The 56278-nt window shown below is 60.7% G+C and carries 54 protein-coding genes; 31 read left to right on the top strand and 23 right to left on the bottom strand.

All coding sequences use genetic code 11. The annotated features are described in order from the left end of the window. Positions 1–86: 86 nt before the first annotated feature. The 9 genes from ACQKP4_RS11645 to ACQKP4_RS11605 all read left to right on the top strand — a co-directional run bounded on the left by ACQKP4_RS11645 (position 87) and on the right by ACQKP4_RS11605 (position 9817). Positions 87–1154, top strand: coding sequence for a phosphotransferase family protein (locus ACQKP4_RS11645; RefSeq protein ID WP_427633226.1), 1068 nt, complete (start codon positions 87–89; stop codon positions 1152–1154). A 59-nt stretch (positions 1155–1213) separates the two neighbouring features. Continuing rightward, on the top strand, positions 1214–1981 hold the full coding sequence (locus ACQKP4_RS11640; RefSeq protein ID WP_427633224.1) for an SDR family oxidoreductase: 768 nt from the start codon (positions 1214–1216) through the stop codon (positions 1979–1981). 167 nt (positions 1982–2148) lie between these two features. Next, entirely contained in the window at positions 2149–2844 is a 696-nt protein-coding gene (locus tag ACQKP4_RS11635) for an SDR family NAD(P)-dependent oxidoreductase (protein ID WP_427633222.1), read from the top strand. Between the two features lie 84 nt (positions 2845–2928). Then, positions 2929–3948 carry an AraC family transcriptional regulator gene (locus ACQKP4_RS11630; protein WP_427633220.1) on the top strand — a complete coding sequence of 340 codons (1020 nt, stop codon included), beginning with the start codon at positions 2929–2931 and terminating at the stop codon, positions 3946–3948. A 94-nt stretch (positions 3949–4042) separates the two neighbouring features. After that, positions 4043–5284, top strand: a complete 1242-nt coding sequence (locus ACQKP4_RS11625; RefSeq protein ID WP_427633219.1) for a sterol desaturase family protein — start codon at positions 4043–4045, stop codon at positions 5282–5284. Between the two features lie 3 nt (positions 5285–5287). Next, a complete protein-coding gene (locus ACQKP4_RS11620) occupies positions 5288–5842 on the top strand; it encodes a hypothetical protein (RefSeq protein ID WP_427633218.1) in 555 nt (184 codons plus the stop codon). 137 nt (positions 5843–5979) lie between these two features. Beyond that, positions 5980–7932 carry a DUF1302 domain-containing protein gene (locus ACQKP4_RS11615; protein ID WP_427633216.1) on the top strand — a complete coding sequence of 651 codons (1953 nt, stop codon included), beginning with the start codon at positions 5980–5982 and terminating at the stop codon, positions 7930–7932. Between the two features lie 17 nt (positions 7933–7949). Next, positions 7950–9317 carry a DUF1329 domain-containing protein gene (locus tag ACQKP4_RS11610; RefSeq protein ID WP_427633215.1) on the top strand — a complete coding sequence of 456 codons (1368 nt, stop codon included), beginning with the start codon at positions 7950–7952 and terminating at the stop codon, positions 9315–9317. Positions 9318–9454: 137 nt separating this feature from the next. Then, a complete protein-coding gene (locus tag ACQKP4_RS11605) occupies positions 9455–9817 on the top strand; it encodes a hypothetical protein (RefSeq protein ID WP_427633213.1) in 363 nt (120 codons plus the stop codon). A gap of 404 nt (positions 9818–10221) precedes the next feature. Here ACQKP4_RS11605 and ACQKP4_RS11600 read toward each other — a convergent pair whose 3' ends face one another. From ACQKP4_RS11600 to ACQKP4_RS11585, 4 genes are all read right to left on the bottom strand, one after another. Continuing rightward, positions 10222–10470 (bottom strand): DUF1652 domain-containing protein, encoded by a 249-nt coding sequence (locus ACQKP4_RS11600; RefSeq protein WP_427633212.1) that lies wholly within the window; start codon positions 10468–10470, stop codon positions 10222–10224. Between the two features lie 137 nt (positions 10471–10607). Then, on the bottom strand, positions 10608–12104 hold the full coding sequence (locus tag ACQKP4_RS11595; protein WP_427633210.1) for a helix-turn-helix transcriptional regulator: 1497 nt from the start codon (positions 12102–12104) through the stop codon (positions 10608–10610). 209 nt (positions 12105–12313) lie between these two features. Beyond that, complete coding sequence (locus ACQKP4_RS11590; protein WP_427633208.1) at positions 12314–13597, bottom strand: Zn-dependent hydrolase; 1284 nt, start codon at positions 13595–13597, stop codon at positions 12314–12316. A 55-nt stretch (positions 13598–13652) separates the two neighbouring features. Further along, complete coding sequence (locus ACQKP4_RS11585) at positions 13653–15137, bottom strand: NCS1 family nucleobase:cation symporter-1 (RefSeq protein ID WP_427633206.1); 1485 nt, start codon at positions 15135–15137, stop codon at positions 13653–13655. 553 nt (positions 15138–15690) lie between these two features. Between ACQKP4_RS11585 and hydA the strand changes: the two genes are divergently transcribed. From hydA to preA, 3 genes are all read left to right on the top strand, one after another. Next, positions 15691–17130, top strand: a complete 1440-nt coding sequence (gene hydA, locus ACQKP4_RS11580) for a dihydropyrimidinase (protein WP_427633204.1) — start codon at positions 15691–15693, stop codon at positions 17128–17130. A 157-nt stretch (positions 17131–17287) separates the two neighbouring features. Then, the gene (locus ACQKP4_RS11575; RefSeq protein ID WP_427633202.1) at positions 17288–18655 is read left to right on the top strand and encodes an NAD(P)-dependent oxidoreductase; all 1368 of its coding nucleotides are present in this window, start codon (positions 17288–17290) and stop codon (positions 18653–18655) included. Then, complete coding sequence (preA, locus tag ACQKP4_RS11570; protein WP_427633200.1) at positions 18656–19930, top strand: NAD-dependent dihydropyrimidine dehydrogenase subunit PreA; 1275 nt, start codon at positions 18656–18658, stop codon at positions 19928–19930. Between the two features lie 142 nt (positions 19931–20072). Here the strand turns inward: preA and ACQKP4_RS11565 are convergent, their stop codons facing one another. Continuing rightward, entirely contained in the window at positions 20073–20693 is a 621-nt protein-coding gene (locus ACQKP4_RS11565; protein WP_427633199.1) for a TetR/AcrR family transcriptional regulator, read from the bottom strand. Between the two features lie 138 nt (positions 20694–20831). Between ACQKP4_RS11565 and copC the strand changes: the two genes are divergently transcribed. Together copC and copD are read left to right on the top strand one after the other, a co-directional pair. Further along, positions 20832–21197, top strand: a complete 366-nt coding sequence (gene copC / locus ACQKP4_RS11560; RefSeq protein WP_427633197.1) for a copper homeostasis periplasmic binding protein CopC — start codon at positions 20832–20834, stop codon at positions 21195–21197. Between the two features lie 3 nt (positions 21198–21200). Next, entirely contained in the window at positions 21201–22061 is an 861-nt protein-coding gene (copD, locus tag ACQKP4_RS11555) for a copper homeostasis membrane protein CopD (protein ID WP_427633195.1), read from the top strand. A gap of 37 nt (positions 22062–22098) precedes the next feature. Here the strand turns inward: copD and ACQKP4_RS11550 are convergent, their stop codons facing one another. Together ACQKP4_RS11550 and ACQKP4_RS11545 are read right to left on the bottom strand one after the other, a co-directional pair. Continuing rightward, a complete protein-coding gene (locus ACQKP4_RS11550; RefSeq protein ID WP_427633193.1) occupies positions 22099–23259 on the bottom strand; it encodes an HlyD family secretion protein in 1161 nt (386 codons plus the stop codon). Continuing rightward, positions 23256–24911, bottom strand: coding sequence for an MFS transporter (locus ACQKP4_RS11545; RefSeq protein ID WP_427633191.1), 1656 nt, complete (start codon positions 24909–24911; stop codon positions 23256–23258). Before ACQKP4_RS11545 ends, ACQKP4_RS11550 begins: the two co-directional genes overlap by 4 nt. 218 nt (positions 24912–25129) lie before the next feature. Here ACQKP4_RS11545 and ACQKP4_RS11540 point away from each other — a divergent pair, with 218 nt between their 5' ends. From ACQKP4_RS11540 to ACQKP4_RS11525, 4 genes are all read left to right on the top strand, one after another. After that, positions 25130–26428: an OprD family porin gene (locus ACQKP4_RS11540; RefSeq protein WP_427633189.1), complete on the top strand. Its 1299-nt coding sequence runs from the start codon at positions 25130–25132 to the stop codon at positions 26426–26428. Positions 26429–26675: 247 nt separating this feature from the next. Then, on the top strand, positions 26676–27494 hold the full coding sequence (locus ACQKP4_RS11535) for an NAD-dependent epimerase/dehydratase family protein (RefSeq protein ID WP_427633187.1): 819 nt from the start codon (positions 26676–26678) through the stop codon (positions 27492–27494). Between the two features lie 45 nt (positions 27495–27539). After that, entirely contained in the window at positions 27540–28424 is an 885-nt protein-coding gene (locus ACQKP4_RS11530; RefSeq protein ID WP_427633185.1) for an SMP-30/gluconolactonase/LRE family protein, read from the top strand. After that, positions 28421–29290, top strand: a complete 870-nt coding sequence (locus ACQKP4_RS11525) for an aldose 1-epimerase (RefSeq protein WP_427633184.1) — start codon at positions 28421–28423, stop codon at positions 29288–29290. The genes ACQKP4_RS11530 and ACQKP4_RS11525 overlap by 4 nt, the downstream gene beginning before the upstream one ends. Positions 29291–29293: 3 nt before the next feature. Here ACQKP4_RS11525 and ACQKP4_RS11520 read toward each other — a convergent pair whose 3' ends face one another. Next, positions 29294–30094, bottom strand: a complete 801-nt coding sequence (locus ACQKP4_RS11520; RefSeq protein WP_427633182.1) for a sulfite exporter TauE/SafE family protein — start codon at positions 30092–30094, stop codon at positions 29294–29296. A 162-nt stretch (positions 30095–30256) separates the two neighbouring features. Between ACQKP4_RS11520 and ACQKP4_RS11515 the strand changes: the two genes are divergently transcribed. After that, positions 30257–31120, top strand: a complete 864-nt coding sequence (locus tag ACQKP4_RS11515; protein WP_427633180.1) for an MBL fold metallo-hydrolase — start codon at positions 30257–30259, stop codon at positions 31118–31120. 110 nt (positions 31121–31230) lie between these two features. Here the strand turns inward: ACQKP4_RS11515 and bkdR are convergent, their stop codons facing one another. Beyond that, on the bottom strand, positions 31231–31719 hold the full coding sequence (gene bkdR, locus ACQKP4_RS11510; RefSeq protein ID WP_219094824.1) for a Bkd operon transcriptional regulator BkdR: 489 nt from the start codon (positions 31717–31719) through the stop codon (positions 31231–31233). A gap of 186 nt (positions 31720–31905) precedes the next feature. Between bkdR and ACQKP4_RS11505 the strand changes: the two genes are divergently transcribed. The 5 genes from ACQKP4_RS11505 to ACQKP4_RS11485 all read left to right on the top strand — a co-directional run bounded on the left by ACQKP4_RS11505 (position 31906) and on the right by ACQKP4_RS11485 (position 38156). Next, positions 31906–33141 carry a 3-methyl-2-oxobutanoate dehydrogenase (2-methylpropanoyl-transferring) subunit alpha gene (locus ACQKP4_RS11505; RefSeq protein WP_427633177.1) on the top strand — a complete coding sequence of 412 codons (1236 nt, stop codon included), beginning with the start codon at positions 31906–31908 and terminating at the stop codon, positions 33139–33141. A gap of 1 nt (position 33142) precedes the next feature. Continuing rightward, the gene (locus ACQKP4_RS11500; RefSeq protein ID WP_427633176.1) at positions 33143–34201 is read left to right on the top strand and encodes an alpha-ketoacid dehydrogenase subunit beta; all 1059 of its coding nucleotides are present in this window, start codon (positions 33143–33145) and stop codon (positions 34199–34201) included. Continuing rightward, positions 34202–35482: a dihydrolipoamide acetyltransferase family protein gene (locus ACQKP4_RS11495; RefSeq protein WP_427633174.1), complete on the top strand. Its 1281-nt coding sequence runs from the start codon at positions 34202–34204 to the stop codon at positions 35480–35482. A gap of 18 nt (positions 35483–35500) precedes the next feature. Then, complete coding sequence (gene lpdA / locus ACQKP4_RS11490; protein ID WP_427633172.1) at positions 35501–36883, top strand: dihydrolipoyl dehydrogenase; 1383 nt, start codon at positions 35501–35503, stop codon at positions 36881–36883. Positions 36884–37136: 253 nt separating this feature from the next. Then, entirely contained in the window at positions 37137–38156 is a 1020-nt protein-coding gene (locus ACQKP4_RS11485) for a branched-chain amino acid aminotransferase (RefSeq protein ID WP_427633170.1), read from the top strand. Between the two features lie 57 nt (positions 38157–38213). Here ACQKP4_RS11485 and ACQKP4_RS11480 read toward each other — a convergent pair whose 3' ends face one another. The 3 genes from ACQKP4_RS11480 to ACQKP4_RS11470 form a co-directional block, all read right to left on the bottom strand. After that, positions 38214–39056 carry a TIGR03915 family putative DNA repair protein gene (locus ACQKP4_RS11480; RefSeq protein WP_427633168.1) on the bottom strand — a complete coding sequence of 281 codons (843 nt, stop codon included), beginning with the start codon at positions 39054–39056 and terminating at the stop codon, positions 38214–38216. Beyond that, on the bottom strand, positions 39053–40273 hold the full coding sequence (locus ACQKP4_RS11475; RefSeq protein ID WP_427633166.1) for a putative DNA modification/repair radical SAM protein: 1221 nt from the start codon (positions 40271–40273) through the stop codon (positions 39053–39055). Before ACQKP4_RS11475 ends, ACQKP4_RS11480 begins: the two co-directional genes overlap by 4 nt. 139 nt (positions 40274–40412) lie before the next feature. Further along, a complete protein-coding gene (locus ACQKP4_RS11470) occupies positions 40413–40751 on the bottom strand; it encodes an FKBP-type peptidyl-prolyl cis-trans isomerase (protein ID WP_427633164.1) in 339 nt (112 codons plus the stop codon). Between the two features lie 162 nt (positions 40752–40913). Here ACQKP4_RS11470 and ACQKP4_RS11465 point away from each other — a divergent pair, with 162 nt between their 5' ends. Continuing rightward, positions 40914–41987 (top strand): diguanylate cyclase domain-containing protein, encoded by a 1074-nt coding sequence (locus ACQKP4_RS11465; protein ID WP_427633162.1) that lies wholly within the window; start codon positions 40914–40916, stop codon positions 41985–41987. A 3-nt stretch (positions 41988–41990) separates the two neighbouring features. Here ACQKP4_RS11465 and ACQKP4_RS11460 read toward each other — a convergent pair whose 3' ends face one another. Next, on the bottom strand, positions 41991–42299 hold the full coding sequence (locus ACQKP4_RS11460) for an RcnB family protein (RefSeq protein ID WP_427633160.1): 309 nt from the start codon (positions 42297–42299) through the stop codon (positions 41991–41993). A gap of 397 nt (positions 42300–42696) precedes the next feature. Here ACQKP4_RS11460 and ACQKP4_RS11455 point away from each other — a divergent pair, with 397 nt between their 5' ends. Next, positions 42697–44508 carry a monovalent cation:proton antiporter-2 (CPA2) family protein gene (locus ACQKP4_RS11455; protein WP_427633158.1) on the top strand — a complete coding sequence of 604 codons (1812 nt, stop codon included), beginning with the start codon at positions 42697–42699 and terminating at the stop codon, positions 44506–44508. 230 nt (positions 44509–44738) lie between these two features. On the opposite strand, the gene ACQKP4_RS11450 is transcribed toward ACQKP4_RS11455, so the two are convergent. Beyond that, complete coding sequence (locus ACQKP4_RS11450) at positions 44739–45677, bottom strand: hypothetical protein (RefSeq protein WP_427633156.1); 939 nt, start codon at positions 45675–45677, stop codon at positions 44739–44741. Between the two features lie 184 nt (positions 45678–45861). Beyond that, positions 45862–46170: a hypothetical protein gene (locus tag ACQKP4_RS11445; RefSeq protein ID WP_427633236.1), complete on the bottom strand. Its 309-nt coding sequence runs from the start codon at positions 46168–46170 to the stop codon at positions 45862–45864. A gap of 175 nt (positions 46171–46345) precedes the next feature. Here ACQKP4_RS11445 and ACQKP4_RS11440 point away from each other — a divergent pair, with 175 nt between their 5' ends. Continuing rightward, a complete protein-coding gene (locus ACQKP4_RS11440) occupies positions 46346–47029 on the top strand; it encodes a response regulator transcription factor (protein WP_427633155.1) in 684 nt (227 codons plus the stop codon). Continuing rightward, a complete protein-coding gene (locus ACQKP4_RS11435) occupies positions 47007–48401 on the top strand; it encodes a sensor histidine kinase (protein WP_427633153.1) in 1395 nt (464 codons plus the stop codon). Before ACQKP4_RS11440 ends, ACQKP4_RS11435 begins: the two co-directional genes overlap by 23 nt. A gap of 146 nt (positions 48402–48547) precedes the next feature. Here ACQKP4_RS11435 and ACQKP4_RS11430 read toward each other — a convergent pair whose 3' ends face one another. Genes ACQKP4_RS11430 through ACQKP4_RS11420 form a run of 3 tightly spaced genes read right to left on the bottom strand, consistent with a single transcriptional unit; the run spans position 48548 to position 50800 of the window. After that, positions 48548–48958, bottom strand: coding sequence for an SRPBCC family protein (locus ACQKP4_RS11430; RefSeq protein WP_427633151.1), 411 nt, complete (start codon positions 48956–48958; stop codon positions 48548–48550). A gap of 25 nt (positions 48959–48983) precedes the next feature. Then, positions 48984–49781 (bottom strand): SDR family NAD(P)-dependent oxidoreductase, encoded by a 798-nt coding sequence (locus ACQKP4_RS11425; protein ID WP_427633149.1) that lies wholly within the window; start codon positions 49779–49781, stop codon positions 48984–48986. A 2-nt stretch (positions 49782–49783) separates the two neighbouring features. Next, on the bottom strand, positions 49784–50800 hold the full coding sequence (locus ACQKP4_RS11420) for an aldo/keto reductase (RefSeq protein ID WP_427633147.1): 1017 nt from the start codon (positions 50798–50800) through the stop codon (positions 49784–49786). 116 nt (positions 50801–50916) lie between these two features. Here ACQKP4_RS11420 and ACQKP4_RS11415 point away from each other — a divergent pair, with 116 nt between their 5' ends. Then, on the top strand, positions 50917–51816 hold the full coding sequence (locus ACQKP4_RS11415) for a LysR substrate-binding domain-containing protein (protein ID WP_427633145.1): 900 nt from the start codon (positions 50917–50919) through the stop codon (positions 51814–51816). Between the two features lie 485 nt (positions 51817–52301). Further along, positions 52302–52616 carry a DUF2388 domain-containing protein gene (locus ACQKP4_RS11410; protein ID WP_427633143.1) on the top strand — a complete coding sequence of 105 codons (315 nt, stop codon included), beginning with the start codon at positions 52302–52304 and terminating at the stop codon, positions 52614–52616. 151 nt (positions 52617–52767) lie between these two features. On the opposite strand, the gene ACQKP4_RS11405 is transcribed toward ACQKP4_RS11410, so the two are convergent. The 5 genes from ACQKP4_RS11405 to ACQKP4_RS11385 form a co-directional block, all read right to left on the bottom strand. Next, positions 52768–53436, bottom strand: coding sequence for an HAD-IA family hydrolase (locus ACQKP4_RS11405; RefSeq protein WP_427633141.1), 669 nt, complete (start codon positions 53434–53436; stop codon positions 52768–52770). A gap of 48 nt (positions 53437–53484) precedes the next feature. Beyond that, on the bottom strand, positions 53485–53889 hold the full coding sequence (locus tag ACQKP4_RS11400; protein ID WP_427633139.1) for a response regulator: 405 nt from the start codon (positions 53887–53889) through the stop codon (positions 53485–53487). Positions 53890–54067: 178 nt separating this feature from the next. Continuing rightward, complete coding sequence (locus tag ACQKP4_RS11395) at positions 54068–54349, bottom strand: pentapeptide MXKDX repeat protein (protein WP_427633137.1); 282 nt, start codon at positions 54347–54349, stop codon at positions 54068–54070. A gap of 70 nt (positions 54350–54419) precedes the next feature. Next, positions 54420–55205: a molybdopterin-dependent oxidoreductase gene (locus ACQKP4_RS11390; RefSeq protein WP_427633136.1), complete on the bottom strand. Its 786-nt coding sequence runs from the start codon at positions 55203–55205 to the stop codon at positions 54420–54422. After that, positions 55202–55822 (bottom strand): cytochrome b/b6 domain-containing protein, encoded by a 621-nt coding sequence (locus tag ACQKP4_RS11385; protein ID WP_427633134.1) that lies wholly within the window; start codon positions 55820–55822, stop codon positions 55202–55204. Before ACQKP4_RS11385 ends, ACQKP4_RS11390 begins: the two co-directional genes overlap by 4 nt. 173 nt (positions 55823–55995) lie before the next feature. Between ACQKP4_RS11385 and ACQKP4_RS11380 the strand changes: the two genes are divergently transcribed. Further along, positions 55996–56278 (top strand): class I SAM-dependent methyltransferase (locus tag ACQKP4_RS11380; RefSeq protein WP_427633132.1); only part of this gene is annotated, 283 nt, incomplete at its 3' end.

Here is a 56278-nt window from a genome sequence, read left to right as displayed (position 1 = left end):
AGGGCCGCTGGTGGTTGTGGGTGCCGGGCGTGCGCATTAGATTAGCCAATAATCGCAGGCCTCCAAAATAAGCAGAAGGGATAAGCATGGCGCTTACTGACCAGTCCACCCGCATCCGCTCCGGCGAAGAACTCGATGCCAGCCTGATCGATCCGTACCTCAAGGCGCATATTCCGGGCCTGAGCGGTCAACCGCAGATCAGCCAGTTTCCCGGCGGCGCCTCGAACCTGACCTACCTGCTGGAATACCCGGAGCAGGAATTCGTCCTGCGTCGCCCCCCCTTCGGCCATAAAGCCAAGTCCGCCCACGACATGGGTCGCGAATTTCGCATCCTCAATCAGTTGCGTGACGGCTTTCCGTACTGCCCCAAAGCCTACGTGCACTGCACCGATGAATCGGTGATCGGCGCGGAGTTTTACGTGATGGAGCGGGTCAACGGCATCATCCTGCGCTCCGAACTGCCGCCGGAACTGGGCCTGGATTCGGCGAAAACCGAAGCCCTGTGCAAAAGCTTCATCGACAAGTTCGTGGAGTTGCACCGCGTCGACTACAACGCCTATGGCCTCGGCGACCTCGGTAAACCTGAAGGTTATGTCTCGCGTCAGATCAAAGGCTGGAGCGACCGCTACGAGAAAGCCCTGACCCCGGACGCGCCGAAGTGGGACGCGGTCAAGGCCTGGCTCAATGACAAGATGCCGGCCGATCACCCGACCTCCAGCATCGTCCACAACGATTACCGCTTCGACAACGTAATCCTCGACCCGCACAACCCGATGCAGATCATCGGCGTGCTCGACTGGGAACTCACCACCCTCGGCGACCCGCTGATGGACCTGGGCAACACCCTCGCCTACTGGATCGAAGCCGGCGACCCGGCACCGGTGCAGTTGATGCGCCGCCAGCCGAGCCACGCGCCGGGCATGCTGACCCGCCGTGAATTCGTCGATTACTACGCCGAGCGCTCAGGCATCCGGATCGACAATTTCGACTTCTACTACACCTACGGCCTGTTCCGCCTGGCCGGCATCGTGCAGCAGATCTATTACCGTTTTTTCCATGGTCAGACTCAGGACAAACGCTTCGCGCAGTTCATCCACATGAACAAACTGCTGGAGCAGATGAGCCTGCAAATCATCCACAAATCCAGCCTCTGATCGCGCGGTTCGCTGATCGCAAACAGGCCCCATAACAAGACGTTCTACAAGGGAATCCCATGTCCAAGACTCAGTTGTTCGACCTCGATGGCAAGATCGCATTCGTCTCCGGCGCCAGCCGTGGCATTGGTGAAGCCATTGCCAAACTGCTGGCCCAGCAAGGCGCCCACGTCATCGTTTCGAGCCGCAAACTCGACGGCTGCCAGCACGTGGCCGACGCGATCATCGCCGCTGGCGGCAAAGCCACTGCCGTGGCCTGCCACATCGGCGAAATGGAACAGATCACCGAGGTCTTCGCCGGCATCAAGGAACAGTTCGGTCGCCTCGACATCCTGGTCAACAACGCCGCGACCAACCCGCAGTTCTGCAACGTGCTGGACACCGACCTCAGCGCCTTCCAGAAAACCGTCGACGTCAACATCCGTGGCTACTTCTTCATGTCCGTCGAAGCCGGCAAGCTGATGCGCGAAAACGGTGGCGGCAGCATCATCAACGTCGCGTCCATCAACGGCATCTCGCCGGGCATCTTCCAGGGCATCTACTCGGTGACCAAAGCGGCCGTGATCAACATGACCAAGGTGTTTGCCAAGGAATGCGCGCCGTTCGGCATTCGCTGCAACGCCTTGCTGCCAGGCCTGACCGACACCAAATTCGCCTCGGCGCTGGTGAAGAACGAGGCGATCCTGAAGACCGCGCTGGCACAGATTCCGCTCAAGCGTGTGGCCGACCCGAGCGAAATGGCCGGCGCCGTGTTGTACCTGGCGAGTGATGCGTCGAGCTACACCACCGGCGTTTCGCTGAACGTCGATGGCGGCTTTCTGTCCTGATCGAGCCGTCGAACCTGTGCAGGGTTCGACGCCCCCGCTTTTCGTTCGCCGATCAACGCGTTCCCGGCACTTTGGCGTGAGGCCGCAATCAAGTTGTCGCACTCGCGCATGACGCCGGGCGACAGCCTGATTAGCGTGTGCGCACACCAAGAAGAAGGAACGCATTGATGACTCATTCACTCTCCCGACGCGTAGTGGCGATCACCGGCGCCCAAGGCAATCTGGGCGAAATCCTGGCCCGGATGGCCGCGGCCCAAGGCGCCCATCTGGTCCTGATCGATCAGGCCGCATCGTCCATCTCTTCATCGGCTGAGCTGCTGGTGCTGCCTGGCGTCGACCTCACCTCCTATACCGATTGCGAGGAAGTGGCGAAGCGCATTCAAGAGCATTTCGGCCGGCTCGATGCGTTGGTCAACGTCGCGGGAGGCTTCGCCTGGGAGACCGTGCAACATGGTGAAACACATACATGGGATCGGCTCTTCGAGCTGAATCTGCGTACCGCGTTGAATGCCAGCAAGGCCTTGCTGCCGCTGATCCTGCAATCTACCGCCGGACGAATCGTCAATATCGGCGCCGGTGCGGCGGCCAAGGCCGGGCTGGGGATGGGGGCCTATGCGGCGTCAAAATCCGCCGTTCTGCGCCTCACCGAAACCCTCGCCGAAGAGCTCAAAGACAACGGCATCACGGTCAATGCGGTGCTGCCAAGCATCCTCGACACTCCGCAGAACCGCGACGCCATGCCCGATGCGGAACATGATCGCTGGGTCACGCCCGCACAACTTTCGGCGGTGATTCTGTTCCTGCTGTCGGACGCTGCATCCGCCGTCACGGGGGCCGGTATTCCCGTCACGGGCCGAGTCTGATTCACGGACGGGCGCCGCTCGCCGTGGCGGCGCCCGTCCTGTTAGACTCCGGTCCCCAACCGGATCACCGGACTTTTTTGCGCCATGCGTCCCGCCACCTCCAGTGCAGCTTTCGTCAACCACGTCCTTGATATCGCCGAGCAGCATGGCTGCGACGGTGAAGTGCTCCTCGGCAAGATCGGCTTGTCACGGGAACGCCTCGCCGACCCGATCCTGCGCATCCCCATGCGTCAGCTCAACGCACTGCTGGAGCTGTCGGCGAGCATGAGCGGATTACCGCATTTCGGCTTGCTGGTGGGCGCGGCGGTGCGACCGGGGACCTACGGCGTGCTTGGCTATGTGTCGATGACCAGCGCCACACTCGGCGAATCGCTGAGCATGATCCGGCGTTTCGGCAAGATCGTTTTCGACAGCCCCTCGAGCCACACGCACATTGCGATCGAGGACGGCCGCGTGTTGATCGAAGACCAGCGCATCAGCGAACTCGAACCCTATTGCCCCTTCCATCAGGAAGCGGTACTGGCCGGGTGGGCGGCGTTCGGGCGATGGTTGATTGCCAGTACCGCCCCGATGCTCGAAGTCACCATGCTGCATCCCGCGGTGGGTGACCCTGAGCACTACGAGCGCTTCTTCGGTTGCCCCGTGCAGTTCGGCGCCTCACGCAGCAGCCTGGTCTTTCCAGAGTCGATGCTCAGCGCACGGATACAGGGCGCAGACTTGCGGACCCACAAGAGCCTGCTGCTGGAGGCCACGTTGCAACTGGGCCGGTCCTACGCGCCGCTGTCGGTGATCGGCCGGTTGCGGGCGTTGTTGGTGGAGCATCTGCCCGCAGGCGATTTCAGCCTTGAGCAGCTGGCCAGTCGCCTCGCCATGTCGCCGCGCACGCTACAGCGCAAACTCGCCTCCGAGGGCGAGAATTTCACCCAAGTGCTGGAGACCATGCGCATGGAGCTGGCGGATCATCACTTGCGCAGTACCGACGCCAGCATCATGGACATCGCGTTGATGCTCGGCTTCTCACAGGCCAGCGCGTTCAGCCATGCTTTTCGTCAAGCCCGAGGCATGTCGCCGGCGGATTTTCGCAAGACACTGCCCAAAGCGTAAATTGGCGCCATCCGACATGCACCCTGACGCGCACCGTCAAGTGCTCGGACGAGGATCAGGTTAGCTTCCTTGGTACATAACAAGGAGGCAGAAAATGCCCAATGCCATCGTCTATGCGATCCCCGCGTTCTTCGCGCTGCTGCTGTTGGAGTTGGTCTGGAGCTTCGCGCGACGCCGCCAGACCTTCGCCTTGAGCGACAGCCTCTCGAGCATTTCCCTGGGCCTGGGTGGCCAGGTGCTGAACATCTTCGCCAAAGGCCTCAACGTCGGCATCTACCTGCTGGCGTACAAGTACCTCGCGGTTTTCGAACTGTCGCCCTCGCACTGGTGGGTCTGGGCCATCGGCCTGATCGGCTATGACTTCTGCTACTACTGGCATCACCGCATGGGCCACGAGACCAACCTGGTCTGGGCCTCTCACGTCGTGCATCACTCCAGCGAAGAGTTCAACTACTCGACCGCGATGCGTCAGACCAGCACCGGTTTTTTCACCAATTGGTTCTTTTACTGGCCGCTAGCGTTAATTGGCTTGCCGCCCACCGTGTTCATCATCAGCGGCGCCGTCGTGCTGGGTTACCAGTTCTGGATTCACACCCGTCATATCGGCAGCCTCGGCTGGTTCGACTACTGCTTCGCCTCGCCGTCCAATCACCGCGTGCATCACGGCCAGAACGAGTACTGCGTGGACCGCAATTACGGCGGTGTGCTGATGCTGTGGGACCACCTGTTCGGCAGCTTCGCCAAGGAACGCCCGGCGCACGAGGAGCCGATCATCTATGGCATCCACGGACAGCTCAAAACCTTCGACCCGCTCAAGGCCAACCTGCACAAATACAAGGGCCTTCTGGAAGATTTCCGGCTCGCGGACAACTGGCGCGACCGCGTCAAGATGTGGTTCGCCCCACCCGGCTGGCGGCCCGCGGCGGCGCATCGGCTGAATCCGCATCCGGCCCACGACATCACCGCGTTTCGCATCTACCGCCCACGCATTTCCAACGCAACGGCACTGTATTGCATCTTGCAAATGGCCCTGATCATGCCGCTGGGGATGGGGTTCATCGCCTTCGCTTTCCAGCTCAGCCTGCCGTGGCAAGTGCTCGGCGCAGTCTGGATGCTGGCGTCGCTGTGGGTCCTGGGGCGCACCCTGGAAAATGCGCCGGGCCACGCTCGATGGCAGGTGCTGTGGCTGTGCTCGCTGGCGATCCCGGCGGTCATCGCTCATCTGCAATGGGGGTTGCCGATCGCCTGGGGGGTGACGCTGTTCTGCGTGGCCAGCCTGGTGCTGCTGGGCACCCTCGTGCATTCGCTGCGCCGCCCGCTGCCAGTGGAGGCGTGAGTGATGACCAGCGTGATCTGTGAGCTGCTGCTGTGCATCGCTTGCCTGTGGGCCTGCGCGATCAGCTTGAAAGACCGGCAGGGTTGGCGCGCTTGCGGCTTCCTGTCGATTGCGGCCACCGCACTGGTCGGGGCCCTGGTGTATGCCGGGGTGGAACAGGTTCAGCCTGCGCATCAAGCCATGTCGGGGGTGTCCGGACGCATCGCCCTGCTGTTGATCGCCGTCGGCAGCCTGCATCGGATGTCGCATCGCTGGCTGCTGCTCGCTGCCGCCGCGCTAATGCTATGGGCTCCGCAACAATGGGCCCTGGCGGGCAACCTGCTCGCCCTGATCGCCATCGCGTGGCCGGGCCGTTCGCAACGCTGGCCGTTGGCGGTCGCTGGCAGCCTGCTGTTCATTTTTGCTGGCCTGGTGGTCGGTGCCCGTGGCGAATGGCACGGCATCGCTCGACAGGACATTTATCACCTTACGTTGATGCTGGCGGCGCTTTCCTGGGGGATAGCCCGTCTTGTCAGTACCCGACCGCAACCACGCTTGCCAGCGCCACTGGCTCGCTGACCGCAGTCCCGACCGAAGGGAGGAAACCCGTCACGGCGCGAGAGCAACGCGTCGTTCGTTACCCACCTGAGGGCGTCAGATTGGCGCCCCGGCTAATGACATAAACAATAATAATCAGTCGTTGGAGCAATTTTCAGATGGAAACCAAACCTCGCAAACGCTGCTTGCAGGCCGGGTCCGCCCTTGCCTGTGTGTTCCCCTTGCTACTCAGCGGACAGTCCAGGGCTGCCGAATTCAGTTTCCTCGACAATCAGGTCACCGGTTCGCTGGACACGACGGTTTCCTACGGCGCGCTGTGGCGCGTGCAGGGCCAGGACAAGACCAACAATGACGTCAACTCGAACGACGGCAACCGTAACTTCAGTCCCGGCCTGGCCTCCGAGGTGTACAAGATCACCTCCGACCTGGGCGCTACCTACGAGAATTACGGCCTGTTCGTGCGCGGTTCGGCGTTTTATGACACGCAGATCATGGACAAGCGCAACGACTACTACGACCACAACCGGCCGCCGCAACCGAGCCAGTCCTATCCGCAGGATGACCATTTCACCGCCGAGACCCGCGACGTTGCCGGCAGTCGCGTGGACATCCTCGACGCCTACGTCTACGGCAACTGGGACATTGCCGAGCACCCGGTGACCGCACGCCTGGGGCGTCAAGTCTTCAACTGGGGCGAAGGCGTCTTTTATCGGGGCGGCGTGAACACGACCAACCCGGTGGACTCGTCCAAATTCCGCCTGCCGGGCGCCGAGATCAAGGAGGTGCTGATGCCGGTGGAAGCCGTCAGCTTCAACATCGGCCTGACCGATAACCTGTCGATGGACACCTTCTACCAGTGGAACTGGAAAGAAACCCGTCTCGACCCGGTAGGGACGTTTTTCTCCGAGACCGACCTGTTCGCCGATGGCGGCAACACCGGATACACCCGCGTCAACGCGTTCTCCAACCCGACGTTCCAGCGTCTCTACCCGCAACTGGCGGCGAATAATTTCGCCGGATTGCAGGGCACCCAATACCTGGACAGCAACGGCTACTTCAAGGTGTCCCACATTGGCCAGGACATCAACGCGAAAAACGACGGTCAGTTCGGCGCCGCCTTCCACTACATCGCCGAGCAGCTCAATTCGACCGAGTTCGGTTTCTACTTCGTCAACTACCACGCCAAGGACCCGGTCGTGTATGCCGATCTGAACCCGGCCTATGCGGGCGTCGACATGAACCAGATGGCAGGGCTGGGCGGTTTCTCGTCCTACAACAGCCTGATCAACGCGGCGGCCGGCGGCAACGCCAACGCGATTCAGACCTTGGGGCTGGTCAACGGCGCCGCCGCGGTGGACCTGGCCAACCAGACCACGGCCCGCCGCGAATACGTTGAAAACATCCGCATGTACGGCCTCAGCTTCAACACCACCGTGGGGGACGCCTCGCTGTTCGGCGAGATTGCGTACCGCCCTAACTTGCCAATCGGTGTGGCCACCACCAACGACCTGCTGGGCGACATGTTGGCCCAGGCCGGGAAGATCTCCACTGGCCAGGCGGTCAACGTCGGCGGGCAAATGGTTTCACTCGGCGGCCAGATCCACGACTACGAGCGCGTAGAGGCCTTCAACAGTTCCATCGGCAGCCTCTACAACTTCGGCCCGGCACTGTCGTTCAACTCGTTGATGGGCGTGATCGAGGTCGCGGCCGAGCAGATACGCGGCAGCAGCCTGCAATACACCGCGTACGACGGGTCGACCCGTTACTACTCGGGTCGCTCCAACGGCGCTTATGTTTCCGGCTTCGACCGCAGCGACCAGATCAACCGCAACGCCTACGGCGCCACCGTCATGATGACCGGCACCTGGAACGACGTCTTCGCCGGCGTCAACCTGTCGCCGTATGCCGTCTACAAGGACGACTTCAGCGGCAACTCCAGTCAGTCCGGCAACTTCATCGCCGGGCGCAAGGCCTACACGCTGGGCCTCAAGGCCAACTACATGAACAGCCTCGAAGCGGAATTGCAGTACACCTCGTTCTATGGCGCCGGGCAGGAAAACGCTGCGCGTGACCGCGACAACGTCGGTTTCAACGTCAAGTATTCCTTCTGATTTAACGGAGAAAAATCATGTGCAATATGCGTATTCTGGTCAGCACCGCATTGGCGCTGGCCCTGTCCAGCGCCGGTGCGATGGCGGCGGTTTCGCCGCAAGTCGCCGCCACGCTTCAGTCCTCCCTGACGCCATTGGGCGCTGAGAAAGCGGGCAATGCCGCGGGCACCATTCCGGCCTGGACCGGCGGAATAACGCAAGCGCCCGCAGGCTACAAGCCGGGGCAGCACCACATCGACCCGTTCAAGGACGACAAACCGCTGTTCACCATCACCAAGGCCAATCTGGAGCAGTACAAAAATAACCTGACGCCAGGGCAGATCGCCCTGTTCAACAACTACCCCGACACCTACCAGATCCCGGTCTATACCAGTCGGCGCAGCGGTTCGGCACCGCAGTCGGTCTACGACAACACCTTCAAAAACGCCACCACGGCAAAACTGGTCGAGGACGGCAACGGCTTCGTCGATGCCTTCGGCGGTATCCCGTTCCCGATCCCGCAGAATGGCGTCGAAGCGGTGTGGAACCACATCGCGCGCTATCGCGGCGTTTATGCAACGCGACGCTCCGCCGAAGCCGCTGTCCAGCGCAACGGCGATTATTCCCCGGTGGTCAGCGAGCAAGAGGCGCTGTTCAAGTATTACCAACCGGGCGGCAGCTATACCGAGCTGGGCAACATCCTGTTTTATTACCTGGCCTTCACCAAGAGCCCGGCGCGCCTGGCGGGCAGTGGCTCGCTGATTCACGAGACCCTCGACCAGGTCAAGGAACCGCGTCAGGCCTGGGCCTACAGTTCCGGCCAGCGTCGCGTCAGACGCGCGCCAACGCTGGCGTATGACACCCCCATCGCCTCCTCCGACGGCCTGCGCACCGCCGACGATACCGACATGTACAACGGCGCACCGGACCGCTTCAACTGGAAGCTGGTAGGCAAGAAAGAAATCTACATTCCCTACAACAACTATCGGTTGTCGGCCGCTGACGTGAAGTACAAGGACCTGCTCACGCCCAATCACCTGAACCCGAAATACACCCGCTACGAGTTGCACCGCGTGTGGGTGGTCGAAGGCACATTGAAACCGGGCTCGCGGCACATCTATTCCAAGCGTGTGATGTTCCTCGACGAAGACAGCTGGGGCGCGGCGGAAGTCGACCAGTATGACGGTCGTGGCGACTTGTGGCGGGTCTCGCTGGCCTACCTGAAAAACCACTATGAACTGCCCACGACGTGGACCTCCATCGACGCGTTCCATGACCTGCAGGCACGCCGCTATGTCGCGCTGAACCTGGACAACGAGGAGCCCAGCGGCATCGACTTCAGTCAGGCCATTCCGGATGGCGAGTACTTCAGCCCGGCGGCGCTGCGCCGTCGCGGCACCCGATGATCCGGCGGTAATCCGACACCCGCCGCACGCGGGCACCCTTCGCGTGCGGCCCTCATTCTGGACATGACCGTCCTCTCCCCTGCCCGGCGCCCGGTGTGGCGCCAGCCTCTGCCATCTGTCGTCTTCCGAGGAAAGCCATGTCTCGCGCTGCCCGCTCGCTCAAATACTTCGGGATCTATCTCATGCTGCTGGGGCTGGCACTCGTGCTGGTGCCCAACCTGATCATCACGCTGTTTGGTATGGCGCCGACGCCTGAAGTGTGGATTCGCGTCGTCGGTGTTCTCGCGTTCAACATCGGCGTCTATTACTGGTTCGCCGCACGCAGCGAATGCCGCCCGGTCTACTGGGCCTCGGTCTATACCCGCGCGCTGGTGCTGGTGAGCTTCAGCGTGTTCGCCGCCTTGCAGTTGAGCGAGCCGGTGCTGGTGCTGTTCGGGGCAGTGGATTTCTGCGGCGGGCTGTGGACCTGGCACGCCTTGCGTAGCGAGCGCCGTGCATGATGGCCGCTCATGCCGCCATCGCTATGGACAATTCCAGGCCTATTGCGTGATGCAGCGAGTCCGCGTGGTCACGCGGGTCACCTGCGCGTCCATCCGCGCGTCACCCACCACATCGGTGTTTTCAATGGTTTCGCAGGTACGTTCAGGGATGGGCGGTGGCGCCGCTGGCGGGGGTGGTGGCGGACTGGAGCAACCGCTGAGCATCGCTACGCAGAAGGCGAGCGACAGAGGCGAAAAAGCACGTTTCCCAAGACTGTTCATAGGCTGACTCGCGGTAAGTAATCGACACTTTCCGCGACCTGACACCTTCACCGCGAAGCCGCGGACTGGTCACAGAAAATAAATACCCTCGCTTTTCTTATAGCCCACGCCACGATCAATGCCAGTAAACGGCCATAACCGCCTTACAAAGGTCCGAGTTCACGCAGGTTGTTGCTCTCAAGTTCATAGCGCAATTCTTCAATCAGGGCGTTCACCGCGTCCTGCGACCTGAGGTTGGTCACGTTCAAGCCGCTGACGACCAGATCGACCTGGCCCGAGGCCGGATCATAGAGTTTCACCGTCAGCGAACTATCACCCGTGACCGTGCAATCACAGGCCAGCGGCGAAAAACTGCGCTCCAGTTGCATGCGGAGTTGCGCCAGATAAATCATCCTGCTGTTCCTTGAGCCGTTTCGAAGGGGTCGCGATGACGGCCTTGAACGGACCTGTATCGCACCGTCACAGACTAAGAAGTATCGCCCTGCGTCAGAACACGAATTTGCACCCCCGTGAATAGTGCATTTGCACCTTACCGTTGGCCTTTCGGCCGCCACTCGGTGGAGAACAAACCGCGCTCACGGGCCCAGACAATAGCCTCGCTGCGGCTATGCACATCGAGCTTGGAATACACCGTGGACACATGATTGCGCACGGTATTGGGCGCCAGTTTCAGGCGCGCGGCGATTTCCTTGTCGGCCAGGCCTTCGCAGATCAGCCCCAGGACATCGCGCTCGCGAGCGGTGAGGTCGGTGAACGACACACTGGGCAGCTGCGGCGAGTTGACGTTCTTCACGTTGGCCAGTTTTTCGATCAGGGTGCGGCTGAACCAGGAGGCGTCTTTCATCACTTCCTCGATTGCCGCCACCAGTTCCAGCTCGGTGCGTTTGCGCTCGGTGATGTCCATCAGCACCAGCAGGTAGCAGGGATTGTCCTGAATGTTGACGGTGTCGGCCGACACCGCGCAGTCGATCAACACCTGGTCTTTCTTGCGAATCCGCACATCGACGCGGTCCAGGCTGCCGGCCTTCTCCAGCGCGGCGAACAGTCGGGTGCGCGCGGCCCTGTCGTCGATAAAGTCGATTTCACCGAGGGACTTGCCGAGCACTTCTTCGCTGGGGTACGCCAAGGTATCGAGGAACGCTTCATTGACATCGACCACCACCTGATCCTGGGCGTTACACACCAGGGTCGGCACCGGCATCAGGCGAAAAGCCTTGGCAAAGCGCTCCTCACTCTGGCGCAAGGCGACTTCGGCCTTGTGCCGTGGCTCCATGTCGACAAAGGAAAACAGCATGCAGTCTTCTTCGTTGAGCTCCAGCGGTTGCCCGGCGACGATCACCTGTTTACTGCTGCCGTCAGCCAGCTTCAACTCGGCCTGCATCTGCGGAATCGTCGCGTGCTCGCGCAAACGCTCAATCGCCAGATCCTTCTTTTCCGCACCGTCGAGAATGTCCAGTTCATAGGTCGACACGCCGATCACTTGTTCACGGGTATAACCGGTCATTTCCAGAAAGCCCGAATTGACCTTGATGTAACGCAAATCGCTGAGGCGGCAGATCACTGCCGGCGCCGGGTTGGCGTTGAAGGTCTTTTCGAAACGCTGCTCGGCGCTGGCCCAGTCGGTCACATCGGCCATGATCAGCACCAGCGATTCCGGCTCTCCGGCACTGTCGGTCAGCACCAGGCTGCGCACGTTGTGCACCCACGTGCGCTCCTCGTCATCCGTGGGCGTAACCTCCACCAGCACATCACTGAAGGTCTCGCCGCGCGCGACGCGGTTGATCGGGTAATTTTCCGTGGGCACCGGGTGATTGTTGCGATAGCGCAAGGCGAAGCGCTTGGTATAAGCCTTGGCATTGGCGCCCAGTTCGCCGACCCGGTTGACGCCGTGCATGGCGAGTGCGGCTTCATTGGCCCAGATAAGCGTCTGGTCCAGCTCCAGCAAAATCACGCCGTCGGACAACCCGGCGATGATCTGCTGCAACTGGCGTCGATTGGTTTCGGTGGTCAGGACGTCCTGGCTCATTGGATCTCCACATAATGCGACGGTGCTTTTTAAGCACCCATGTGAAGAGTACGACCGCATGGGATTACGAACGTGCGGCCCAAAGGCCTTGGCCTGATGGTGAACACAATCCCCCTGTGGCAGCACGCCTGCTGGCGATAGCGGTGTGTGGACCTCACCGCGAACAGGCGCGCTCCCGCAGAATTACGGGCGTTAGACGGATCGTTGATTCAAGCCGCGAGTTGCCCGCTGGCTATCGCCGCCGACGCGGCCAGCATCGCGCGCAACAACACCGCACAGCCATCCGCCAGGTCCTGCGGTGCGGCGTTTTCGATTTCGTTGTGGCTGATGCCGCCTTCACACGGCACGAAGATCATTCCGGCCGGGCCGAGTTCGGCGAGGAAGATTGCGTCATGCCCGGCGCCGCTGACGATGTCCATGTTCGACAGGCCCAGACCTTGCGCCGCATTGCGCACGGCGTCGACGCAGCCCTTGTCGAAGTACAGCGGCGGGAAATCGGCGGTGGGTGTCAGTTCAAAGCTCAGGCCGTGTGCTTCGCAGGTGGTTTCGATGACCTGGCGGACCTCGGCAATCATCGAATCCAGGCGTGCCGGTTCCAGATGACGGAAGTCGAGGGTCATGCGCACTTCGCCGGGGATCACGTTGCGCGAGCCGGGATAGGCTTGCAGGCAACCGACGGTGCCGCAGGCGTGGGGTTGATGATCGAGGGCGGCGCGGTTCACGGCGCCGACGATCACCGAAGCGCCGACCAGTGCGTCTTTGCGCAGGTGCATCGGCGTAGGGCCGGCGTGGGCTTCGACGCCGCGCAGTTTCAGGTCGAACCATTTTTGCCCGAGGGCGCCCATCACCACACCGATGGTTTTGTGTTCGTCTTCGAGGATCGGGCCTTGTTCGATGTGGGCCTCGAAATACGCGCCGACCGCATGGCCACTGACCTTGCGCGGGCCGGCGTAGCCGATGGCGTTGAGTGCTTCGCCGACAGTAATGCCCTCGGCATCGACCTTGGCCAGGGTTTCTTCGAGGGTGAATTTTTCCGCGAACACGCCGGAGCCCATCATGCAGGGCGGAAAGCGCGAACCTTCTTCGTTGGTCCAGACCACCACTTCCAGCGGCGCTTCGGTTTCCACGCCCAGGTCGTTCAGGGTGCGCAGCACTTCGACCCCGGCCAGTACGCCGAAGCAGCCGTCGAACTTGCCGCCGGTGGGTTGGGTGTCGATGTGGCTGCCGGTCATCACCGGTGGCAGGTTCGGGTTGCGGCCGGGGCGGCGGGCGAAGATGTTGCCGATGCCGTCGACGGTCACGGTGCAACCAGCCTCCTCGCACCAGCGGACGAAAATGTCCCGGGCCTGGCGGTCGAGGTCGGTCAGCGCCAGGCGACAGACGCCGCCCTTGACCGTGGCGCCGAGCCTGGCGAGTTCCATGAGCGACTGCCACAAGCGGTCGCGGTTGATGTGCTGATGGCTGGATTGCAGAACGTCCGTGGCTGCGTTCATGGGGATCTCCTCAGGCTGTTCTTATGAGTTTCGTCAGGTATTTTCTGGGGGGCACTCACACCGCAGACTTCGCAATGGATTGGCTGGGCCGCATCGAACACAACCCGTAATAAATCACCCCGCCCAACGCCGACCCGGTAAACCAGCCGTAACTGTAAAACCAGCTGAACGCGTCACTGCCCAGCGACAGCAACGTCAACACCACCGGCACGCCGAACGCGATGAAACCAAACCAGTTCCACGCCGGGTACACGTCATCGCGGTACAGCCCGGCCAGGTCGAGTTGCTGTTTCTTGATCAGGAAATAGTCCACCACCATGATCCCGGCAATCGGCCCGAGCAAGCTCGAATAACCCAGCAACCAATTCGAATACACCGTTTCCAGGCTCACATCGGAAACGATCAAGCCCAGCTTTTTCAACAATTCATGACCCATCAACAGCAGCCCCACCAGCCCGGTCAGCAACACCGCTTTGGTGCGGTTGATGACCTTGGGCGCAATGTTCTGAAAGTCGTTGGTCGGCGAAACAATGTTGGCGGCGGTGTTGGTGGACAGCGTGGCAATGATGATCAACGCCATCGCCACGGCGACCCACACCGGCCTCTGGATATGACCAATCAGGCTCACCGGATCGGAGACGGTCACGCCCACCAGTTTCACCGACGCGGCGGTCATCACCACGCCCAGCGAGGCGAACAGGAACATGGTCAGCGGCAAACCGAAAATCTGCCCGAGAATCTGGTCTTTCTGACTTTTGGCGTAGCGGCTGAAGTCGGGGATGTTCAGCGACAAGGTGGCCCAAAAACCGACCATTGCGGTCAGCCCGGCGGCAAAGTAACTGACCACGCTCGCGCCCTCGGGACGCTTGGCCGGGATGGCCAGCAGTTCAGTCATCGACACATTCGGCATCGCCCACACCAGCAGGCCCACGCCCACCAGCACCAACAGCGGCGCCGACAGGGTTTCGAGCCATTTGATCGATTCGGCACCGCGCAGTACCACCCACAGATTCAGCGCCCAGAAAATCATGAAACCAATGACTTCGCCGGTGCCGCCCAACGATTTCCAGCCCTCGAAAATCGACCCCAGGAACAGGTGAATCGCCAGCCCGCCAAACATCGTCTGGATACCAAACCAGCCGCACGCCACCAACGCGCGAATCAGGCACGGCACGTTGGAGCCGAGAATGCCGAACGACGAGCGCAGCAACACCGGAAACGGAATGCCGTACTTGGTGCCGGCAAAGGCGTTGAGTGTCAGCGGGATCAACACGATGAGGTTGGCAAACAGGATCGCCAGCAGCGCCTCGCCGACGCTCAGGCCGAAATACGCAGTGAGCACGCCGCCAAGGGTGTAGGTCGGCACGCAGATCGACATGCCGATCCACAGCGCGGTGATGTGCCATTTGTTCCAGGTTCGTTCCTGCACCCTGGTCGGTGCCATGTCGTGGTTGTAACGGGGACTGTCGAGGACGTCGGTGCCGGCTTCGAGCTCAAACAAGCCGTCGCGCTCGGTCACTTGCGATCTGATCTGTTGCATGGCCGCTCCACTGTTCTTTGAATTATTTTTTTGCTCATCAGGGGCTGACGACATCAATAAACGTGCCGGCCACCCCGTTTGCGCATCGGGCAGTTCCATCAAACATTTATAACTAACTGATGTTTATCAGTTTTATTAACGGTGACGAAAAGTCCTCGGTGACTTGCCGTGCGCTCAGGCTAAACGCCTGGCAAGTTGTCCGAACAGTCAGGACTCAATCTGGTGCAGCAAACTTTTTTTCAAACTTGCGCATCAACCATAGACCACTCTTCAAGCGGCTGATTTCACATAGGAAATCTCGTCTATTTTTGCAACCTGTCAAGTGCGTCAAAATGGTGAGTGGTCGAACCATTTTGGTGAATTTGCATTTTTGTTGTTATTTATCAAATAGTTAAACCGAATATAAGCTTATAAAAAATAATCTTGATCATTCTCTGAACTCAGACTAGCGTCTATTCCTGACAGCGCTGACAGGAATACACCTGTTTGCGCCGGCTTCATATAAAACATTTAGAACCGGCACCAGCCGGTCATTGCCTGCGAGGAACTCGGAATGTCTCTGTTGATCCGTGGCGCTACCGTAATTACCCATGATGAAAGTTATCGCGCCGACGTCTATTGTGCCGACGGCGTGATTAAAGGCATCGGCGACAAACTCGATGTTCCGGCAGGTGCCGAAGTGCTGGACGGCAGCGGCCAATACCTGATGCCCGGCGGCATCGATCCGCACACCCACATGCAATTGCCCTTCATGGGCACCGTGGCCAGTGAAGATTTTTTCAGTGGCACGGCGGCCGGTCTGGCCGGTGGCACCACGTCGATCATCGACTTCGTGATTCCCAATCCGCAGCAGTCCCTGATGGAAGCGTTTCAGCAGTGGCGCGGCTGGGCCGAGAAATCGGCGTCGGACTACGGTTTTCACGTGGCGATCACCTGGTGGAGCGAGCAGGTTCGCGAGGACATGGCCGAGCTGGTCCACCATCACGGGGTCAACAGCTTCAAGCATTTCATGGCCTACAAAAACGCGATCATGGCGGCCGATGACACGCTGGTCGCCAGTTTCGAGCGCTGCCTGGAATTGGGCGCGGTGCCAACCGTGCATGCGGAAAACGGCGAGCTGGTGTATCACCTCCAGCGCAAGTTGATGGCCCAAGGCATTACCGGTCCGGAAGCGCATCCGCTGTCACGGCCGTCGCAGGTTGAAGGCGAAGCCGCGAGCCGGGCGATCCGTATTGCCGAAACCCTTGGCACGCCGTTGTACCTGGTGCACGTCTCGACCAAGGAAGCGCTCGACGAAATCACCTACGCCCGCAGCAAGGGCCAGCCCGTCTACGGCGAAGTGTTGGCCGGGCATTTGCTGCTCGACGACAGCGTCTACCAGCACCCGGACTGGCAAACCGCCGCCGGTTACGTGATGAGCCCGCCGTTTCGTCCGCGCGGTCATCAGGAAGCGCTTTGGCATGGCTTGCAATCGGGCAACCTGCACACCACCGCCACCGACCATTGCTGCTTCTGCGCCGAGCAAAAAGCCGCCGGCCGCGATGACTTCAGCAAGATCCCCAACGGCACCGCCGGTATCGAAGACCGCATGGCGCTGCTGTGGGACGAAGGGGTGAACACCGGGCGCTTTTCGATGCAGCAATTCGTCGCGCTCACCTCCACCAACACCGCGAAGATCTTCAACCTTTACCCGCGCAAAGGCGCGATTCGCGTGGGGGCCGATGCGGATCTGGTGCTGTGGGACCCCGAAGGCAGCCGCACGATTTCGGCGAAGACCCATCACCAGCAAGTCGACTTCAACATCTTCGAAGGCAAGACCGTGCGCGGTGTGCCGAGCCATACCATCAGCCAGGGTCGCGTGGTCTGGGCCGATGGCGACCTGCGCGCCGAGCGTGGTGCCGGGCGCTACGTCGAACGGCCGGCGTATCCGGCGGTGTTTGATTTGTTAAGCAAACGGGCTGCTCTGCACAAGCCGAGTGCTGTGAAGCGCTGAGATCGAGGCCTTCGGCCATCGCGGGCAAGCCACGCTCCCACACCTGGAATGCATTCCCCTGTGGCAGCGAGCTTGCTCGCGATGGGGCCGGCACTGACGACAAAAATACTCACTGCCCATCAGAGGCAGCACCTCACAAAAACATGAGGCAAAAACCGTGATCAAGACCTTGAACCACCTCCCGCATCCCCACGAGAATGCGGCCGCCCTCGCCGGCCATTTCACCGACCTGGCGCCACCGCTCAACGACCGGCAAGCGCACCTGGAAGCCTCGCGCTGCCTGTATTGCTACGACGCGCCATGCGTGAACGCCTGTCCCAGCGACATCGACATCCCATCGTTTATCCGCAATATCCACCAGGAAAACGTCCAGGGCGCGGCGCAGAAAATCCTTTCGGCCAACATCCTTGGCGGCAGTTGCGCGAGGGTGTGCCCGACCGAAATCCTCTGCCAGCAGGCCTGCGTGCGCAACAACGACCATGAGTGCGCACCGGTGTTGATCGGCTTGCTGCAACGTTACGCCGTGGACAACGCGAACTTCAGCCATCATCCGTTTTCCCGCGCGGCGGCCACCGGCAAACGCATCGCCGTGGTCGGTGCCGGCCCGGCCGGTTTGTCCTGCGCCCATCGCAGCGCCATGCACGGTCACGAAGTGGTGATTTTCGAGGCCAGGGAAAAGGCTGGCGGCCTCAACGAATACGGGATCGCCAAATACAAACTGGTGGACGATTACGCGCAGAAGGAGCTGGATTTTCTGTTGCAGATTGGCGGCATCGAGATCCGTCACGGGCAAAAACTCGGCGACAACCTGACCCTGAGCGAACTGCATCAGCAATTCGACGCGGTGTTTCTCGGCTTGGGCCTCAATGCCGGCAAACAGCTCGGTCTGGCCCACGAAGACGCGCCAGGCTTGCTCGCCGCCACCGATTACATCCGCGAACTGCGCCAGGCCGATGACCTGACGCAACTGCCGCTGGCCGACCATTGCATCGTCCTCGGCGCGGGCAACACCGCCATCGACATGGCCGTGCAAATGGCCCGGCTCGGGGCGCGCGACGTCAATCTGGTGTACCGCCGTGGCGTGGAAGAAATGGGCGCCACCGGTCACGAACAGGACATCGCCAAGGCCAATCAGGTGCGTTTGCTGACCTGGGCACAACCCGAAGAAGTGCTGCTCGACGACCAAGGCAATGTGCGCGGCATGCGCTTCGCCAGAACCCACCTCGTCGACGGTCGTCTGCAAAGCACTGGCGACACCTTCGAGCTGGCCGCCGATGCGATTTTCAAAGCGATCGGCCAGGCCTTCGACGGCAGCGCCCTCGCCGACCCGCTGGCCCGCGAACTCAAGCGTCAGGGCGAACGCATCCAGGTGGACGAGAACCTGCGCACCAGTATTCCCGGCGTGTATGCCGGCGGCGACTGCACCAGCCTCGATCAGGACCTCACCGTGCAAGCCGTGCAGCACGGCAAGCTGGCCGCCGAGGCGATCAACGCTCAACTGATGCTCAACGTGGAGGCTGCGTAAATGGCCGATCTCTCGATTGTCTTCGCCGGCATCAAGGCGCCCAATCCATTCTGGCTGGCGTCCGCACCACCGACCGACAAAGCCTACAACGTGGTCCGCGCCTTCGAGGCCGGCTGGGGCGGCGTGGTCTGGAAAACCCTGGGTGAAGACCCGGCGGCGGTCAACGTGTCGTCGCGCTACTCGGCGCATTTCGGTGCCAACCGTGAAGTGATGGGCTTCAACAACATCGAACTGATCACCGACCGCTCGCTGGACATCAACCTGCGGGAAATCACCCAGGTCAAAAAGGACTGGCCGGACCGTGCGCTGATCGTGTCGCTGATGGTGTCGTGCGTCGAAGAATCATGGAAATTCATCCTGCCGCTGGTGGAAGCCACCGGCGCCGATGGCATCGAACTGAACTTCGGCTGCCCGCACGGCATGCCGGAGCGCGGGATGGGCGCGGCGGTCGGCCAGGTGCCGGAGTACGTCGAGCAGGTCACCCGCTGGTGCAAGACGTATTGCTCGCTGCCGGTGATCGTCAAGCTCACGCCGAACATCACCGACATCCGCGTCGCCGCCCGCGCAGCCCACCGTGGCGGGGCCGATGCGGTGTCGCTGATCAATACGATCAACTCGATCACCAGCGTCAACCTCGAGCGCATGGTCGCCAATCCCGCCGTGGGCAGCCAGAGCACCCACGGCGGTTATTGTGGGTCGGCGGTGAAGCCGATTGCGCTGAACATGGTCGCCGAAATCGCCCGTGATCCGCAGACCCAGGGCTTGCCGATTTGCGGCATTGGCGGGATCGGCAGTTGGCGCGATGCGGCGGAATTCATCGCGCTGGGCAGTGGGGCGGTGCAGGTGTGCACGGCGGCGATGCTGCACGGTTTCCGGATTGTCGAGGAGATGAAAGACGGTTTATCGCGCTGGATGGACAGTCAGGGCTATGCCAGCGTCGCGCAGTTTTCCGGGCGCGCGGTGGGCAACACCACCGACTGGAAGTACCTGGACATCAACTATCAGGTGATCGCCAAGATTGACCAGGAGGCGTGCATTGGTTGCGGGCGTTGCCACATTGCGTGCGAGGACACCTCGCACCAGGCGATTTCCAGCGTCAAGCAGGCGGACGGCACGCGCCGATATGAAGTGATCGATGATGAATGCGTGGGCTGCAATCTGTGCCAGATCACCTGCCCGGTGCAGGACTGCATCGAGATGGTGCCGATGGACAGCGGCAAGCCGTTTCTGGATTGGAACCATGATCCGAGGAATCCGTACCATGTTGCTCTTTAGGAACTGTGGCGACTGATCTGACGCCTTCGCGAGCAAGCCCGCTCCCACATTGGATCGATGCCCCACACAAATTCTGTGTGAACCAAAGATCCCTGTGGGAGCGGGCTTGCTCGCGAAGGCGCCGCCAGCTACACCGCAACCCTCAAGGCTCCAACCCGATCCCGCGCAAGATCACACTGGTCACCGTCTGCACCGCCCGCTCGAACTGCATGTCCGACAGCGGCTGGTGATCATTGAGAATGTTCACCTGATGATCGAAGTCCGCGTAATGCTGGGTCGACGCCCAGATCATGTACAGCAGGCTCGACGGTTCCACCGCCAGGATGCGTTTGTCGTCGACCCACTGGCGAATCTTCGCTTCCTTCATCTTGGCCCAGTCGTACAGGCTGGCGTCCAGCGCCTCGCCCAGCGTCGGGGCACCGTGGATGATCTCGTTGGCCCAGACTTTCGAGCCATAGGGACGGCTGCGCGAGTGGTTCATCTTGGCGCGGATGTAGCTGCTGAGCACCACCCGTGGATCGTCGAACATCTCGAAGCACAACGCGTCCTGCTTCCACACCTCCAGCAAATCAAACAACACGGCGCTGTACAGCTCACTCTTGGTGCTGAAGTAGTAATGCAGGTTGGAGCGCGGCAATTGCACTTCGGCGGCAATGTCCGCCATGGCCGTGCCGCCGAAGCCTTTTTCGGCGAAGACCTTTTCGGCCCCGAGCAGAATCTTTTCGACGTTACTGCGGCGAATCTCGATCTTGTGATTACCCATGAGGCTCCCCGACCACAGCGTTGGCCAAGACTAGCATCCGCTCTACCCTGCGGCGACAGGGGAAAACGAAACTTCGTACAGCGGCTTTCCCGACGCTAGACTGAGCACTTTCAGAACCTGCCAACGAGGTAATCCACGATGCTGCTCAAGAACGCCCTGACCACCGCCGCCCTCCTCGGCTCGCTGCTTGCCGCGTCGTCGGCATTTGCCCACGCCCACCTGACAAGCCAGACCCCCGCCGCCAACAGCACGGTCAGTGCGCCGGCGGAACTGCGCCTGGTGTTTTCCGAAGGCGTCGAAGCGACCTTCACCAAAGTCACCCTGAGCAAGGACGGCGCCAACGTGCCGGTGAAAAACCTGGCGACCGAAGGCAGTGACAAGAAGACCCTGATCGTCACCCCGGCAGCGCCATTGACCGCTGGCGCCTACAAAGTCGAATGGCACGCGGTGTCGGTCGATACCCACAAAAGCGAAGGCGCCTACAGTTTCAAGGTTGGCCAATAATCCATGGCGAGCGCGCTGGTGCTGTGCCGTTTCCTGCAATTCATCGTGGTGCTGATGCTGTTCGGGGCCTGGGTGTTCAGGCCGCTGCTGCTGAAGGGTGTCGTTGAAGATCTGGATCGGCAACTGGCGCGAATGGCGCGCTGGCTGGCGGTGGTGGCGCTGGTCAGCGGTGTGAGCTGGTTGCTGCTGATCACCGCCAGCATGGCCGGTGCCTGGGACGCGGCGTTCGACCCGTCAACCCTGCGCCTGGTGCTGGACAACACTTTTTTCGGCCAGGTATGGCGCTGGCATCTGCTGCTGAATGCCGTGCTGGTCGCGTTGCTGTTTTCGCCCTGGCGCTCGAGCGTGCCGCTGCGCATCGGCCTCGCCAGTCTGCTGGTGGCAACGCTGGCCCCGGTCGGTCACGGTGCGATGCTCGACGGTCTTCAAGGCCAATTGCTGATCCTCAACCAGATCATTCACCTGACCTGCGTCGGCATCTGGCTTGGCGGCTTGATGTTGCTGGTGATGGTGTTGCGCCAACCGGCGGGCCATGACGTTGGCGCGATATTACGCCGCTTCAGCGGCGTGGGTTATGCGTTGGTGGCAGGGCTGGTGATCACTGGCCTGATCAACGTTCGGGTGTTGACCGGGCAATTCTGGCCGACCCCGCTATTGAGTGGCTTTGCGTTGATTCTGTTGATCAAGGTGCTGTTGGTCGCGGTGATGCTCGGGCTGGCGTTGTTCAATCGATTGCGGATCAAGGATTGCGAGCGTCGATTGCAGACACTGAAACACAGCGTGATCGCGGAATGGTTGCTGGGGATCGGCGCGGTGGCGGCTGTTTCGCTGCTGGGCACCCTGCCGCCGATGATTGCTGGCTGATACACAAATCCCCTGTGGCAACGGGCTCGCTCCCACATCAATTCGGCGTGGATGCCGAGTTTTCGTGATCCTCCTGCGCCGCCGTATCAATACTCACCACCACCGACATCCCCGGCCGCAACCGCTCGCTCTGTTCCTGCCCCTCATCCACGGTGATCCGCACCGGCACGCGCTGGGCGATTTTGACGAAGTTGCCAGTCGCATTGTCGGCCTGCAACAAACTGAATTCCGAGCCGGTGGCCGGTGAAATCCGCTGCACCCGCCCTTTGAACTTGCGGTGATTCAACGCATCGACGCTGAAGCTCACCGGTTGGCCAACCCGGATGTTGTCCATCTGGGTTTCCTTCATGTTGGCGATTACCCACAACTGGTGCGGCACCAGCGCCATCAACTGCGCTCCCGAATTCACGTAGGCACCCAGCCGCACACCAATCTGCCCGAGCTGGCCGTCCCGAGGGGCGATGACCCGGGTGTTGGACAAGTCGATCCGCGCCAATTGCACCGCCGCTTCCGCGCTGGCCACGGCGGCCTCCAGCGAACCGCGATTGACGATCACCGTTTGCAGATCCTGCCGGGCAATTTCCAGATTGGCTTCGGCCTGCGCCACCGCCGCTTTGGTCTGCGCATTGGCGGCCAGGGTAACGTCCAGCTCACGTTTGGACACCGAGCCGTCATTGATCAGCTCTTGGTTGCGGCGCAGGTCGGCCTCACTTTTGCGCGCTTGCGCCTGACTGTCGACGACGGCTGCCTGACGCAGCTTGATGGTTGCTTCGGCGCTGTTGCGTTGTTGCACGACGTTGGCCAGCGCCGCTTTCTGCACCGCCAGTTGCGCCAGGGATTGATCCAGGTGCTGCTTATAAATGCGGTCATCCAGGCGCACCAGCAAATCGCCGGCCTTCACAAACTGGAAATCCTGCACCGGCACGTCGTACACATAACCGCTGAGCTGCGGGCCGATGATCGTCACCTGGCCACGCACCAAGGCATTTTCGGTGGTCTCGACCGCACTGCTGAACGGCGGCAGTTGCCAGGCATACAACACGATCAACACGCCGACGATGGCAATCGCCGCGAAGCCCAGCGACGAAATCACCCGGACGCGCAACGAACGCGGCTCGGTGGCGGGTGTGGATGGCGGCGCGACGCCTTCCGGTGTCGAGGCTATGGCGTTGGTGGTGGTCGTGGTCGGTTCGGTCATGAAGAAGAGACACCGCTAGAGGGTACGGAAAGTGTTGGGGCGACGTTTTTGGTGGTGCTCATCAGCCACAGGGCGCGAAGGGAAATCCAGATCATGGTGAGCACCGCGATAACCGCGATCAGCATGAACACATCGTTATAGGCCAGCACATTGGCCTCGCGCGTGGCGGCCGTGGCCAGCGAGCGAATGCCTTGCAGGTTGCGCAAACTCGGGTCGGCGATCACCGAGCCCAACGCATTGCCGCCGCTTTGCACGCGCGCCGCGACACGCGGGTCGGTCATCGTCAGGTGTTCGACAATATTGCTCGAATGAAATTTCTCGCGGACGATCTGGAACGTGCCCAGCAACGCCGCGCCGACCAGTCCGCCGAGGTTCTGGCAGATCCCGAACATCACCGAAAAACTCACCAGATTGCGCGGGTTGGTCAGCACGTTGCGCGTGCCCAGGACCATGGTCGGGCCGAGGAAAAATGTCCCGCCGAAAGCCAGCAAGAACTGGCTGAAGTACATGTTTTGCGGGCGCGTCAGGTTATTCGAATAGCTGTCCATGACCGAGCCGACCGCCATCAGCGCCAGCGACACAATCAGCGGCATATACAGGTGTTTCGGATTGATGGTCAACGCACTGGTGGCCAGGCCGGCGACGCTGCCGATCAACATCACCACGTACAAACTGTGCAACTGCTGGCTGCTCATGTTCAGCATTTGCATGAAGCCGACGGCGCCGGTGGACTGCTCCGAGGTCACCATGCGAATCAGCACCACCGCCAGCGCCAGCCGAACCATCACCCCGCTGCCGAGCCAGCGGGTCATCAACATCGGGTTGCTGCGGTTGTGTTCGATGGCAAGCCCAGTGAGGATCAGCACAATCGAGGCTGCGCAAGCGACGCCGATCCACGGCGCTTCGAGCCACCAATCGATGCGGCCCAGCGACAGCACGGCGCAGAGCAAGGCCACACCGCTGGCGAGAATGGCGAAGGTCAGGAAGTCGAGTTTTTCGAAGGTTTTGAAGCGATCGCCCGGCGGCAGCTTGAGCAGAAACACGCAGCCCAACGAGATCAACGCCATGCCCAGTTCGAACAGGTACAAGCCGCGCCATTCGGCGATTTGCAGCAGGTCTTCGGAGAACAATCGCGCCAGTGGCAAGGCCAGTTGCGACGTTCCCAGCCCCAGCACCAACGCCTTCATCCGCCATTTCGCCGGGAACGCCTGGATCATGTAATACAACCCCAGCGAACTCAGTGCCGCGCCGACCATGCCGTGCGCCGCCCGCACCGCAATCGCCGAGTTCAGGTCGTTGACGAACAAATGGCCGAAGGTCACCAGCGCATAGAGCACCAGGAACACCTCCGTGAACGCGCGCAACCCGAACTGCTGGCGAAACTTCACCAGCAGCAGGTTCATCGACACGTTGGTCATCACATACGCCGCCGGCAACCACGCCATTTCCGCGGTGGTCGCCCCGAGCGCGCCTTGCAGGTAGGGCAAATTGGCGATGACCAGCGAGTTTCCCAGACCACCGGTCAGCGCCACCAGCAGCCCCACCAGCGCATACGCCAACCGTTTTGGATTGGAGTGCATCGGGGTCGATGGAGAACCGGGCAGGCTGGGTCGCTCGTAAGGCTTCCAGTCGCGAGGGGCGTATTGATCCATGCAATGGCCTTGGTCGTAGAGGCGGTCAGTTTGCCGGAAAAAAAACCAGAAGACACAAACCCGGTCGTCGCATCGCTCGTTCCTGCGCGTTTTCTACCAACAAGTCATCGTACAACTTCTGATTGACAATCCCGCGGAGCCTCGCAAATAATCGCCGTCATGTTGTACGACGACGTATAACAAAAATAAAAACAACAAAGCATCAAGGGAGCGTCACTGTGAGCAAGCTCGTCCGCAATTCCTCCGTCTGCACCCCTCGTCCCACCTTCGTTCGCCGTCGCACCCTTAGCCTGATCGGTTGCAGCAGCCTGGCCGCCCTCGCCCTGCCCATGAGCAGTCACGCCGAAGGTTTCGCCGATGACGCCAAGGCGACGCTGAACCTGCGCAACGCCTATTTCAATCGCAACTTCACCAACCCGGCGTATCCGCAGGCCAAGGCTGAAGAGTGGACGCAAAACTTTATCCTCGATGCCAAGTCCGGCTTCACCCAGGGCACGGTCGGCTTCGGCATGGACATCCTCGGGCTGTACTCGCAGAAACTCGACGGAGGCAAAGGCACCGCCGGCACGCAACTGCTGCCAGTCCACGACGACGGTCGCCCCGCCGATAACTTCGGCCGCATGGGCGTTGCGCTCAAAGGCAAGATTTCGAAAACCGAATTGAAGGTCGGCGAATGGATGCCGGTACTGCCGGTCTTGCGCTCGGACGACGGCCGTTCCCTGCCGCAAACCTTCCGTGGCGGCCAGGTGACGTCGACCGAAATCAGCGGCCTGACGCTCTACGGCGGCCAGTTCCGCCAGAACAGCCCGCGCAACGATGCGAGCATGGAAGACATGTCCATGAACGGCAAACCGGCGTTCACCTCGGACCGTTTCAACTTTGGCGGTGGCGAATACACCTTCAATGAAAAACGCACGATGGTGGGTGTCTGGTACTCGGAACTCAGCGACATTTACCAGCAGCAGTATTTCAACCTCAGCCACAGCCAGCCGATCGGCGACTGGACCCTGGGCGCCAACCTCGGCTTCTTCAACGGCAAGGAAAACGGCAGCGCCCTGGCCGGCGACCTCGACAACAAAACCAGCTTCGCCATGCTCTCGGCCAAATACGGCGGCAGCACCTTCTATGTCGGCCTGCAAAAACTCACCGGCGACAGCGCCTGGATGCGCGTCAACGGCACCAGCGGCGGCACCCTGGCGAACGACAGCTACAACTCCAGCTACGACAACGCTCAGGAAAGATCCTGGCAAGTGCGCCACGACTACAATTTCGTCGCCCTCGGCATTCCCGGCCTGACCATGATGAACCGCTACATCAGCGGCGATAACGTGCACACCGGGGCGATCACCGATGGCAAGGAATGGGGCCGTGAATCGGAACTGGCCTATACCGTACAAAGCGGTGCGCTGAAGAACCTCAACGTGAAATGGCGCAACGCATCGATCCGCAAAGATTTCAGCACCAACGAGTTCGACGAAAACCGCATCTTCATCAGCTACCCGATTTCGTTGTTGTAACGAACCCATCTGGACGAGATGGCACAGTCTCTGTGGGAGCGAACTTGCTTGCGATGGCGATTATCCAGTCATTATCGTTGCTGGCTGATCCACCGGTATCGCGGGCAAGCTCTCTCCGACAAAGACCCTCCGTCATTTTCAACCAATGTCGCGTTGACAAGACCCGGAAAGCCTAACGATACTTCGACCAAGTCGTACGACAACCTACAACAAATCCACAACAATAATTGCGCGCCCAGGAACTGCCATGACCACCACGCCTAACGCCCCTTTCAATCGCCTGCTGCTGACCGGCGCCGCCGGTGGCCTCGGTAAAGTGCTGCGCGAAACCCTGCGCCCTTACGCCAACGTTATTCGCCTGTCGGACATCGCCGACATTGCACCCGCCATCGATGACCGCGAAGAAGTCGTGACCTGCGACCTGGCCGACAAGCACGCGGTGCATCAACTGGTCGAAGGCGTGGACGCGATCCTGCACTTTGGCGGTGTGTCCACCGAACATTCATTCGAAGATATCCTCGGCGCCAACATCTGCGGCGTGTTCCACATCTATGAAGCCGCGCGCCGCCACGGGGTGAAACGGGTGATTTTCGCCAGCTCCAACCACGTCATCGGTTTCTACAAACAAGACCAGGTGATCGACGCCCACTCCCCTCGCCGCCCTGACAGCTACTACGGTTTGTCCAAGTCCTATGGCGAAGACGTGGCCAGTTTCTACTTCGATCGCTATGGCATCGAAACCGTCAGCATCCGCATCGGCTCCTCATTTGCGGAACCGCAAAACCGCCGCATGATGAGCACCTGGTTGAGCTTTGGCGACCTGACGCAATTGCTCGAACGCGCGTTGTATGCACCGAATGTCGGACACACCATCGTCTACGGCGTGTCCGATAACAAAAACGTCTGGTGGGACAACCGCTTCGCCGCCGGCCTGGGTTATGCGCCACAGGACAACTCCGAAGTGTTCCGCGAAAAGATCGAGGCTCAACCAATGCCCGCTGCCGATGACCCGGCCATGGTTTACCAGGGTGGCGCGTTTGTCGCGTCCGGTCCGTTTGGCGACTGAGTCACCGTCAATACCCCTAACGAAAATCCAAGGGAACGAGTGGCCATGTCAGCCGAAATGATTGTCGATGCCCGCAACGCGGTCGGTGAAAGTCCGGTGTGGGTGCCCGAGGAAAATGCCCTGTATTGGGTTGATATTCCGGCCGGGAAGCTGCATCGGTGGAACGCCGAGACCGGCCACGTCAACGCCTGGAAAACCCCGGAGATGCTCGCCTGCATCGCCCGGCAAAGCGACGGTAATTGGCTGGCCGGGATGGAAAGCGGCTTCTTTCAATTGCGCCCGCACAACGACGGCAGCCTCGACAGCGAATTGCTCGCGAACGTCGAGCATGCGCGCAGCGACATGCGCCTGAACGACGGTCGTTGCGACCGTCAGGGTCGTTTCTGGGCCGGCAGCATGGTCTTGAACATGGGCGCCAACGCGGCGCACGGCACGCTGTACCGCTACGCCAGCGGCCAGCGCGGCCCCGTCGATGCGCAACTGGGCGGGTTCATCGTCCCCAATGGCCTGGGTTTCAGCCCGGATGGCCGGACGATGTACCTGTCCGACTCGCACCCCTTGGTCCAACAGATCTGGGCCTTTGATTACGACCTCGACAGTGGCACGCCGTGCAATCGGCGGCTGTTTGTCGATATGAATCAATTCCCCGGCCGCCCCGACGGCGCGGCGGTAGACGCCGAAGGCTGCTATTGGATTTGCGCCAACGACGCCGGGCTGATTCACCGTTTCACCCCCGACGGTCGCCTGGATCGCTCCATTGCCGTGCCGGTGAAGAAACCCACCATGTGCGCCTTCGGTGGCAGTCGGTTGGACACGCTGTTCGTGACCTCGATCCGCCCTGGTGACGACCACGATCCGCAGTCGCTGGCCGGCGGCGTGTTTGCGCTGGACCCTGGGGTAAAAGGCTTGCCGGAGCCCACTGCACAATGACCCTGGAACTGCTCGAACTCGAAGACCAACTGACCCACCTCACCCTGGCCCCCGAACTCGGCGGCAGCCTCGTCAACTGGACGGTCCGCAGCACCGGCCAGCCGCTGTTGCGCCACAACGACGCCCAAGCGTTGAGCACGGGTCTGCCCGGAAAACTGGGTTGCTATCCGCTGGTGCCCTGGTCAAACCGGATTGCCGGAGGCGGTTTTGATTGCCCCGATGGCTGGCTTGCGCTGACGCCCAATAGCCTGACCGACCCGTTGCCCATTCATGGCAGCGCCTGGCAACAACCGTGGGCCGTGCTGTCGCAATCGAACGATGAAATCGTCTTGCAACTCGACAGCGCAACGCCGTTTGCTTATCGCGCGCGGCAACGGTTTCAGTTGAGTGAAGGTCGATTGACGGTGCAGTTAGAGGTCACTCATCTGGCCGAACAGGCCGCCTGGCATGGGCTTGGCTTGCACCCGTATTTTCCGCGCACGGCAAACACCCGGCTGCAGGCGAAGGCTGAGCGAGTCTGGTTGTGCGATGGTTCGAAACTGCCGACCGAACAGGTTGAACTGCCCGTCGAATGGGATTTTCAGGCGCTTCAAGCGTTACCCGCGTCGCTGGTCGACAACGGCTTTTGTGACTGGGACGGCCACTGCCTGATCGAGCAACCGGACCTCGGTTACACGCTGGAATGCCAGGCCACCGGCAGCGATTACTACCTGCTTTATTGCCCGGTCGGCCCGGCGTTTTTCTGCATCGAACCGGTCAGTCATCCAGTCAACGCGCATCACCTGCCCGGCCGTCCTGGCTTGCGCCTGCTGGAGCAGGGCCAATCCATAGCACTCACCTTCAGCCTGCAATACCGAGCGCTCTGAGCCTCAGGCGCGAATCAACATGTACACCGCGACGACCAGGCAGACACTGGCGAAACCCACCTGCAATGCACGCGCCGGTACGCTGGCGCAAATCCTGCGGCCGATGACCATGCCAACGATGCTGGCGACAATAAACGCTACACCCAATGAGTCGATCCTGACCCCGGCGTGAAACGCGCCGATCACACCGATGGCCGAAATCAGGCTGATCACCATCAAGGACGTGGCGACGATGCCGCGCATCTGCACATCGGTCAATTGCTTGAACGCCGGCACGATCAGAAAGCCGCCGCCGACCCCGAGCAACCCCGACACCACGCCCGTGACCGCCCCCAATGCCGCCAACGTTGCCGTGCATTTGGCGGTCCAGGAAAAGCGTCCGGTCTGTTGATCGAGCATGCAGTTTTTCTGGCCCCAGTTGGCGTGGCCGTGGTCACTCGGTCCTTCCTCCTGACGCTCGCGGCGCAGCATCCGCCAAGCCACCATGACCATCAGCAGGCTGAACAAAACCATCAGGATTTTTTCCGGTAACTGATGGGCGAAATAGATCCCGACCGGCGAAAACACTGCACCGAGCAGCGCGATCAGCAACGCCGCGCGATAGCGCACCAGCCCATGCCGCAAGCCGTCAATCGCCCCGACCGCTGCCGCACTGCCGACCGCAAGCAGGGCGACAGGCGCTGCTTGCGTCATGCTCAAGCCCAACCCCAGCACCAACGCCGGCACCGCAAGAATGCCGCCGCCGGCCCCGGTCAACCCGAGGACCAGGCCCATGACCACACCAAAAAAACTCGCCAACAACATAAAACGCTCGTGATCCGCGAAAAAAAGCCGGGAACGCCCGGTATCGATGACTGACAGGATAGAGCCAGTGCGGGGTTTTTCCTGCATTGAATTAACGCGGGGCTGGTCAACGCAGGGAAAATGAATCTACCCTCAGTGCTCGTTCAGATAGAAATGTTCACCATGCCTGCCTTGATTGAAGCTTTCCTCGACCCAGCCTCGTCGACTTACAGTTACGTGATTTACCAGGCCGACGGCGGTCAGTGCGCGATCGTCGATCCGGTGCTCGACTATGATCCTGCCGCCGGACGAACCACCACCGCGCAGGCTGACAAGATTATCGCCTTCGTCCGCCAACATCGGTTGCAGGTGCAATGGCTGCTGGAAACCCACGCTCACGCCGATCACCTGTCCGCCGCGCCTTATTTGCGTCGCGAGTTGGGCGGAAAAATTGCGATTGGCCAGTCGATCAGCAAGGTTCAGGGCGTATTCAAAAGCCTGTTCAACCTTGAGCCGGAATTTTGTGTGGATGGCTCACAGTTCGATCATCTGTTCGCGCCGAACGAATCGTTCATGATCGGCACTCTCAAGGCCACGGCGCTGCATGTGCCTGGCCACACCCCGGCGGACATGGCGTATTTGATCGACAGCGAGGTGATTCTGGTCGGCGATACGCTGTTCATGCCGGACGTCGGCACCGCGCGCTGCGACTTTCCGGGGGGCAATGCCAACCAGTTGTTTACCTCGATTCAGAAGCTGCTGGCATTCCCGGCCAGTGTTCGGCTTTTCGTCTGCCACGATTACCCGCCAGAGGGTCGCGAATCGCAGTGCGAAACCACCGTGGGCGAACAACGCAAGCGCAACATTCATGTGCACGATGGCATTGATGAGGCGGAGTTTGTCGCGATGCGCACCCAGCGCGATGCCGGGTTGGGCATGCCGAACCTGTTGCTGCCGGCGATCCAGGTGAACGTGCGGGCGGGCAATATGCCGCCGGCCGAAGACAACGGTGTCACCTATCTGAAGATCCCCATCAACAAGCTGTAAACGCAAAACCTGTGGGAGCGAGCTTGCTCGCGATGACGGTGTGTCAGGCAACATCTATTTCGACTGGCACGGCCCCATCGCGAGCAAGCCCGCTCCCACAGGGGTTTCGCTTAGTTGTTGAGGGTTAACCCATTCGCGGGCAATGGTAATGCGGTTTTATAGCGCACCTGCTTCAGCGCAAAGCTCGAACGAATGTTGGCGACGCCGGGCACTTTGGTCAGGAAGTCCATCATGAAACGCTCCAGCGACTGAATGGTCGGCACCAGCACCCGGATCAGGTAATCCGGGTCGCCCGCCATCAGATAACACTCCATCACTTCCGGGCGATCCGAAATCGCCTCTTCGAAATGCGCCAGCGCTTCCTCCACCTGTTTCTCCAGGCTCACGTGAATGAACACATTGACGTGCAAGCCCAGCAAATCGGCGTCCAGCAGCGTCACTTGCTCACGAATCAGCCCCAGTTCCTCCATCGCCTTGACCCGATTGAAGCACGGTGTCGGCGACAGGTTGACCGAGCGTGCGAGGTCGGCGTTGGTGATGCGTGCGTTCTCCTGAAGACTGTTGAGAATCCCGATATCGGTACGGTCCAGTTTGCGCATGAGATAAAACCACCTGTTTTTTGTGTTTATGCAGATTTTTTATCCTCAAATGATCTCCAGCGCAACGAAACACAGAGAAATATTCTCCTGCGCCGGGCCTATGATGTTTGTAGGACAAGATTTCCATCACCCGTGGAATGACGGTCAGCTCACTACAAGAAATTCACAAGATCGAGCGTAGAAGCCATGAACCAAGCGTACGAACCGCTGCGCCTGCACGTTCCCGAACCCTCGGGCCGCCCAGGCTGCAAAACCGACTTCTCCTACCTGCGTCTGACCGACGCCGGCACGGTGCGCAAACCCGCCATCGACGTAGAACCCGCCGACACCGCCGACCTCGCCAAAGGCCTGATTCGCGTGCTCGACGACGAAGGCAACGCCCTCGGTCCATGGGCTGAAGGCGTGCCGGTCGAGATCCTGCGCAAAGGCATGCGGGCCATGCTCAAGACGCGCATCTTCGACAACCGCATGGTGGTCGCCCAGCGTCAGAAAAAAATGTCGTTCTACATGCAAAGCCTCGGCGAAGAAGCCATCGGCAGCGCCCAGGCCCTGGCCTTGAACATCGACGACATGTGCTTCCCCACCTACCGCCAGCAAAGCATCCTGATGGCCCGCGATGTACCGCTGGTAGACCTGATCTGCCAATTGCTGTCCAACGAGCGCGATCCGCTCAAGGGACGTCAGCTGCCAATCATGTATTCGGTCAAGGACCATGGCTTCTTCACCATTTCCGGCAACCTCGCCACCCAATTCGTCCAGGGCGTGGGCTGGGGCATGGCCTCGGCGATCAAGGGCGACACCAAAATCGCCTCGGCCTGGATCGGCGACGGCGCCACCGCTGAATCCGACTTCCACACCGCCCTCACCTTCGCCCACGTGTACCGCGCGCCGGTGATCCTCAACGTGGTCAACAACCAGTGGGCCATCTCCACCTTCCAGGCAATCGCCGGCGGTGAAGCCACCACGTTCGCCGGTCGTGGCGTCGGTTGCGGCATTGCCTCCCTGCGGGTCGACGGCAACGATTTCGTCGCGGTATACGCCGCCTCTGCCTGGGCCGCCGAACGCGCCCGCCGCAACCTCGGCCCGACCATGATCGAATGGGTCACCTACCGCGCCGGTCCGCACTCGACTTCCGATGATCCGTCCAAATACCGTCCTGCCGACGACTGGAGCTACTTCCCGTTGGGCGACCCGATTGCGCGTCTCAAACAACACCTGGTGAAAATCGGCCAGTGGTCCGAAGAGGAACACCTCGCCGTCAGTGCTGAACTGGAAGCCGAAGTCATCGCCGCGCAGAAAGAAGCCGAACAGTACGGCACCCTCGCCGGCGGCCAGATTCCGAGCGCCGCGACCATGTTCGAAGACGTCTACAAAGAGATGCCGGAGCACTTGAAGCGCCAGCGTCAAGAGTTGGGGATCTGACATGAACGACCACAACACTCATATCGAGCTGGAAACCGCCATGACCACGACCACCATGACCATGATCCAGGCGTTGCGCTCGGCGATGGATGTGATGCTTGAGCGTGACGACAATGTCGTGGTGTTCGGCCAGGACGTGGGCTACTTCGGCGGCGTGTTCCGCTGCACCGAAGGCCTGCAGACCAAGTACGGCACCTCCCGCGTGTTCGATGCGCCGATTTCCGAAAGCGGCATCGTCGGCGTCGCCGTCGGCATGGGCGCCTACGGTTTGCGCCCGGTGGCTGAAATTCAGTTCGCCGACTACGTATACCCGGCGTCCGACCAGATCATTTCCGAAGCCGCGCGCCTGCGTTATCGCTCGGCCGGCGAGTTCACCGCGCCGATGACCCTGCGCATGCCTTGCGGCGGCGGCATCTACGGCGGCCAGACACACAGCCAGAGCATCGAGGCGATGTTCACTCAGGTCTGCGGTCTGCGCACCGTCATGCCTTCCAACCCTTACGACGCCAAAGGCTTGCTGATTGCCTCCATCGAAAATGATGACCCGGTGATCTTCCTTGAGCCAAAACGCCTGTACAACGGCCCGTTCGACGGCCACCACGACCGCCCGGTAACCCCGTGGTCGAAACACCCTGCCGCACAAGTCCCGGACGGTTACTACACCGTGCCGCTGGACGTGGCCGCCATCGCGCGTCCGGGCAAAGACGTGACCATCCTGACCTACGGCACCACGGTCTATGTGTCGCAAGTGGCTGCTGAAGAAACCGGCATCGACGCTGAAGTCATCGACCTGCGCAGCCTGTGGCCGCTGGACCTTGAGACCATCGTCAAGTCGGTGAAGAAAACCGGCCGTTGCGTGATCGTTCACGAAGCGACCCGCACCTGCGGTTTCGGCGCCGAACTGGTCGCGCTGGTGCAAGAGCATTGCTTCCACTACCTCGAAGCGCCGATCGAACGCGTCACCGGTTGGGACACGCCCTACCCGCACGCGCAAGAGTGGGCGTATTTCCCTGGCCCGACCCGTGTGGGCGCGGCTTTGCATCGGGTTATGGAGGTCTGAATGGGCACGCACGTCATTAAAATGCCGGACATTGGTGAAGGCATTGCAGAAGTTGAATTGTCGGTGTGGCACGTCAAGGTCGGCGACCTGGTCGTCGAAGATCAGGTGCTGGCCGATGTCATGACCGACAAGGCGATGGTCGACATCCCTTCGCCGGTGCATGGCAAGGTGATTGCGCTGGGCGGTGTGCCCGGCGAAGTCATGGCCGTTGGCAGCATCCTGATCAGCATTGAGGTTGAAGGCGCGGGCAACGTCAAAGAGTCCGCCCAACCTGTCGCGCCGGTGAAACAGGCGCCCGTCGCAGCGCCGAAGGTCGACGCCGTTGTCGAAAGCAAACCGGTAGCGGCGGCAACACCGCGAGCTGCCGTTTGCCCGGGCCCGGTGGTTGCTCGTGAGGCTAATGAGCGTCCATTGGCCTCCCCGGCCGTGCGCAAACACGCGCTGGACCTCGGCGTCCAATTGCGTCTGGTGCGTGGCAGTGGCCCGGCCGGTCGGGTGCTGCACGAAGACCTCGACGCCTATCTGGCGCAAGGTCAATCGAATGCGTCGACCGCCACCAGCACTGCGGCTTATGCCCAGCGAAATGACGAAGAGCAAATCCCGGTCATCGGCATGCGCCGCAAGATTGCCCAGCGCATGCAAGACGCCACTCAGCGTGCCGCACACTTCAGTTACGTCGAAGAAATCGATGTGACCGCCGTCGAAGAGCTGCGCGCGCATTTGAACGACAAACACGGCGCGACTCGCGGCAAGCTGACCTTGCTGCCGTTTCTGGTCCGCGCACTGGTCGTCGCGTTGCGCGACTTCCCGCAGATCAACGCCCGTTACGACGACGAAGCGCAGGTCATCACCCGCCTCGGCGCGGTGCATGTGGGCATCGCCACTCAAGCCGACATCGGTTTGATGGTGCCAGTGGTGCGTCACGCCGAAGCCCGCAGCCTGTGGGACAGCGCCTCGGAAATCTCCCGTTTGGCCAGTGCTGCGCGCAATGGCAAGGCCAGCCGCGACGAGTTGTCCGGGTCGAGCATCACCCTGACCAGCCTCGGCGCGCTGGGCGGCATCGTCAGCACCCCGGTGCTGAACCTGCCGGAAGTGGCGATTGTCGGCGTCAACAAAATTGTCGAACGCCCGATGGTGGTTAAAGGCCAGATCGTGATTCGCAAGATGATGAACCTCTCCAGCTCCTTCGATCACCGCGTGGTCGATGGCATGGACGCGGCGCAATTCATCCAGGCCGTTCGCGGCTTGCTCGAACAACCCGCCACGTTGTTCGTGGAATAAGTATTTGTGGAGCAAGGCATGCAAACTCTGAACACCACGCTGCTGATCATTGGTGGCGGCCCTGGCGGTTATGTCACGGCGATCCGTGCCGGCCAGTTGGGCATTTCGACCATTCTGGTGGAAGGCGAATCGTTGGGCGGCACTTGCCTGAACATCGGCTGCATCCCGTCGAAAGCACTGATCCACGTCGCCGAGCAGTTTCACCAGACGCAGCACCACAGCCAACACTCGGCGCTGGGCATCAGCGTTTCGGCACCGACCCTCGACGTCCGTAAAAGCGTCGAGTGGAAGGACGGCATCGTTGATCGCCTGACCACCGGTGTCGCCGCGCTGCTGAAAAAGAACAAAGTCCAGGTCATTCAAGGCTGGGCCAAGGTCGTCGACGGCAAGACAGTCGAAGTCGGCGACACGCGGATCCAGTGCGAGCACCTGGTGCTGGCCACTGGCTCGAAGAGCGTGAACCTGCCGATGCTGCCGATTGGCGGGCCGATCATCTCCTCCACCGAGGCCCTGACGCCGACGTCCGTGCCCAAACGATTGATCGTGGTCGGTGGCGGTTACATCGGTCTGGAGCTGGGGATTGCCTATCGCAAGCTCGGCGCAGACGTCAGCGTGGTCGAGGCACAGGATCGCATCCTGCCTGCCTATGACGCCGAACTGACACAGCCAGTGCACGACGAGCTGAAAAAACTCGGCGTGAAGCTTTACTTGAAGCACAGCGTCCAAGGCTTTGATTCCAGTAGTAATACCCTGCAAGTTCGCGACCCGAGCGGCGACACGCTTAATCTGGAGTCCGATCAGGTACTGGTCGCCGTGGGCCGTAAACCCAATACACAGGGCTGGAACCTCGAAGCGCTGAACCTGGACATGAACGGCTCGGCGATCAAGATCGACAATCGCTGCCAGACCAGCATGCGCAACGTGTATGCCATCGGCGACCTGAGTGGCGAACCGATGCTCGCGCACCGGGCCATGGCGCAGGGCGAGATGGTTGCCGAGCTGATCAGTGGCAAGTCCCGCGAGTTCAACCCGACCGCCATCGCCGCCGTGTGCTTCACCGACCCGGAACTGGTGGTGGTCGGCAAGACCCCGGACGACGTCAAGGCTGCGGGGCTGGATTGCATCGTGTCGAGTTTCCCGTTTGCGGCAAACGGTCGAGCGATGACGCTGGAATCAAAAAGCGGCTTTGTGCGGGTCGTCGCTCGTCGGGACAATCATGTGATTGTCGGCTGGCAAGCGGTGGGCGTGGGGGTCTCGGAGTTGTCGACGGCGTTTGGGCAGAGCCTGGAAATGGGCGCCCGGCTGGAAGACATCGCCGGCACCATCCATGCGCATCCGACGCTGGGCGAGGCGGTGCAGGAAGCGGCGTTACGAGCGCTAGGCCATGCGCTGCATCTATGATTCAGGGAAATTGATGGTGTAGGTGATGACCTCTTCGCGAGCAAGCCCGCTCCCACAGTGGATTTGTGTACGACACAGATCAGGTGTGGGAGCGGGCTGGCTCGCGAATTCTCAAGGGCAACATCATTTATCTGCCCATCAGCCGATAGTCCGGGCTGCGAAAAGCGTCCGGAATGAAGTATTGTTGTGCCCATCCAGAAAAACGTCAGAAGCCTTGAACCGTTTCGGCGGTTGTTAAGTGATAGAGGGTGTCATGGGTAACGAAAGCATCAATTGGGACAAGCTGGGTTTTGACTACATCAAGACAGACAAGCGTTTCTTGTCGTACTGGCGTGACGGTTCCTGGGACAAAGGCACCCTGACCGAAGATAACGTGCTGCACATCAGCGAAGGCTCGACTGCCCTTCACTATGGCCAGCAATGCTTCGAAGGCATGAAGGCCTATCGTTGCAAGGACGGTTCGATCAACCTGTTCCGCCCGGACCAGAACGCCCTGCGCATGCAGCGCAGCTGTGCACGCCTGCTGATGCCGTTCGTCGAAACCGAGCAATTCATCGAAGCCTGCAAAGCCGTGGTTCGTGCCAACGAACGGTTCATCCCGCCCTACGGCACTGGCGGCGCGCTGTACCTGCGCCCGTTCGTGATCGGCGTGGGTGACAACGTCGGCGTGCGCACCGCGCCCGAGTTTATCTTCTCGATCTTCTGCATCCCGGTCGGCGCTTACTTCAAGGGGGGGCTGACCCCGCATAACTTCCTGATCTCCAGCTTCGACCGTGCCGCCCCACAAGGCACCGGCGCCGCCAAGGTCGGTGGCAACTACGCCGCCAGCCTGATGCCAGGTTCCCTGGCCAAGAAAGCGCACTTCGCCGACTGCATCTATCTGGACCCGATGACTCACTCGAAAATCGAAGAAGTCGGCTCGGCCAACTTCTTCGGGATCACCCACGATGACAAATTCGTCACGCCGAAGTCGCCTTCGGTGCTGCCGGGCATCACCCGTCTGTCGTTGATCGAGCTGGCACAATCGCGCCTGGGCCTGGAAGTGATTGAAGGTGACGTGTTCATCGACAAGCTGTCCGACTTCAAGGAAGCCGGCGCCTGCGGCACGGCGGCCGTGATCACCCCGATCGGCGGTATCAGCTACAACGACAAACTGCACGTGTTCCACAGCGAAACCGAAGTCGGCCCGGTCACCCAGAAGCTCTATAAAGAGTTGACTGGCGTGCAGACGGGCGACATCGAAGCGCCAGCCGGCTGGATCGTCAAGGTTTGACCTGACACCCGCCGCTTGAAAAAACCCACTGGGAGCTGATGCTTCAAGTGGGTTTTTTTATGTCTTCTGACCGCGCTCTGCCTCTCCCAGCGCAATGCGTTTACCGCCCCTGCCCTTGATTCCGCTAGCCTGTCCGTCCTGTTGCTTACCGGTGCGCGCCTGCGTGATCAGCCCCGGAATCAATGCGCCTTCCGGCAGGTTTTTCCAGAATCGCGCTGGTAAATGCCCTTGCATGACCTTCGGGTTCAGCCGCGCCGGATTGAAGATGTGGCTGTAGTACGTCAGCCACATGTCGCTGTGCGGATCGTCGACGTTTTGCGCCAGTTGCTGCCATTCGACCGGGCATTGCCGCCGGTGGACCAATTGCTCGCCATCGTAATAAACCCCGTCCCGAGGGGTGGCGATCAACCAGCGATGGCGCCCCATGCGCCCGATAAAATGCTCACTGGCCGTCTGCAGGATGTCGTGGGCTGGCTCGTGCCAGGCCACATAATGCGGACCGTCACCTTCCGGCAATGCCACAAATCGAACAAAGGCATGCAGGTGATGCGCTTCGCGCTGAACCTGCTTGATGCGCCGCTGTAATTCGCTGCCAAGCCGGTCGCCGGCCATCATCGCGGTGCGGTCACCGTGACTGACGCGCCACAACACTTCGTACAGCAGGCTCCAGCGCTGATCACCGCGAAAACACGAGGCGCGCGCCAGGGTGTCGAGCAACGCCCTCGGAATTCGCGCATGAAACGGCCCCGACGCTTCAGGCAACACCTCGTCATTCGCGAACAGATCGGCCACTCCTTCACTGGCCCAACTCACCACGCTCGGGTCCACCTCATGGCTGAGCAACCAGCGAGCCTGCTGGCGCCAGGTGTCGAACAGTTCGTCGCAATCGAGGTTGATCATCCCCACAACCCCATTTGCTGCGGCTGCGGGCGGTCGCGCAGTTGCTGATAGAGCAAGTGACTGGTGACCTCCGCCTGCTGTGGGTGGTAATCGCTGGTGATGAAAAACGGCTTGGCCTTGGCCAGCACACAGCGCATCCGCGCCAGGTCCTCGTAACGAATGCGTCGCTGGCGACGCAGTTCCACCAGCCGCTCGGTGGTGCGCAGGCCGATACCGGGAATGCGCGCGATCAACGAGGCCTCGGCGCGGTTCAGGTCCAGCGGGAAAACCTCTCGATTCTCCAGCGCCCACGCCAGTTTCGGATCGATATCGAGGGCCAGATGGCCCGGCCCCTTGAACAACTCGCCCGCGGTGTAGCCGTAACTGCGCAACAGGAAATCGGCCTGATACAAACGGTGCTCGCGCATCAATGGCGGCGCGGCCAGAGGTACACTTTTCGGGCTGTTGGGGATCGGGCTGAATGCCGAGTAATAGACCCGACGCAAGCGGAAGTTGCCATACAGCGCCTGGGCGGTATGCAAAATGGTGCTGTCGTCGGTGTCATCGGCACCGACGATCATCTGCGTGCTCTGCCCGGCCGGAGCGAATTTTGGTGCACGCGGTTCGTTGAGGACCGTTTGTTCGCCGGTGTAGATCGTGCGCATCGCTTGCTTGATCGAGCTGAGTTGCTTCTCCGGGGCCAGGGTTTGCAGGCTGGTGTCAGTGGGCAATTCGATATTCACGCTCAACCGGTCGGCGTAACGCCCTGCTTCCTCGATCAGCGCCGGATCGGCTTCGGGAATGGTCTTGAGGTGAATGTAGCCGCGAAACTCATGGTCTTCGCGCAACAACCTGGCCACGCGAATCAACTGCTCCATGGTGTAGTCCGCCGAGCGAATGATCCCGGAACTGAGGAACAACCCGCTGACGCAATTTCGCCGGTAGAAATCCATCGTCAGCGTCACCACCTCTTCCGGTGTGAAGCGGGCACGAGGGACGTCGCTGGAACGTCGATTGACGCAGTACTGGCAGTCGTACAGACAGAAATTGGTCAACAGAATCTTCAGCAGCGACACACAACGCCCGTCCGGCGTGTAGCTGTGGCAAATGCCCATGCCGTCGGTCGAACCCAGACCGCTCTTGCCCTCGGAGCTGCGCTTGGGCGCGCCACTGCTGGCGCAGGACGCGTCATATTTGGCGGCGTCGGCGAGGATGCTGAGCTTGTCGATGAGTTCCATGGGGCAGCCCTTTTACTGTGTGAATATACAGTATAGGCTTCACCGATCATCTACAACCCGCAGGAGAACCCTTCATCGGGTCAGATCAAATCATCACTCGGCAACGACTGGCGCGGGCGGTGCGCAGACAACCGCGTGATCAATCATCCCGCGTCAGCACTTCAAGCAACTCGATCTCGAATATCAGATTCGAATTCGGCGTAATCGCCCCCATCGTCCGCTCGCCATACCCCAGATGCGCAGGCACCAGTAACTTGCGTTTGCCGCCGACCTGCATGCCGATGATTCCCTGATCCCAGCCCTTGATCACCCGACCGGTGCCAATCACGCACTGGAAAGGTTTGCCTCGGCTGTAGGAGGAATCGAATTCAGTGCCGTCTTCCAGCCAGCCGCGGTATTGGGTGGTGATGAGCGCGCCTTTCACGGCGGCTTTTCCGTCACCGGCTTCGAGATCGATTACCTGCAATTCATCATTCATAAACGTTCACTCTAGTGTTTCGTCGCCCAACCGGGCGTCATGGGCGCCGTTTTCCCAGAAATAGGCCCGTTTGGCAACCCACACGACCTGTTTCCAACGGTAGTCGTGCACTAAGATAGGCGGCCCCCCCAAGGATCAAAACGCCACGATGGCAATCCCTGAATGACTACCCTTTGGACCGGCGCAATTATCGGCGCGGTGTTGTTCGCGTTGATTTTTGCGCTGATCGTGCGCGAACGTTCGCTGCGCAAACAACTGGCCGAGTATCGCGCGCAGGTTGCCAGCCTGTCCGAAGCCCAAGGGACCCGCCAGAACGGCGACGCTGAACGTTTCAAACGCAGTCAGTACTTCGCGCGCATTGGCACCTGGGACTGGGACGTCGACACCGACAGGCTCTACTGGTCGGACGCCATCTACGGCATGTTCGGTTTCCGCATCGGCGAGGTGACACCCTCCTATGCGTTGTTTTGCGCCTGCGTGCATCCGGATGACCGGGCCAGGGTCCGGGCCGGTGAATTACGCTGCCTGGAAACCGGCGAGAACCACGACGAGGAATACCGCGTGGTCTGGCCCGACGGCAGCATTCGCTGGCTGCGCGAAACCGGCAACGTGGTCAAGAACGACCAGGACGCCACCGTCAAGATGATGGGGGTGGTGCGCGATATCACCGAAGAAAAAGCCTCCGCCAGTTACCTGAAACATTTGGCCCATTACGATCGGCTGACCGGCCTGCCCAATCGCCTGGTACTTGAAGAACGCCTGTCCGAGGCGCTGGAACAGGCCCGCCTCAGTGCAACGCGGGTGGCGCTGGTGTTTGTCGACCTCAATGGTTTCAAGGCCATCAACGACCATTACGGCCATGCCGCCGGCGACCGGGTGTTGGTCACCACCGCTACGCGCCTGAAGAAAATCCTGCGCTCGACCGACACGGTGGCCCGGATCGGCGGTGACGAATTTGTGGTGATTCTCCAGGGACTGCCGCAGGACGTCAGCCTTCAGGACGAGGCCCGCAGCATCTGCCAGAAGATATTCGTCGAACTGTCACCGCCGATCACCATCGGCCACGACCAGCGCCATATCGGCACTAGCCTGGGTGTCGCCGTGTTCCCGGACCACGCGCCCAGCATGGACAAGCTGATTCACATTGCCGACCTGGCGATGTATGAAGCCAAGCGTAGCGGCAACAATCAGTATCGGCTGGGCTGCGAAACATCGGTTCGCGCTCACAGCGAATAAGCCCTATTTTTCGACCGGAGTGATGTCGACAATCGTCCCGTTGGTGATCATCACCATCATGTACTTGTCATTGATCTGCACCCACTGGGCATCAGCCTTTGGTGCTTTCAGGCCTTTGGCTTTCCAGTTGGTCAAGGCCTTTTCGCTGCGCTGATAAACGTCCGGCGCGCGATCGCCCTTCACCAGTTCACGGGAATTGTTGACCCCGGGCTGCACGGTTTTCTGCGGGGAGTCATCCGCCTGAACGATGGGATTGATACCGGCAACACCGGCGGCAATGGCCAGGGCGGCGATGAGGGTTTTGCTGTGCATAGGGTGATTCTCCAGTAATGACGCGGTACCAGAACTCCGACTGCGCCCGCGTTAAATCATTCCTTACTGTAGCGACGATTCCGCAGCAAACAGCACGGGCGCTTGGCTGCAACGTCGGCACAGGTGACGAAAAACAACCGGGATTCATCGTGCCATTCATTTTCTTCCTGCACCGCAACCGGGAAGAAACCGAAGTGTTTACAAACCTGCGTTGCGCATAACCTGCGGTTCGGTCAGCGGATGATCGCGTTGTTCATGCCGAACCCGATTAAATGTGGGAGCGGGCTTGCTCGCGAAAGCGTCCTGACATTCAACAACAGTCTATGTTCAGGCTGACGCATGACGCCCCAGCCTTTATCCTTACCTCCCCCCGCCGTACCGAGTTCTGGAGTTCGCCATGCCCCACGAAGGCAACCTGTTGCAAGCCGCTGTTGTGTTTCTGCTCGCGGCGGTGCTCACCGTGCCCTTGGCCAAACGCCTGCAGTTGGGCGCGGTGCTGGGCTACCTGTTTGCCGGGGTGATCATCGGTCCTTCAGTGCTGGGCCTGATCGGTAATCCGCAAAGCGTCAGCCATTTTTCCGAGCTTGGCGTGGTGCTGTTGCTGTTCATCATCGGCCTGGAGCTGTCGCCACGACGGTTGTGGGTGATGCGCAAATCAGTGTTCGGTGTCGGCTTGGCGCAGGTGCTGTTGACCGGGTCGGTGATCGGCGTCACGGCTTTGTTCGTGTTCGGCCAGTCACTGAACAGTGCCATCGTGCTCGGCCTGGGTCTGGCGCTGTCGTCGACCGCATTTGGTTTGCAAAGCCTGGCCGAGCGCAAAGAGCTGACCAGCCCCCACGGGCGCCTGGCGTTTGCGATTCTGCTGTTCCAGGACATCGCCGCAATCCCGCTGATCGCCATGGTCCCGCTGCTGGCTGGCGGTGATCACACCAGCAGCGCCGCCGACGATTTGAATCACGGCCTGCGGGTGTTGGGCAGCATCGCGGTGGTGGTCATCGGCGGTCGTTACCTGCTGCGACCGGTATTTCGCATCGTTGCCAAAACCGGTTTGCCCGAGGTCTCCACCGCGACCGCGCTGCTGGTGGTGATCGGCACCGCATGGCTGATGGATCTGGTGGGCGTGTCGATGGCGCTCGGCGCATTCCTGGCCGGTTTGCTGCTGGCGGATTCCGAATATCGGCATGAACTGGAAGCGCAGATCGAACCGTTCAAGGGCTTGCTGCTGGGCCTGTTTTTCATCAGTGTCGGCATGGGCGCGAACCTGAGCCTGCTGCTGAGCGCGCCGGTGACGGTGTTGGGGCTGACGCTGCTGCTGATCGCGATCAAGTTGCCGCTGCTGTTTGTGGTGGGCCGGTTGGCCGGCGGGCTGGGCAAGGTCAATGCGATTCGCCTCGGCATTGTGCTGGCGGCCGGGGGTGAATTTGCGTTTGTGGTGTTCAAGATCGGGCGCGATCAGGGCTTGTTCGAACCCCGCCTGTACGACTTGCTGGTGCTGACGATCACCTTGTCGATGGCCGTGACGCCGTTGCTGCTGTTGCTGTGCGCACGGCTCTACACACCGAAGGTGCAACCGGTGGTGGTGCCGGAGAAATTCCGCGACATCGACACCGATGAACCGCGCGTGGTAATTGCCGGCATGGGGCGGATGGGTCAGATCGTGGCGCGGATCCTGCGTGCGCAAAACATCAAATTCGTCGCGCTCGACACCTCGGTGGAAACCATCGAACTGTCGCGCAGCTTCGGCGGCGTGCCGGTGTTCTACGGTGACCCGATGCGCCCGGAAATCCTCAGCGCGGCCAAGGTCGAGCAAGCCGAATACTTCATCATCGCCACCGATGATCCGGAGACCAACATCAAGACCGCCGAGGTCGTGCACCGCTTGTATCCGCACATCAAAATCATCGCCCGGGCGCGTAACCGTCAGCATGTGCACCGCCTGGTCGACCTGGGCGCCGAGGCGATTCGGGAAACCTACTATTCGAGCCTGGAAATGAGCCGGCGCACGCTGGTTGGCCTCGGCTTGACCCAGGCGCAGGCCGACGCGCGGATCAAGCGCTTCAAGCATCACGATGAGCAGGTGCTGGAAGCGCAGCATGCGGTGTATGACGACGCGGCGAAGGTCTTGCAGACTGCGCAGGAAGCGCGGGCGGAATTGGCGAAATTGTTTGAGTCGGATCAGTTGGAAGAGCAGGAGTCGGGCAAGGCTTGAGCCGGTGATTACGCCTTGGCTGGCATTGCCGGCACCCGTCCCTCCTGGAACAGTCCTTCATGGGTGAGCTTGCGGGCGCCAGACAGCAAAACGCCGCTTCCACCAGAGGTGGAAGCGGCAGAGGCATGAGCCTCAGAGGATCAATGCATGAACAGTGCGATCAGGATGATGATCGGGATTGGCACGCCGAGAAAGAACAGCAGTAATGAGCGCATGGTAGTTCTCCTTGATTAGCGAACAGGTGGCAGCGAATTGGTCGTGACGTAGGCGTCGGATTCCACATACACCACGGCATCCCGACGACGACCGCCGAACGTTGCGGCGAGGCTGGCGGTAAACGCACCGATCAGCAACGCAATGAACGTCCACAGCGTGGTCCAGGCAGCGACTTTGGCGGCGGTGTCAGCAGCTTGTTTGGCAGCCTGCTTGGCGTCGGCAATCGCTTTCTGAGTGCGGGCGTACACTTCGTCGACACGACGCTCTGCATCGGCCTGGGTCAGGTTGGTACGTTGAGCGACCAGTTGCGCCAGGTAAGTGCGGTCTTCCGCGGCCAGTTGGCCGTTGCTCAGGGACTGCGCGAAGATGCGGGCCACGGTGCCACGAGCAGCGTCATCGCCGACGGCGGCAGGACGGTCATCGCGAAACAGGCTGTCGATGTAGTAACCGTATTGGTCACCGCTGGTACCAGCGGCGGCGGTGCCTGCGGCTTGAGTCATGGCTGACGCTGCGCCACCGGCCACACTGGCACCGGCCTTGACGCCGCCACTGACGATGCTGCCCACCGAACCGACAATCAGCGTCGCGGCCACCAGCGTTGCCACACACCAGGACAGGAAGCCATGGGCGGTGTCACGGAAGTAAACTTCATCACCGTGCATGTTGGCCCACTTCACCCGCAGGCGACCGGCGATGTAACCACCGAGCCCGGAAGCCAGGATTTGGGTCACGCCCAGCCAGACAATCGTAGAAATCCCCAGGCCCTTGGCGCTGACGCCTTCGTTGGCCCACGGCGAAACAGCGGAAAAGCCCAAACCAAAACCGAGCAACACCAGGATCAGCGACAACGCAGCGGCCGCAGCGGCCCCAGCGAAGATCGCGCCCCAGGAAACGCCCGACAGCGTGCTTGATTCATCTGCGGCAGGATAGAAACCATCAGAGGATCTATTCATTGTTGTATCGCTCCAGGCAGGAAAGATGTTGTTACAACTCGTCAGCAGGGGAATTGCAGCCAACGTGCCAGTTGCGATTTTTTAATATCTCGTTATTTTTCAACAAGTTATAAATTTTGAACTTCTGGTATCCATGCAAATTGCAAGGACCGGGCAAATGCAGCGGGTTTTATGCATTGCGCGACTATTTGCGCCGATAGCTCTTGTTACCGGTGGGTGTCAGGCAATAGACACCGCCTCTCGGCCCAGTGCAAAACGATCCTGTGCCGCAGGCGCAGCCATCAGCGCCCTGCAATAAGGTTTGCGGTCGAGCCGTGCCCTGACCGCCGTATATGGCCGAGCAACTTTTCTTTGAGCCGCTGATAGAACCGTCATTGCACAAAAACAGATCGCCGTCGCAACGATCAATGCCACCTTTTTTCCCTGAACAAGGTGTGTTGCCGGCCCACAGCGACCCGCTGCAAAGACACAGCAGCAACAGAATAATCGGCATGCCGCCGCGGCGAATCAAAGTACGCACAAATCACCATCCATAGAAATATGGCCCAATGATATCAACGTTCCGAACAGGCTTTTGAATGCACATGAAAGTAAATTTACTAAGCGGCGGGAAATTCTTGGCAAAATGCCAACACACTTCGCCATGAACTGACTATCAGGCACGCCCTATGACCCGCATCTTGACCATCGAAGACGACGCCGTGACCGCCCAGGAAATCGTTGCCGAACTCAGCAGCCACGGCCTCGATGTCGATTGGGTCAATAATGGCCGCGAAGGCCTGGAGCGTGCGGTCAGCGGCAATTACGACTTGATCACCCTCGACCGCATGCTGCCGGAACTGGATGGCCTGGCCATCGTCACGACGCTGCGAACCATGGGCGTGGCCACGCCGATTCTGATGATCAGCGCCCTCTCCGATGTCGATGAGCGCGTGCGCGGCCTGCGTGCCGGTGGCGATGATTACCTGACCAAACCGTTTGCCACCGACGAAATGGCCGCCCGGGTCGAAGTGCTGCTGCGCCGCCAGAACACCGTGACGGCCCAGGCCACCACGTTGCGCGTCGCCGACCTTGAGCTGAACCTGATCAGCCACGAAGCCAGCCGCGACAATCAATTGCTGACGCTGCTGCCGACCGAGTACAAGCTGCTGGAATTCCTGATGCGCAACACCGGGCAGATTCTGTCGCGAATGATGATTTTCGAAGAGGTCTGGGGCTATCACTTCGACCCCGGCACCAACCTCATCGACGTGCACATCGGGCGCTTGCGCAAAAAGATCGACCCGGCCGGCAAACTCCCGTTGATCCGCACTGTGCGAGGCTCGGGTTATGTCATTGCCGAACCCGTCTAAAGGCTGGCGCTCCTCCAGCAGCCGCTTGCTGGCGCTCTACAGTTCGCTGTTCGTGATCTGGAGCGGGATTCTGATGGGGGTCATGTACTACGAGGTGTCCGCCTACCTCGACAACCTGGCCAAACATTCGCTGATGCAACGCCAGCATCTGTTTTCGCGGTTCTCCGGCGAGCAACTGGTGGACGCCCTCGCCGTCAGCATGACCTTCGACATTCGCGGCATCGACGCCTATGGCTTGTTCGATGCAGACCATCGTTACCTCAGCGGTGCGCTGCGCCAGATCCCCAGCGAACTGCCGCTCGACGGCAAGATCCACATGCTCGGCGACTGCGCGGAGTCCGACGACCCGACGTTGCCCGCCGACAGTTGCGATGCGGTGGCGACCCAGACCAGGGACGGCCGCTGGCTGGTGCTGGTGCGCGACAACGGTTCGTTGTTCGCCGTGACCCGGATCATTCTGCACGCGTTGTTCTGGGGCGTGACCCTGACCATCCTTCCGGGCATCGCCGGCTGGCATCTGTTGCGCCGTCGGCCGCTGCGGCGTATTCGCGGGATTCAGGCCAGTGCCGAGGCCATTGTCGCCGGCGACCTGACCCGGCGCCTGCCCCTGTCCAACCGCCGCGACGAGCTGGACATGCTCGCCGCCATCGTCAACGCCATGCTCGAACGCATCGAGCGGCTGATGAATGAGGTCAAGGGCGTGTGCGACAACATCGCCCATGACCTGCGCACGCCGCTGACCCGACTGCGCGCGCAGTTGTACCGGATTCAGCAGCAGGCGGACGACGGTTCGACACTGGCCGTACAACTGGACTCGGTGCTGGGCGAAGCCGACACCTTGATGGCGCGGTTTCGTGGGTTGCTGCGGATTTCCGAACTGGAAGATCGCCAGCGCCGTTCCGGTTTTGTGCAACTGGACCCGGTGCCGCTGCTGCAAGAACTGCACGACTTTTACCTGCCGCTGGCGGAGGAAGACGAGCTGCAGTTCAAGCTGCAATTGCCAGAGTCGTTGCCATTGCTGAACGGTGATCGGGCGCTGCTGTTCGAGGCGATAGCGAACTTGCTGAGCAATTCGATCAAGTTCACCCCGGCCGGTGGCGAAGTAATTTTGCGCGGCGTCAGTGACGGCGGTCGCACGCGGATCGAAGTACTGGATTCCGGGCCCGGGATTCCAGTGGCCGAGCGTGAGGCAGTGTTCCAACGCTTTTATCGTGCGGACGGCGGCAATCAGAAAAGCGGGTTCGGGCTGGGGCTGTCGATCGTTTCGGCGATTGTCAGCTTGCATGGTTTTGCGCTGGAGGTAGGCACCAGCGAACTGGGTGGGGCAAGTCTGGTGCTGGATTGTCGGCAAAGCCTGATACCGCAGACCTGATTCATCTCGATGAGAAGGTGATCAAAATGCGCGAGCGGGCTTGCTCGCGGAGGCTGCTGCCCAGTCAACATGGATGTTGTCTGACACGGCGCCTTCGCGAGCAAGCCCGCTCCCACAGGGATTTTGTGGTGTGGCTTGTAGCCGGGTCAGGCCGGGTAATTGGCCCGCAGGGCTTCGAGCCCGCCCTGATAAATCCCGGCAAACAGCGCTACCACTTCTTCGTCCGTCACGCCGACCGGGGAAAACCGCCCCGACCACGTCACCCGAGCCCCCTGCCCCTGCGCCTCAACCTTGATCGTCGCCCGGTAGTCAGTCGCCGGAAACGGCGCCTGCACAATCGAATAACTGTAGGTCTTCGCCGCGTTATCGAACGTCTCCAGCCGCTCGACCACCACGCCCCCGTCCGAAGTTTCCAGGCGGCGTACCCGCCCGCCTTCGCTCAACTCGCTTTTCGGAATAAACGGCAGCCAGTCCGGCAGCGTGTTGAAGCCGCCGATCAATTGCCACACGTCCTCGGCCGACGCCGGAATATCAATAAACGCTGATGCAGTTGCCATGTAATCCTCTCTCTCCAACGAAAATTCAGATCGCCATGCTGTCGACAACACCGCCGTCAACCCGCAGCGCCGCGCCAGTCGTGGCCGAGGACAGCGGCGAAGCAATGTAAGCCACCAGGTTCGCGACTTCCTCGACATCCGCCACGCGCTGAATGATCGACGTCGGCCGCGCCTTGCGCACAAACGCATCGGCCTCTTCGCGAACGCTGCGCCCGGATTCAGCGGTGGCGTCCTTGAGCATCTGCTCCAGGCCGTCGGTCAAGGTCGGGCCGGGCAGGATCGCATTCACCGTCACGCCCGTGCCCGCCAACCGCTTGGCCAAGCCGTGGGACACCGCCAGGTTGGCGCTTTTGGTCACGCCATAGTTGAGCATCTCAGCCGGAATCGCGATGCCCGATTCCGAGGACAGGAAAATCACTCGTCCCCAGCCCTGCTTGACCATGTCCGGCACGTAATGCCGCGACAGGCGCACACCGGAGATCACGTTGACTTCATAAAAGCGCGTCCACTCGCTGTCCGGTGTGTCGAAAAAATCAACGTCGTTGTAGATCCCGAGGTTGTTCACCAGGATGTCGGCGCGCGGTTCGGCGACGAACAATTGCTCGGCGCCCTCGGCCGTGCCGAGGTCGGCGGTCAAACCGCGCAACTGCGCGTCCGGCACGCTCTGACGAATGCTCGCCAGCGCCTGATCCACCTTGGCCGTCTCGCGGCCGATCACCACCACCGTGGCGCCGGATAATGCCAGCGCCTTGCTGATGCCCAAGCCAATGCCAGCGGTGCTGCCGGTGACAATGGCCAGTTTTCCAGTCAGATCAATCTTCATGCTCAAACTCCTGTGAGGGGCAATGGCGCGCGCTCGGACACCAGTTGCGCGTCGCGCATCGCTTGCCAGAACGCGGCGGGAATTACCGCCGACAGCGCGGCCACATCTTCGGCAATCCGCTGCGGACGGCTGGAACCGGGAATCACTGCCGCCACCGCCGGATTGGCGAGGGAGAACTGCAACGCCGCTGCTTTGATGTCGACACCGTGGGCCGCCGCAATGCGCTTGATGTGCTCCACTTTGTTGATAATCGCCGGGCTGGCTTTCTGGTATTCGAAGTGCGCACCGCCGGCCAAAATGCCCGAACTGTAAGGACCACCGACCACGATCTCGACGTTTTGCGCCAGTGCCGCGTCCATCAAGCGTTGCAAGGCACGGTCGTGGTCGAGAAGAGTGTAGCGACCCGCCAGCAGAAAACCGTCCGGCTGTGCTTCGGTCAGATCAAGGGTCAGCTCGCAGGGTTCAACTTTGTTCACGCCCAGCCCCCAACCCTTGATCACGCCTTCTTCGCGCAACCGGGTGAGCACTTTAAAGGCGCCGGTACGGGCCTGGTTGAAGTACTCCAGCCACTGATCGCCGTAGAAATCTTGCGCGATGTCATGCACCCAGACGATATCGAGACGGTCGGTTTGCAGGCGCTTGAGGCTGTCTTCAATCGAGCGCATCGTCGCGTCGGCGCTGTAGTCGTTGACGATCTTGTTCGGCCGACCGTGTTCGAACACGCCGCTCTTTTCACCCAGATCACGGGCGGCGGCGTCTTCGACTTCATCCAGGATGACCCGGCCGACTTTGCTGCTCAGCACGTAGTCGTCGCGGTTGTACCGGGCCAATGCCGCACCCAGGCGAATTTCCGACAGGCCCGAACCGTAGAAAGGTGCAGTGTCGAAGTAGCGCACGCCGGCATCCCACGCGGCGTGCACCGTAGCCAGCGCCTCGTCTTCGGGAATCGCACGGAACATGTTGCCCAGTGGCGCCGTACCGAATCCCAGCGCGCCGGGCAGTTTGTCTTTCAAGCTCATGAGTCAATCCTCGTCAGTTCAATGGCCAGTTGCTTGACCGTTGAGCAGATCCTAGATTGCGATGATCGGACCGTCCAAGACATAATACGCAGCACTTGAGTCTCTATAGGTCTGACATGATCGACATTCGCCAATTGCGCTACTTCGTTGCCGTCGCCGAAGAAGAACACGTCGGTCGCGCCGCCGAACGTTTGCATATCTCCCAATCGCCGCTGAGCCGGCAGATCGCCCAGCTCGAAGAACGCTTGGGCCTGACCCTGTTCGAGCGCAGCCAACAACGCATCCGCCTGACCCGCGATGGCCAGACATTTCTCGCCGAAACCCGCGCTCTGCTGACCCACGCCAGCCGCCTCGAATCCCTCGGCAAGCGCCTCGGTCGCGGCGAAGAAGGCGGCTTGTGCATCGGCTACATCGAAAACGCGATGGACGCCGGCGTGCTGCCGAACGCCCTGCGCGTATTGCGCGTCGACCGGCCGAACGTGCACGTTGCGCTCTACAACCAGAGCTCCACCGAACAGCTCGAAGGCCTGCGCCAGCGCAGTCTCGACATCGCATTGGTCAGCGAACCACCGGCCGACGACGATCCCGATCTGCTGGGCTTTCAGGTGCTGGACGACCCGATGCTGCTGGCATTGCCCGAGCAGCATCCCCTCGCCCATCAGGCAACCCTGACCCCGGCCGACCTCGCCGATCAGGAGTGGATCGGCGTGCAGCACCACCAGAATGTCACCAACCGCCAAGACTTCGTCAGCGCCTGCATCCGCGCGGGGTTCACCCCGGACATCCGCATGGAAGCCACCGGCCCCTTCACTGCACTGGCGCTGGTGGCCTCGGGACTGGGCATCGCCATGATTCAGAAAGGCTTGAGCCGCAACGCACCGTCAGGGGTGGTCCTGCGGGAAGTGCCGTGGATTTGCTACACCAGACCGCTATGGGCCGCATGGCACCGGATCAATTTACGGCCATTGGTGGAGACATTCAGAAAAGTGCTGACCGAGCCCCAGTCGGCCAACTAGATGCTTCCCCCACGCACCGATTCGCTGTTGTGGCGAGGGGGCTTGCCCCCGTTCGGCGGCGCAGCCGTCGTCATCCATGTGCGTAAGGTCTGACTGTGGAACGGCGGCGTCTGGTTTTGGGGCTGCTTCGCAACCCAACGGGGGCAAGCCCCCTCGCCACGGGTTTGTCCTGGGTGTGCGTCAGGTCTGCGTTTATCTCGCCGCATTTAATTGCTGTTGTGGTTAGGAGCCTCACACCCGCGCACCGATGCCGTTGTGGCGAGGGGGCTTGCCCCCGTTCGGCGGCGCAGCCGTCGTCATCCATGCGCATAAGGTCTGACTGTGGAAACTGCGGTGTCTGGATTGGGGGCTGCTTCGCAACCCAACGGGGGCAAGCCCCCTCGCCACGCCGCTGATCGCGATCATTACGGAACTCCTGAGGATCGCCGCGCATCCTAACTAATGTAGGACTTCCCTTATGCTTCACGCTTTCGGAGGACTCCGTCATGCGCCGTCTTTTACTCATTTCTTCCCTGGTACTGTGTTTGCCGTTTGGTTCCGCGATGGCCAAGGTTGACGCGGGCGATGTTGCCACGTCAGTCGGGGTGTCTGCTTCGCTCTACTCGACGTTCAAAGACCACAAGCTGATGATCCCCGCCAAGGATGACGCCTCCAGCTTTATCGCCAGTGGCGGCACCATCCGGGGCGTTTATCTGGAATCGGTCCTCAAGCAGATCCGTCAGGACAACCCAGGCTTGAACGCCACGGACGAAGATCTGGCGACAGCGATCCTGGTTCAGGAAAGTGCTGCGGGTCAATGAGGCCATTGCTTCGACGGATGCTGGGGAGATAGCCGCACTGGCGGGCTCACACTGATTCTGTAGGGGCTTGGCTTGCCGTCGACGGCGACCAGATCATTCGACATCAAGGTTGAATGTGACGGCCCCTTCGCGAGCAAGCTCGCTCCCACAGTTAAATTCGGTTGAGGCTGAGTTGGCCGTCGGGGCTGACTTCGGTGATGACGGTCTCATAGCTGGCCAGCGTCGCATGCAGCGTCTGGATTGGATGCTCATGGGTCGAGGTGATCACCACCAAGTCAGCACCCGCCGCCTCCGCTGCCTGAATCCCGACGGTCGCGTCTTCAAAAATCAGGCAATCCTCCACGTCGACACCCAAGCGCCTTGCAGCCAGTTGATACCCGGCAGGATCGGGTTTGCCCGCGCTGACGTCCTCGGCGGTGACCATCACTTCAGGTTCCGGAACGCCCGCCGCCGCCATTCGGCGCAACGCCAATGCCCTCGGCGCAGACGTCACGATTGCCCATTGGCCGGGCGCAAGACTCTTGAGGAAATTCGCCGCACCAGGCACCTCGACAATGCCTTCTACGTCGTTGATCTCCGCTTGGGTCACCCACGCGGCTTCAGCCTCGGCATCCACGCCCGGCAAGCCTTGACGGTTCACCGTATCAATGGCGCGGGCACCGTGAATGGTCGGCAGGAAGGTCGCGACATCCACCCCGTGACGCAAGGCCCATCGGGTCCAGATCCGTTCGGCGGCAGCAATCGAGTTGAGGACAGTGCCGTCCATATCGAACAGAAACGCGCGGTAGGGAGTATTGAAAACGGTTTTGTTGGCAGGCAAGGATCAACTTCCTTCGAGTATCAGGCGGGTCAAACACTGTACACGAGGCTACAGCGGACGCGACTTCAACGCGCCATCCACACAGTCGAGCAATTGCCCGATGGCCCAGGGTTTCTTGATGAAGGAGACCGGATGCCTCACACCCGAGGTTTCCGGGGTTTCGAAGCCGGACATGATCATGATCGGCTTTTCCGGCCAGCGGTCGCCGAACTGGTTGGCCAGATCCGCACCATTGAGCTTGCCGGGCATGGTGATATCGGTGAGCAACAACCGCACATCATTAGCGTGCTGTTCCAGATAAACCGATGCCGCATCCGCACTGGCTTGCGAAATAACGACAAACCCTTCGTCCTGAAGAATTTCGCAGAGAAACTCCAGAATCAGCGGGTCATCCTCAACGACAAGAATCAACCCGCCAGGAAGGTGCTCGCCCGCTGTCGTTAATGGACTCATGACTTTGCCACTCCCTGATTGCCTAATGATTTCGCGGGTGAACTCCGCTGCTTATCAACTATGAGCAGCGGACTTCGCGGAAATTCATTTTTGATACAACCAAGGGTGAAATCAGGCGCCGCACTGCGCAGAAGCGGCGCCTGTGTGTCAGGTCGAAGTCTCGAAAAACGGTGTGAGGTTACTGCGACATGGCATCTTTTTTCATGCTGTCTTTGGACATTGCATCCTTTTTCATCGAGTCCTTGCTCATGGCGTCTTTGGACATGCTGTCTTTTTTCATCGTGTCCTTGGACATCGCGTCCTTTTTCATCGTGTCTTTCTTCATGGCATCTTTGGACATGGCGTCTTTACTCATCGAATCTTTGCTCATGCTGTCATTGCTCATGGTGTCAGCGGCAAAAACGCTGGTGGCGCCCACGGCGAGGAACAGGGACAGAACAACGGTGGTCAGCTTTTTCATGATGAAACTCCAGTAGCTAAGGTTGCAATTGAACGCAGCGTCAGCTGCGCGGTGAAATGGCCAAGTGTCGTCAGCTACCGCCGAACCAGTTGTAGCCCTGGTCTTCCCAGTAGCCGCCGCTGTAGGTGTTGCTGACGAAAATCGCCTGAATGTGTTTGGGATTCTTGTAGCCCAGCTTGGTGGGCATGCGCAGCTTCATCGGGAAGCCGTACTCGCGTGGCAGCACCGCGCCGTCATAGGTCAGGGCCAGCAAGGTCTGCGCATGCAGGGCCGTGGCCATGTCGATGCTGGTGTAGTAATCGTCGGCGCATTTGAAGCCGACATACTTGGCGTCCGTGTCGGCACCGACCCGTTTCAGGAAGTCGCTGAACCGCACCCCGCCCCAGCGCCCGATCGCGCTCCAGCCTTCGACGCAGATGTGCCGGGTGATTTGATCGGTCTGGGCCATGGCGCGCAGTTCTTCGAGGCGCCAGCTGCGTTTGTCGGCAACCAAGCCGGTCACTTCCAGTCGATAACTGTCTTCCTCCACCGTCGGTGCATCGTCGATGCCGTAAAAGGCATTGAACGGAAACGGCCGGGTGATCATCGATTCGGCATAGGTCGGCGCGAGTGCGTCGGGGTTGAACAGCCAGCCCTGCACCCGATCGTTGAAGCGCGACATGGACGACAGCGCGGTATCGACGCTGTCGTTGTCGGTGATGTTGCAGCCGGACAACATGGCCACGCCGCCGAGGGTCAGGCTGCGCATCAGGAACGCGCGACGTGAGCGGTCTTCGATCTGCGGCGCGAGGATTTTTCGGGCGTCGGTCAGGATGGACGTCTCGTCCAGCCCGGCCCCTTGAATGCGCTTTTTCATACGTGCTCCTTGCGACCGACAAGCATGGCCAACAGTGTTTTGGGAACCAGCGCGACCATCACCAAGTGCACCGCCACGAAGGCCATCAACAGCGCCATCGCGATGAAATGCACATGGCGCGCCGTGTCGTAACCACCGAGCAATTCGCGCAACAGAGGAAACTGCACCGACTTCCACAACACCAGCCCGGACACCACCAGCAGCGTGATATCGACCATCACAAACAGGTACGCCAGCCGTTGCACCTGGTTGTAATGACTTAGGTCGGCATGCCCCAGCCGGCCGCGCAATGCCAACCACACGTCGCGGAAAACACCTTTGGGCGACACCGGAAAGAAGCGCCGTGACAGGCGGCCACTGCTGATATTGACGAGCAGATAGATGAGGCCGTTGATGGCGAGGAACCACATCGCCGCGAAATGCCATTGCAAGGCACCACCGAGCCAGCCACCCAGCGTGATCCCCTTGGGGAAGCTGAAATCGTAAAGCGGCGAAGCGTTGTAGATGCGCCAACCGCTGGTGACCATGACCAATACCGCCAGGGCGTTCAGCCAATGGGTCAACCGTAACCAGCGCGGGTGAGTGCTGGCCGAGGCCGAAGCAGGACGTTGCGACATGATGGAGCTCCCGGCGGTTGTGGTTATTCGTTGGCGCCGAGTATGGGAGGCGATTGATCGCCAAATCCTCACGCAAAGTTAAATTAATCGTGATAACTGGCGACGTCTGGCAGCGATGCCTGGCTGGCAAATGTGGTTAAAATGCCGCCCTCTTCAATTGCCGACGCTGCCCGATGAACTCAGACGCCCTCTCCACCCTGCACACTCATTTGCTGAAGGAACTGGCAGTGGCGCCCGCGCAAGCCCGCCGTTTGTTCCACGGCCGCGGTCGATGCTGGCCGGGACTGGAGCAGTTGACGGTCGACTGGCTGCAAGGCGTGGTGCTGGTGGCGCTGTTCAAAGAACCTGAAGCGTCGCAGTTGGAAGACTTGAAACATCGGCTGCTACAGATCACGCAATCGTCCGAATGGAAACACTGCGGCGCGCACACCTTGCTGTTGCAACATCGTTACCTGC

The sequence above is a fragment of the Pseudomonas sp. NPDC086278 genome (assembly GCF_050280905.1).
Taxonomy (GTDB): domain Bacteria; phylum Pseudomonadota; class Gammaproteobacteria; order Pseudomonadales; family Pseudomonadaceae; genus Aquipseudomonas.
This window is presented reverse-complemented; position numbering and strand designations above follow the sequence as displayed.

Excerpts from the sequence above, each read along its gene's own strand:
- ACQKP4_RS11645 (WP_427633226.1), top strand. The coding sequence starts at position 87 with ATGGCGCTTACTGACCAGTCCACCCGCATCCGCTCCGGCGAAGAACTC.
- ACQKP4_RS11640 (WP_427633224.1), top strand. The coding sequence starts at position 1,214 with ATGTCCAAGACTCAGTTGTTCGACCTCGATGGCAAGATCGCATTCGTC.
- ACQKP4_RS11635 (WP_427633222.1), top strand. The coding sequence starts at position 2,149 with ATGACTCATTCACTCTCCCGACGCGTAGTGGCGATCACCGGCGCCCAA.
- ACQKP4_RS11630 (WP_427633220.1), top strand. The coding sequence starts at position 2,929 with ATGCGTCCCGCCACCTCCAGTGCAGCTTTCGTCAACCACGTCCTTGAT.
- ACQKP4_RS11625 (WP_427633219.1), top strand. The coding sequence starts at position 4,043 with ATGCCCAATGCCATCGTCTATGCGATCCCCGCGTTCTTCGCGCTGCTG.
- ACQKP4_RS11620 (WP_427633218.1), top strand. The coding sequence starts at position 5,288 with ATGACCAGCGTGATCTGTGAGCTGCTGCTGTGCATCGCTTGCCTGTGG.
- ACQKP4_RS11615 (WP_427633216.1), top strand. The coding sequence starts at position 5,980 with ATGGAAACCAAACCTCGCAAACGCTGCTTGCAGGCCGGGTCCGCCCTT.
- ACQKP4_RS11610 (WP_427633215.1), top strand. The coding sequence starts at position 7,950 with ATGTGCAATATGCGTATTCTGGTCAGCACCGCATTGGCGCTGGCCCTG.
- ACQKP4_RS11605 (WP_427633213.1), top strand. The coding sequence starts at position 9,455 with ATGTCTCGCGCTGCCCGCTCGCTCAAATACTTCGGGATCTATCTCATG.
- ACQKP4_RS11600 (WP_427633212.1), bottom strand. The coding sequence starts at position 10,470 with ATGATTTATCTGGCGCAACTCCGCATGCAACTGGAGCGCAGTTTTTCG.
- ACQKP4_RS11595 (WP_427633210.1), bottom strand. The coding sequence starts at position 12,104 with ATGAGCCAGGACGTCCTGACCACCGAAACCAATCGACGCCAGTTGCAG.
- ACQKP4_RS11590 (WP_427633208.1), bottom strand. The coding sequence starts at position 13,597 with ATGAACGCAGCCACGGACGTTCTGCAATCCAGCCATCAGCACATCAAC.
- ACQKP4_RS11585 (WP_427633206.1), bottom strand. The coding sequence starts at position 15,137 with ATGCAACAGATCAGATCGCAAGTGACCGAGCGCGACGGCTTGTTTGAG.
- hydA (WP_427633204.1), top strand. The coding sequence starts at position 15,691 with ATGTCTCTGTTGATCCGTGGCGCTACCGTAATTACCCATGATGAAAGT.
- preA (WP_427633200.1), top strand. The coding sequence starts at position 18,656 with ATGGCCGATCTCTCGATTGTCTTCGCCGGCATCAAGGCGCCCAATCCA.
- ACQKP4_RS11565 (WP_427633199.1), bottom strand. The coding sequence starts at position 20,693 with ATGGGTAATCACAAGATCGAGATTCGCCGCAGTAACGTCGAAAAGATT.
- copC (WP_427633197.1), top strand. The coding sequence starts at position 20,832 with ATGCTGCTCAAGAACGCCCTGACCACCGCCGCCCTCCTCGGCTCGCTG.
- copD (WP_427633195.1), top strand. The coding sequence starts at position 21,201 with ATGGCGAGCGCGCTGGTGCTGTGCCGTTTCCTGCAATTCATCGTGGTG.
- ACQKP4_RS11550 (WP_427633193.1), bottom strand. The coding sequence starts at position 23,259 with ATGACCGAACCGACCACGACCACCACCAACGCCATAGCCTCGACACCG.
- ACQKP4_RS11545 (WP_427633191.1), bottom strand. The coding sequence starts at position 24,911 with ATGGATCAATACGCCCCTCGCGACTGGAAGCCTTACGAGCGACCCAGC.
- ACQKP4_RS11535 (WP_427633187.1), top strand. The coding sequence starts at position 26,676 with ATGACCACCACGCCTAACGCCCCTTTCAATCGCCTGCTGCTGACCGGC.
- ACQKP4_RS11530 (WP_427633185.1), top strand. The coding sequence starts at position 27,540 with ATGTCAGCCGAAATGATTGTCGATGCCCGCAACGCGGTCGGTGAAAGT.
- ACQKP4_RS11525 (WP_427633184.1), top strand. The coding sequence starts at position 28,421 with ATGACCCTGGAACTGCTCGAACTCGAAGACCAACTGACCCACCTCACC.
- ACQKP4_RS11520 (WP_427633182.1), bottom strand. The coding sequence starts at position 30,094 with ATGTTGTTGGCGAGTTTTTTTGGTGTGGTCATGGGCCTGGTCCTCGGG.
- ACQKP4_RS11515 (WP_427633180.1), top strand. The coding sequence starts at position 30,257 with ATGCCTGCCTTGATTGAAGCTTTCCTCGACCCAGCCTCGTCGACTTAC.
- bkdR (WP_219094824.1), bottom strand. The coding sequence starts at position 31,719 with ATGCGCAAACTGGACCGTACCGATATCGGGATTCTCAACAGTCTTCAG.
- ACQKP4_RS11505 (WP_427633177.1), top strand. The coding sequence starts at position 31,906 with ATGAACCAAGCGTACGAACCGCTGCGCCTGCACGTTCCCGAACCCTCG.
- ACQKP4_RS11500 (WP_427633176.1), top strand. The coding sequence starts at position 33,143 with ATGAACGACCACAACACTCATATCGAGCTGGAAACCGCCATGACCACG.
- ACQKP4_RS11495 (WP_427633174.1), top strand. The coding sequence starts at position 34,202 with ATGGGCACGCACGTCATTAAAATGCCGGACATTGGTGAAGGCATTGCA.
- lpdA (WP_427633172.1), top strand. The coding sequence starts at position 35,501 with ATGCAAACTCTGAACACCACGCTGCTGATCATTGGTGGCGGCCCTGGC.
- ACQKP4_RS11485 (WP_427633170.1), top strand. The coding sequence starts at position 37,137 with ATGGGTAACGAAAGCATCAATTGGGACAAGCTGGGTTTTGACTACATC.
- ACQKP4_RS11480 (WP_427633168.1), bottom strand. The coding sequence starts at position 39,056 with ATGATCAACCTCGATTGCGACGAACTGTTCGACACCTGGCGCCAGCAG.
- ACQKP4_RS11475 (WP_427633166.1), bottom strand. The coding sequence starts at position 40,273 with ATGGAACTCATCGACAAGCTCAGCATCCTCGCCGACGCCGCCAAATAT.
- ACQKP4_RS11470 (WP_427633164.1), bottom strand. The coding sequence starts at position 40,751 with ATGAATGATGAATTGCAGGTAATCGATCTCGAAGCCGGTGACGGAAAA.
- ACQKP4_RS11465 (WP_427633162.1), top strand. The coding sequence starts at position 40,914 with ATGACTACCCTTTGGACCGGCGCAATTATCGGCGCGGTGTTGTTCGCG.
- ACQKP4_RS11460 (WP_427633160.1), bottom strand. The coding sequence starts at position 42,299 with ATGCACAGCAAAACCCTCATCGCCGCCCTGGCCATTGCCGCCGGTGTT.
- ACQKP4_RS11455 (WP_427633158.1), top strand. The coding sequence starts at position 42,697 with ATGCCCCACGAAGGCAACCTGTTGCAAGCCGCTGTTGTGTTTCTGCTC.
- ACQKP4_RS11450 (WP_427633156.1), bottom strand. The coding sequence starts at position 45,677 with ATGAATAGATCCTCTGATGGTTTCTATCCTGCCGCAGATGAATCAAGC.
- ACQKP4_RS11445 (WP_427633236.1), bottom strand. The coding sequence starts at position 46,170 with ATGCCGATTATTCTGTTGCTGCTGTGTCTTTGCAGCGGGTCGCTGTGG.
- ACQKP4_RS11440 (WP_427633155.1), top strand. The coding sequence starts at position 46,346 with ATGACCCGCATCTTGACCATCGAAGACGACGCCGTGACCGCCCAGGAA.
- ACQKP4_RS11435 (WP_427633153.1), top strand. The coding sequence starts at position 47,007 with ATGTCATTGCCGAACCCGTCTAAAGGCTGGCGCTCCTCCAGCAGCCGC.
- ACQKP4_RS11430 (WP_427633151.1), bottom strand. The coding sequence starts at position 48,958 with ATGGCAACTGCATCAGCGTTTATTGATATTCCGGCGTCGGCCGAGGAC.
- ACQKP4_RS11425 (WP_427633149.1), bottom strand. The coding sequence starts at position 49,781 with ATGAAGATTGATCTGACTGGAAAACTGGCCATTGTCACCGGCAGCACC.
- ACQKP4_RS11420 (WP_427633147.1), bottom strand. The coding sequence starts at position 50,800 with ATGAGCTTGAAAGACAAACTGCCCGGCGCGCTGGGATTCGGTACGGCG.
- ACQKP4_RS11415 (WP_427633145.1), top strand. The coding sequence starts at position 50,917 with ATGATCGACATTCGCCAATTGCGCTACTTCGTTGCCGTCGCCGAAGAA.
- ACQKP4_RS11410 (WP_427633143.1), top strand. The coding sequence starts at position 52,302 with ATGCGCCGTCTTTTACTCATTTCTTCCCTGGTACTGTGTTTGCCGTTT.
- ACQKP4_RS11400 (WP_427633139.1), bottom strand. The coding sequence starts at position 53,889 with ATGAGTCCATTAACGACAGCGGGCGAGCACCTTCCTGGCGGGTTGATT.
- ACQKP4_RS11395 (WP_427633137.1), bottom strand. The coding sequence starts at position 54,349 with ATGAAAAAGCTGACCACCGTTGTTCTGTCCCTGTTCCTCGCCGTGGGC.
- ACQKP4_RS11390 (WP_427633136.1), bottom strand. The coding sequence starts at position 55,205 with ATGAAAAAGCGCATTCAAGGGGCCGGGCTGGACGAGACGTCCATCCTG.
- ACQKP4_RS11385 (WP_427633134.1), bottom strand. The coding sequence starts at position 55,822 with ATGTCGCAACGTCCTGCTTCGGCCTCGGCCAGCACTCACCCGCGCTGG.